The sequence below is a fragment of the Pseudaestuariivita sp. genome (assembly GCF_052825805.1).
The window spans coordinates 1-52,335 of sequence record NZ_JBRBVB010000010.1 but is presented as its reverse complement, the minus strand read 5'-3'; the positions used below and the strand labels follow the sequence as shown (position 1 = coordinate 52,335).

Genomic DNA, 52,335 nt, shown 5'->3' with positions numbered 1-52,335 from the left:
CTCGGTGGACGCCACAACCAGCTCGGCTTCGGTCTTGGAGAAAAGGCGCACCTTTTGCGCGGCCTCCTCGCCCCCGCCAAGGATCACCACCCGCCGGCCGGCCATCTGCACGAACATGGGAAAGGTCTTCACGACCGCCGCTCCCAAAGCTCGCGCGCCAATGCGTCGCCTGCTTCGGGCGTCTCCGCGGACCCCAGCGACCAGAGCGCCAGGCCCGCCGTGCCGATCACCACCGCCTCCGCAAATGCGTCCTGCCGAGCACTGCTCCAAAGGTCCGCCAAGGGCGGGTGCGGCGCGTCCGGTTCGTGCAGCTTGCGCGTCGCCTCCAGCAGGCCCGGCACGGGCGCGTCGAACACCGCGCCATCCGCCAAGCCGAAGACCTGCGCGCCCTTGCCCGGATGCCGCTCGAACTCACCGCCGCCGCCCTTGATGATCGTGATGCGCTCCCGGCCAAGCAGCGCGCCAGCCTCGGCCTGCAAATCGCGGTAAGGCGGGTGAAAGACGCCCTGCACCGCGACAGGCGCGCCAGCCGGGTTGAGCATCCGCAGCACCGTGTTGATGCACGACCTCAGGCCCAGCACGTCACGCAGCCGTAACAGCGCAAACGCCTCGGGGGCCATCACCTCGATCGGGACATAGCAGATGTTCTGCGCGCCCAGCGCGGCGCGCGCGCTGTCCGGCGTTTCGACGCTCGGGATCTCCAACCCCGGCAAGGCCGCACGTACGTCCGCCACCGATGCCTGGTGCGAATTCCAGCCGTGCAGCAGCACCTTATGTCCCGCCCCCGCCACCAGCTTGGCGGCCAGCAGAAAGAGAGGCGCGCCGCGCGACCGTCCGGCGGCATAGCTTGGCCAGTCAAGCGCGACGCCCAGATCGTCCCACCCGGCGCAAGCCCCGCGCACCGCATCGACCGCGCCGGCGATTTCGGGCGGGCTTTCGCCGCGGAACCGCATGAGCATCAAGAGGCCGCCCACCGCCTCTGGCGCCGTCTGACCGCCAAGGATCAGGGAAAACGCCTCCTGCGCCTCCTCGCGGGTGAGCGCGCGGGACCGGCCGGGTCCTCGACCCAGGATGCGCACAAAAGGTGCAAGCGCTGTGCGGGGGTCAGACATGAACCCGCCTCCTCTGGCAGCCACCAAAGAGGGTCTAAACCGCTGGAATGTCTGAGTAAATGGCGCACCGGGGAGGATTCGAACCCCCGACCCCTTGATTCGTAGTCAAGTACTCTATCCAGCTGAGCTACCGGTGCGTTGGCGTGTCGATAGACCCGAGGGCCGGGCTTTGCAAGTGGAAACGGCGAGGTTTTGTTGCGCGCCGGCGATCCGTAGGATGGGTGCTTTGCGCCGCGCCCGCAGCCCTCACGCGGCTGGCCGGCACCCATCTCAGGCGGTGCTGTCCCGTACGGCGTTGAGGATGGTGCCCTTCGGCAGGACGATCTCGAAGACGGTGCCGTCCTCGGAACTGGCGGCCAGTGAAATCGTGCCGCCGTGGCCGCGGATCAGCTCCTGCACGATGGTCAGGCCGAGGCCGGTCCCGCCCTTGCGCGCGCCGCCGGCGAACGCCTTGAAGAGGTTGTCTTGCGCCTTGGGCGGCAGGCCCGGGCCGGTGTCGCTGACGGTGATCTGCCAGGCGTCGTCGCTCTCGGAGGCCGCAATGGTGATCGTCCCGGGTTTGGTCGTTGCCATGATGACCTGCCGGGCGTTGCGCACCAAGTTCCCGAGTGCGCGGTAAAGCTGCTCTGGATCGGCGCGCACGTCGAGCCTCGGCGGCACCTCATCGACAAAGGTCAGGTCATAGTCACCGACCGCGAGCCGCTCGGACTGGAAGACGTCGTCGACGATCATGCCCAGCGGCACGATCGACAGCTTGGGCGCCGGCTCTTCGGCCCGCCCAAAGGCGAGCGTCGATTCGCAGAGCGTGACCGCGCGCCGGATCGAGTTCACCAGCTTGGGCGCCATGCGCCGGACGGTGGGGTCTTCGGATTGCTCGATCCGGTCGGTGAAAAGCTGCGCCGAGGTCAGGATGTTGCGCAGATCGTGTGAGACCTTGGCGACCGCCTCCCCCAGCTGCGCGAGCCGCTCGCGTTGGCGCAGCGAGGCCGTCAGTTGGGTTTGCATGGATTGCAGCGCCTCTTCGGCCTCGCGCAGCTCGGTCACCGAGGCGGTGGGCTGGATGATCCGGCGTGCGTCCTCTGGTGCGGCCGCATAAGATTGCATGTGATCGACCACGCCCGTGATCGGGCGCACGATCAGCACCCGCACCGCAAGAAACAGCAGCGTCGCGGTAAAGATCGAGATGATGGCCGAAAGTACGAGGATGCGCAGACCATAATCGATCATCGCCGCCCTCAGGGGCGCGCTGTCCATCGTCGCCTCGATCACCAGCCCCGCATCTTGCACTGGCGTGCCGATCACGCGGATCATCTCGCGCTCGGTGGTCACCAGCCGCATCAGCGCATCGCGGATCAGCACGTAGGCGGGCGCATCGCGCAGGTCGTAACTCGCCGCCACATCCAGCGGCAGCGGCGAGGACAGGATCAGTTGCCGCGCCGCATCGCGCCGCAGCACGATGTTGAAAACGCCCGCGTTCTGCAAAAGCTCTTCCTCGAGCTCGGTGTCGATCATCTCGGCGGCCAGCAGCGTCAGCGAGGCGATCTGAGAGCGCTCGAGCCGCGCCAGGATATAATCCTCCCGGTAGCGCGCCACCGAGGGGACAAAGATCAGCACTTCGGCCACGAAGACGAAGATCGTCGTGAGCAGCAGGAAGCGACCGGAAAGGGAATTGAACATTTTGCGCATGCGTCTGCGGGAGGTGTAGCCACCCCCCGCCCCCGGATCAAATCACGTTCCGCCTCAAGGCAGCCATTTCTGCACGAAGCGCACAAAGCCCTTGAGCCGGTCGTTCTCGAAGAGGCGTGGGGAGAAATACGCCCCCGCCGCGCGCTTGTTGATCTCGCCCACCGTCGGGTAGGGCGCGACCATGGCGGCGACCTGGCTCATCTTCATCTTGTTGGCGATCACCATCGCCCAGAGGTTGATCAGCTCGCCCGCCTGATAGCCCGCGATGGAGACACCCACCGGGCGGCCCTTGACCACCATGACCTTGATCAGGCCGGTGGTCTTGCGCTCCGCGATAGCCCGGTCGTTGTGGCTGTAGTGGAAGCGCACCACCTCGACCTTGTCGCCGTGCTCCTTCTTGGCCTGCGCTTCGGTCAGGCCGACCTGGCTCAACTCGGGGTCGGTGTAGGTTGCCCAGGGAATGTGCCGTGTCGTGGCCTTGGCCGGCAGACCCAACACCGCCGAGCGGATGATGATCCCGGCGTGATACCCCGCCACGTGCGTGAACTGCAGCCCGCCCGCGACATCGCCGATGGCGTAGACCTTGCGGTTGGTCGTCTTGAGGCTGGCGTCGACCTTGATGCCCGTGCGCGTCGTTTCGATCCCCGCCGCCTCGAGGTTCAGCTTGTCGGTGTTCGACTTGCGCCCCACGGCCATCAAAAGGTGCGAGCCTTTGAAGATGCGGCCATCCTTGGTCTCAATCTCGATAGCGCCCGCTTGGCCTCGGATTTCCTGCGCCAAAGCGTCTTCTGCGATCTCCACACCCTCGGCGCGGAGGTTCTCGAGCACGACTTCGGCCATCTCGGGGTCATCCTTACCCAGCGCCTTGGCGCCTTCGACCACCGTGACCTTGGAGCCGAGCCGCACATGCGCCTGCGCCATCTCCATTCCGATGGGCCCGCCACCGACCACCAGCAAGTGCTCCGGCTGTTCGCGCAGGTCAAAGATCGTCTCGTTGGTCTCGTAAGGCACGTTCTCGAGCCCCGGGATCTGCGGCACAAAGGGTGAGGAGCCTGTGGCAATCACGATGCGGCGGGCGGTGATGCGGGTGTCCCCGGCCTCTACCGTGTCCTTGTCGATGAAACGCCCGTACTCGCGGATCACCTCGACGCCCAAACCTTCGAACCGCTCCTGGCTGTCGACGGGTGCGATCTGGGCGATCACGTCATGCACGTGGTCCTTTGCCGCTGCATAGTCGACCTTTGGGGTCACATTGGCGATGCCGTAGTCGCTGGCGTGGGTCATGGCGTGGGCCGTCTTGCCGCTGGCGATCAGCGCCTTCGAAGGGACGCAGCCAAAGTTGAGGCAATCGCCGCCCATCTTGTGCCCTTCGAGCATGACCACCTTGGCGCCCATCTGGACCGCTCCGGCTGCGACCGAGAGCCCGGCCGAGCCGGCACCGATCACGAGAATGTCTGTCTTGACCTGTTTCATCTCTCAGAGCCCTTTCTTGCCGCGCACGGCCTTCAGAAGGATCGGCAGCGCCGCCAGCACACAGAGGCCAAGGATCGGCAGGATCACATGCGGCTCAAAGATGATGCCAAGGTTCGGCGTCTCGCCGCGCTCGAAGACCTCGCCAAGGCCCGCCCCCACGGAGGTGTAGACGACAGCCCCCGGAATGATCCCGACAAAGGTAGTGATGGCAAAGCGGCTCAGCGGCACGCCGAGGAACGACGGGATGAGGTTCGCCATAAAGAACGGCACCGCCGGCACCAGCCGCAGCAGGAAGAGCATCGACCACTGGTTCTCGTCGAGGCCGTCCTTGATCTTCTTGACCATGCCCTCGCTTGCCTCGAGCTTGGCGCCCAGCTGCTTGCCGAACCCCATACGCGCCGCCTGAAAGATCGCAATCGCGCCCAGCGTCGCCCCGATGATGTTGAAAAGCGCGCCCGGGAAGGTTGCGAAGAGAAAGCCGCCCGTCAGCGTCGCAATCGTCGCGCCGGGCAGCGACAACGCCACGATCAGCGTGTAAGCGGCGATGAACACCAGCACCGTCAGCAGGTAATTGTCGTCCCGAAACCCGATCAACGCCTCGCGGTTGTCCGCCAGCGTCTGAAAGCTGAGGTAATCGCCCAGCGTGAAGTACCCCACAACCGCCGCTGCCGCGATCGCCAGCAGCGGGAGTTTGGATTTGAGCCCGCCTTTGGGCGGTGGTGCTGTCTCTGTCATCTCGGTCATCGTGGTAGCCTTTTTTGTCTGTCCTTGGCCACATACCTGACGCAGCCGGGCAGTCCGCGATACTCCCCCTCACGCGCCGTTGATCACCGGTGACGACGGGATTGAAACAATTGGCGCCCGCTTCACGAAACCGCTCTGCTGCGATGACGGGCGCGTGAAAAGAGCGGCAAAAACTGACATCTTTCACGCCAAGCCCGTTTGACTTTGAAACATCGCCCGCGTATTCGGCGGCTCTGACATGTGACGGCTGCGCGAATCCGAGGACCGGAGGGCGCCCGACAGACGGAGAGACGCGATGAAACGCACGTTCCAACCTTCCAACCTTGTGCGCAAACGCCGCCACGGCTTCCGCGCGCGCATGGCCACCAAGGCCGGCCGCAAGATCCTGAACGCCCGCCGCGCCCGCGGCCGGAAGTCGCTCAGCGCGTAAGCCTTCCCCCTATGACCACGACACGGCCCGCCCCTCACGAGGACGCGGGCCCTTTGCCGTTGGAGGTCCTGCGCAAACGCAGCCAGTTCTTCGCCGCCGCGCGTGGCCGCAAAGCGGCCATGCCCTCGATGATCGTGCAGATGCGGCCTCGCAACGACGAAAGCCCACACATCGGCATCGGCTTCACTTGCTCCAAGAAAGTCGGCAACGCCGTCGCCCGCAATCGCGCGAAACGCCGCCTCCGCGAGGTCGCCCGCGACCTGCTGCCGCGCGACGGGCGCCCCGGCCACGACTACGTTCTGATCGGCCGGGCGGACGTAACGGGACAAATCGCGTTCGCCGACTTAAAGCAGGATTTGAAAACGGCCCTCTCCAGACTTCACCTGCAGCGCGCCTAGAACCGTCGGAGCCTCCGGCGGGGAGTGACCAGGCTTCCCGGAAACGCTCCAGTGGAGCGTTTCGCTTGGGTACAGGCGGAGCCTTTAGCCAGAAGAAGAACCAAGGTCTCCAATTGAGGCGCGGTCTCTTGCTTCTCTGGTTCAAAAATACCTAATTCCTGCCCAAACCACTCAAGACTGCCCTAACAATTTGATGACACCGCTCGCCCATATCGTCGCCCTTCCGATCCGCGCCTACCGGCTGATCGGCTCGCCCTGGGTCGGCCACGGCTGCCGGTTTCAGCCAACCTGTTCGGCCTACGCGCTCGAAGCGCTCGAGAAGCACGGGGGCGTCAAAGGCACTTGGCTCACCCTCCGGCGTATCGGGCGGTGTCATCCGTGGGGTGGGTCAGGCATCGACAACGTGCCGGACTAGTCCTGACTGTCAGTTTTCGAACGGCGCAACGCGGCGCACGCGAAAGATGCCGGCAGCGCCAGCGAGCTGCAAAAGCTCTTCCACCTCCACGTTCTGAAAGAGCGCCGTGTTGTCGAACGCCTCCGTAGGCTCGATCCGGTCGAGCGCAAAACGCTCGGGCCTGAAACTGCCCGGTGCGGCGGTGGCGGCGAAACGCTCCATCGCGTCCGCTCCGATGACATAGGCGCCGTCGAAATCGACCGAGCGCAGGTCGGCACCCGTAAAGTTCACGTCAAAGACGGCTGCGCCGCGAAACGTGCTGGCCGCAATCGCCGCATCCGTGAAATCCGTGCCGATCAGGACAGCTTCGTCAAAGTTCATCGCCAGGCCGTTGATTGCAGCAAAGCTGCCGCGCCGGATCATGGCGGCCGTGAAATCGGCGCCTGTCAGCGTCGTCACATAAAGCGGCACGTCGGGCGCAAATGGCGGGTTGATCGCGCTGCCCGGCAACGCGCCAAAGTTGGTGTCCCGCATCTGCGCGCGGCGCATCCGCGCGTTGAACATGAAGCTGCCGGCAAAGTCGCTCTCGAACACCTGCGCAAAATCCAGGGCGGCGTAGCTCAGCTCGCCACCTTGAAACGATGTCTGGTAGAGGCGCAAGCCCGGTGCGTGCGCATAGCTGAAATCAAGCCCATAGAGGTTGAACCGCTCGAACGCGCGGATACCTGCGTTGGTCATCGCCTCAAAAAGCTGCCCGCGCTCCGGGCTGGCCGGGCGGTCGTTGAGCGCCACACTGCCGGTATCGGGGAGCGGGCCATCGAAGCCGAAGGTCGCGCCGAGCCGCTCGAACGTCTCGGGCAAGTCGTCTCGTCGGCGCTCCATCGCAGCACGGATCACCCCGCTTTGGTCCTGAGGATTGAGACCCGTCTCGAGGAACCGGTAGGGCTTCGTCGCCCGCGACGCCGAGGTGATGCGCATCAAGAGGCCAAGGTCGATGTCGGCAAAAGGGTCGAGCAGCGGCAAAGCCTCTGCCGAGGCACCCGGCTGCGCGGCATTCACCCGCTCCCCCAGAAGACCTGCAAGCGCCGTAATCTCGACCGCAAGCTGCGCATTGCGCGCAGCCTCAGCGAGCTGCACACCGTAAGTCTCGAGCTGGATTTGATTGTCGATGCGCAGGTTCTGCTCCGCAAAGAGCACCGATTGTTCCTGCAGCAGCACGTTCTGCCGAAAGAGCAGCGCCGTCCCCGCAAGCGCCGCCATCGCCGCGATCAGCGCCGTCAGCGAGCCGATGATCCACCGGCGGGTCGAAATCCACGCGTAACGCGCCAGCGCCATATGCACGAGGTCGCGCGCCGCGTCGGTCGCGGCACGCGGGTTGCGGTCGATCGCCCCGCGCGTGACCCGCGACAGCGGCTCGGAAAAGAGCTCGAGCTGCGTTTCGGCGAAACCAAAAAGGCGGCGCAGAAGCGGCTTGCGAAAGATCACCAACAGAAGGCCGAACGCCCCGATGAACATCAGCACACACAGGAACGCCAGCAGCACGATGCCCGCGGTGTCTTCGATCAGGCCAAGCCCGGAGAACGCCAGCAGGAACCCCGCCGCCGTTCCAAAGACAAAGATGAGCATGCCCAGCGGAACGCCGACCCCGCGGCTGCTTGCGCGACTTTCGCTGCGCGGCGTCTCTGCCGCGCTGTCGTCCGTGGCCGGTTCGTCTACCATGCGTCAGCTCCCTAAGGACCCGCTTGCGGGGGACATGCCCGAACGATGGCAGCGGACCGCGCGTCTGGCAACAGGCCGAGAGAGCCAACAAAGACAATGCCCCGGCCATCACGCGCCCACATCGAAGTCGCACCCGGACCATCATCGTCGCGGTGAGAAAAGTCGGCGCCGATACAAAGTGCCAAGGTCGGTTCAGCATCACTGCCGGGGAGCTGCGCCGATGAGCACCGATCTGTCCAACGTCATCCGTCCCATCGCCGAGGCGCAGGGCCTGCCAAACGCGCACTACGTCGACCCGGACGTCTTTAACGAGGAAAAGAGCGCGCTTCTCTTCGGCACTTGGGCGGGCCTTGCGGTTGCAGCTGACGTGCCCGAGCCCGGCGATGCAAAGCCGATCACCTTTCTCGGCCTGCCTCTGCTGCTGCTGCGCGACAGGGACGGCATCGTCCGCGTCTTCCAGAACACCTGCCGGCACCGCGGGATGATCCTCGTCGAGGAACCGCGCAAGATCGAGGGCGCCATCCGCTGCCCTTACCACTCGTGGTGCTACTCGACGAAAGGCGACCTCGTGGCGACGCCGCACGTGGGCGGCCCCGGCATGAACACCCACGACAAGCTCGACAAGGCGACCCTCGGATTGATCGAAATCCGCAGCCACATCTGGCGCGACGTCGTCTTCGTCAACGTCTCCGGCACCGCCGCCCCGTTCGAGGAGGTGCACGCCGACCTCATTGCCCGCTGGTCCGAGTTCGGCGCCGCGCCGATGGTACACGGCGGTGCGGACAGCACGATCACGCTCGAGGTCCAGACCAACTGGAAACTCGCGGTCGAGAATTACTGCGAGAGCTACCACCTCCCGTGGGTCCATCCCGGCCTCAACAGCTACTCGCGGCTCGAGGACCACTACAACATCGAAGAACCCGGGCGCTACTCAGGCCAAGGCACGCTGGTCTACCGCCAGCTGACCGGTGCAAAGGGCGAGACCTTCCCCGACTTTCCCGCCCTTTCCGAAAAGTGGGACGAGGGCGCGGAATACATCACCGTCTACCCCAACGTGCTGCTCGGCGCCCAGCGCGACCACGCCTTTGCCATCATCCTCGACCCTCGGGACGTGGACCGCACGGTGGAGCACATCCACCTCTACTACGCCTCCGAACACACGGACGACGCCCTCCGCGCCGCGAACACCGCGCAATGGAAGACCGTGTTCGAGGAAGACATTTTTGTCGTCGAAGGCATGCAGCGCGGGCGGCATGGGCCCGGCTTCGACGGCGGGCGCTTCAGCCCGGCGATGGACGGCCCGACGCACTGCTTTCACGCTTGGGTGGCAGATCAGATGACCGCCGCACGCCAAAGGCTCGCCGCCGAATGACGCACGCATGACGGACCTCGGCGCGGCACTCCTCGCCGCCCACGCGCGCGGCGACAAACACCAGCTTGTGACGCTTTACACCGTAGCCGCCGATGCAGCTGGGGACCCGGACGCCGCCGCGTTCTTTCTCACCCACGCCTACGTCTTCGCACTCGAAACGGGCGATCCCGCCGCACCCGCGCTCCACGCCAGGCTCAAGGCGGCAGGCCGGGTTTGACACCCGTAGGATGGCGTGCTTGCACCCATCCTCGCTTGACAGCGGCCGGCACAAAGGCCACCCCCACCCCATGCTCGACGATTGCGACGACATCCATCCGCTGTTCCACGGCGCGCCCAAGACCACCGAGTTCCGCAAGCTGCGCAAGCGGCTGGTGCAGAACGTGCGCGAGGCGGTCGAGCAGTATCGGATGGTCGACCCGGACGCCCCGCGCCAGAAATGGCTGGTGTGTCTGTCGGGCGGCAAGGACAGCTACACGCTCCTCGCGATCCTCCACGAGCTGCAATGGCGCGGCCTCCTGCCCGTCGACATCCTGGCGTGCAACCTCGACCAGGGCCAGCCGGGCTTTCCCGCGACCGTGCTGCCCGCGTTTCTCGAGCGTATGGGCGTTCCGCACCGGATCGAGTACCAGGACACCTACTCCATCGTCATGGACAAGGTGCCCGAGGGCCGGACGTTCTGCGCCCTCTGCTCGCGCCTGCGCCGCGGCAACCTCTACCGGATCGCCCGCGAAGAGGGCTGCAGCGCCGTCGTGCTCGGCCACCACCGCGACGACATCCTCGAGACGTTCTTCATGAACCTCTTTCACGGCGGGCGTCTGGCCACCATGCCGCCGAAGCTGGTGAACGAGGAGAAAGACCTCTTCGTCTTCCGCCCCCTCGCCCATGTCGCCGAGACCGATTGCGAGAAATTCGCCGCCGCAATGGGCTACCCGATCATCCCGTGCGACCTCTGCGGCAGCCAGGACGGGCTGCAGCGCCAGCAGGTCAAAGCGATTCTCGACGGCTGGGAAAAGAACAGCCCCGGCCGCCGCCAGGTGATGTTCCGCGCCCTGATGAACGCGCGCCCGTCACATCTTTTGGATCCAAAGCTCTTTGATTTTTCAGGGCTTAGCCTCGAAAATCCCGACCCGCGCCGCGTTGTCGCCCAAAAATCCGAGCCAAGTTAACCGGTCGATCACGGTTTGTTCCTAGTTTGTGCCCGAATGCAGAACATTCTCTGCTGCAGAGGGTTGCTTATGATCGTTTCGCTGAAAACTCGTATTTCCCAGGGCATGGACCGTGTGCGCGCGGGGCTTGCCGGTCCGCAATTGATGGCCTTTTACCCCGCCGGCGTGCTCGCGGCATTCTGGATGGGGGGCGAGGTGGCGCTGATCGCCTTTGCCCTTGCTGGCCCCGTGGTTGTCGCGCTCGTCGATCCATGGCGCGCTCCGACTGGTGACACCGGCGGCATGCGCGACTCGATCACCGGGCTCGTGCACCGTGGGCAATTCCTCGCGGCGCTCGACATCTTCCTCAAGGGTCTGCCCGCCTCGGGGCGCAAGACGGCCTGCTTCACGCTGGAACTCGACGAGTTCGGCGCGCTTGCCGACAAACACGGGCCCGAGCTGAGCGAGGCACTGCTCTCGCGCGCGGCGCGGCGCCTTCAGGGGGTGACCCGCGACCGGGAGTTGGTCTGCCGCTCGGGCGATCACCGCTTTTCCGTGGCACTCGACCCGGTGCGCGATCTCGACCTCGAGACATGTATCCGCCTGTCGTCCCGCATGCAGTCCGCCGTGGCCGAACCCATCACGCTGAGCGGGAACACCTACTACATCAGCTGCTCGGTCGGGTTCAGCATGTCCCGTGCCAGCACCGAGCAGGACGCGAAATCGCTGCACGCCGCGTCGCTTGTCGCCCTCAGCGAGGCGCAGCGGCACGGCCCGTCGACCATTCGCGCCTATTCGGACGAAGTACAAACCGTGCACAAAGAGCGCGCCATGCTCTCCGCCGACATCGCTCAGGCGCTTGAGGCGGACCAGTTCCAGGCGTGGTTCCAGCCGCAGGTCAGCACGGAGACCGGCGAGGTCCTCGGCTTCGAGGCGCTGGCCCGCTGGCGCCATCCAAATCGCGGCATGGTGCCTCCGGGTGAGTTCCTGCCGCTGATGGAGCGCAATGGCCAGCTCGACCGCCTCGGCCAGTCGATCCTCAACCAGTCTCTCGCGGCCATCTCGGCCTGGGACCGGGCCGGGATCTTCGTCCCCCGTGTGGGCGTCAATTTTACCGCCGACGAGCTGCGCAATCCGCGCCTCGTGGACCGGATCGAATGGGCGCTCGACCGCTACGACATTGCCGCCGACCGGCTCTGCGTCGAAATCCTCGAGAACGTCGTCTCCCGCGCGCCCGATGACATCACCGCCTGCAACATCCGCCGGCTGGCACAGCTGGGATGCGCCATCGACCTCGACGATTTCGGCACAGGCAGCACGTCGATCTCCTCGCTGCGTCGCTTCCCGGTCACCCGGCTCAAGATCGACCGCTCCTTTGTCACCAACGCCGACCAGTCCGACGACCAACAACGCATGATCGCCGCGATCCTGACCATGTCCGAACGTCTGGGTCTAGAGACGCTGGCCGAAGGCATCGAGACCCCCGGCGAGCACGCCATGGTCGCACAGCTGGGCTGCAGCGCCGTGCAAGGCTTCGGCATCTCGCGCCCCATGCCGTTTGAAAAGACCATCGCCTGGCTCACCCAGCACACTGCCGAGCAGCAAAAGATCCCGACAATCGGCCGCAAAACCGGCTGAAACAAGACACCCCCGGCCCACGAACGGGCCGGGGGGCCAACATTCGGCGCGCGGCAAGTCGCGATCGCCACACCCCTTTCCGAACACCTTAGCACGCGACCGCCCGGCACACCCCGCCGGGCGCGATTCGGCTTGACCTTTGCGGGCCTCACCTGTTGAACCGGGCCAATTGGACCTCGGACGGGTGGAGCCACGCAATGGACGAACAGAACCGGAATCTCATTCTGGCCACGGCGCTCAGCTTTTTGGTGATCCTCGTGTGGTTCGTCCTGTTTCCGCCGCCCGAGCCGACCGAGCCGGTTCCGGGCGCGGACAGCGCCTCCATCGAAGAGCAACTCGCCCCGGCGGCAGCCCCCACCGTCGACGGAGAAGCCGCCACCGCCGCGCCGTCTTCCGCCTCGTCCGACGCAGTCGAGGCTCCGCGCATCGGCATCGAAACCGGCCGGCTCGACGGGTCGATCTCCCTTGCCGGCGGTCGCATCGACACCCTCCGGCTCAAGGACTACCGCGAAACCATCGACGAGGGATCGCCCACCGTGTCGCTCCTGTCGCCGGTCGGCAGCGCGAACGCCTACTACGCGCTCTACGGCTGGGCGCCGGGCGGCGGTCTCACCGCAAACGACGTGCCCGGACCGCGGTCGCTCTGGACGCAAGCCAGCGGCGAAACCCTCACGCCAGACACGCCCGTGCGGCTCACCTGGACCGGCGCCAGCGGGCTGCAGTTCACGCGCACCATCGCCGTCGACGCCGACTACATGTTTACCGTCACACAGGAGGTGACCAACCCGACCGGCACCGCCGTCTCGCTGGCGCCCTACGGCATCCTCGCCCGGCACGGCCAGCCCGCCGATCTCAAGAACTTCTTCATCCTGCACGAAGGTGCCATCCGCATGGGCGACGGAGAGCTCGCCGAGATCGACTACGGCGACATGGAGGATTACGAGCCCGACGCCCGTGGCGCGCGTTCGGAAACCATCGCTATCGAGGAAAACGGCTGGATCGGGTTTACCGACCACTACTGGATGGCCACGCTCATCCCACAGCCGGGCACGCCCTTCCGCGCCTCGGCCAAGTACATCGACACACGCAACATCTACCAGACCGAGGCCGTGCTGCCGACGCAAACGCTCGAGCCTGGCGCCACAACCGCCGTCACCACGCAGCTTTTTGCAGGGGCCAAGGAGTGGGAGTCAATCCAGGCCTACCAGGACGCTGGGGTCGAGGGCTTCGAGGACTCGATCGACTGGGGCTGGTTCTTCTTTCTGACCAAACCGATCTTCCAGGTCCTGCACTGGCTCTTCCTGCTGATCGGCAACATGGGTTGGGCGATCATCGGGCTCACCCTGCTGATCAAGGCGATCCTGTTCCCGCTGGCCTACAAATCCTACGTCTCGATGGCCAAGATGAAAGAGCTCCAGCCCGAGATGGAAAAGATCAAGGAGCGCTCGGGAGACGACCGCCAGAAGCTCCAGCAAGAGATGATGGCGCTCTACAAGAAGGAAAAGGTGAACCCCGCCGCGGGCTGTCTGCCGATCCTTCTGCAAATTCCGATCTTCTTTTCGCTCTACAAGGTGATCTTTGTCACCCTCGATTTGCGGCACGCGCCGTGGTTCGGATGGATCGAAGACCTCTCGGCGCCCGATCCCTTGTCGATCCTCAACCTGTTCGGCCTCCTGCCCTATGACACGCCGGACCCGGGCTCGCTCTTTTTCATCTTCAGCCTCGGCGTGTTGCCGATCCTGCTGGGAATCTCGATGTGGCTGCAGCAGAAACTGAACCCGGCGCCCACCGATCCGACGCAGGCGATGATCTTTGCCTGGCTGCCGTGGGTCTTCATGTTCATGCTCGGCACCTTTGCCTCGGGCCTGATCGTCTACTGGATCGCCAACAACGTGATCACGTTCGCGCAGCAGTACATGATCATGCGCAGTCAGGGTTACACGCCTGATCTCTTTGGCAATATCCGCGCCAGCTTCAAGAAAAAGCCAAAGGCGGAATGACCGGGACGGTCGACAGCATCTGGCGCTACCCGGTCAAGTCCGTGGGGCGGGAGGAAGTCACCTCCGCTGCACTGACCCCGGGCGCCTGCCTGCCGTTTGACCGCGCCTACGGGATTGCGCACGAGCAAAGCACCGTGGACGGCAGCACATGGGCGCGCTGCCAGAACTTTCTCCGCGTGGCGGGCATCCCGGCGCTTGCCGCCGTGACCTGCAAGACCGACCCGGCCAGCGGAGAGATCGCCTTTACCCATCCTCAGCTTGGCACGCTGACCACCCACCCCGGTCAGGACCCGCACGCACTTGTGGCCTGGATCAAGCCGCTTGTAGCGGAGACCCGCGCGCAGCCGACCCGCGTGATCCCGGCCAAGGCGCAAGGCTTCACCGACAGCCCAGAGCCAACCTTAACGCTCTGCAACCTCGCCTCGCACCGCGCCGTGTCGCAAAAGGCGGGGCGCGAGCTCTCGATCCACCGTTGGCGCGGCAACGTCTGGCTCGATGGCCTCGCCCCGTGGGAAGAGTTCGACTGGCTGGACCGCGACATCCAGATCGGCAGCGCCACGCTCCGCGGCATCGGGCGCACCGACCGTTGCCAGGCCACCCATGCAAACCCCGACACCGGACGGCGCGACATCGCGCTCCTCGACGTGCTCGAAACATGGGGCCACCAGGACTTCTCCCTGCGCGCGGTCGTGATCGAACCCGGCACCATCGCCCCTGGCGACAAGGTCACGCTCCTATGACGAGCTTGCCCTTCCCGCTCGCCGAGCCGCCCGATGCGGCGACCCAGGCCAAGACGCACCAGCTCTTTGCGCAAGGCGCGGACTTCCTCAAAGGCGTCGTCGCCATGTCCGGCCTGCCTCCCGCCGACCGGCTCGAAGTCTGCTTTGCCGGCCGCTCCAACGTCGGCAAATCGACGCTGATCAACGCAGTCACAGGCCGCAAAGCCCTCGCCCGTGCCTCCAACACGCCCGGCCGCACACAGGAAATCAACTTCTTCACCCTCTCGGACAGCCACTACCTCGTCGACCTGCCCGGCTACGGCTTCGCGAAGGCGCCCGTCGACGTCGTCGCCAAATGGCAGCGCCTCCTCAAATCCTACCTCCAGGGCCGGCAGACCCTCCGCCGCGCCTTCGTCCTCATCGACGCGCGTCACGGCATCAAGGCGGTGGATGAAGAGATCATGGCCCTCCTCGACAGCGCCGCCGTCCCCTTCCAGACCGTCCTGACCAAAGCCGACAAGATCAAGGACGCGGAACACGACAAGCTGCTCACCCAAGTCCGCGGCAAACTCGCCAAACACCCCGCCGCCTTCCCGGAGCTGATCCTGACGTCCAGCAACAAGGGCACCGGGATCGACACCCTGCGCGCCACCATCGCCACGCTCATCTGACGCGCCGCGGCCCGGCTTCTTCTGGCTGAAAATATCCTCCCCGAAGGGCCGGCCCGCCAAGGGCGCCTAACTTAGACGTGCTGCGCCCCGTTCACCTCGATCTCCGTGCCGGAGATGTAAGAGCTTTCGGACGAGCACATGAAAAAGATCGTCGCGGCAACCTCCTCCGGCTGGCCAATCCGGCGCATGGGCAGGGTCTCGACGATCTTGTCCGTGCCGGGCGACAGGATCGCGGTCTCCACCTCGCCCGGCGCCACCGCATTCACGCGCACGCCAAGGGGGCCGAAATCATGCGCCATCTCGCGCGTCAGCGCGGCAAGCGCAGCTTTGGAGGTGGCATAGGCCGCCCCGGCAAACGGATGCACCCGCGCCCCTGCGATGGAGGTGATGTTCACCACCGACCCGCCCGCCGCGGCCAGCTCCTCCTTGAGGCCGCGCGCCAGCACGACCGAGGCAAAAAAGTTGACGTGAAAAACGTGCCCCCAGGTCCTGAGATCCGTGTCGATGGTGTTGAGCCGTTCGCCCTCGGGACCTTTCGGCGAAATGCCGGCATTGTTCACCAGCGCATCGAGCCGCCCGTTCAACCGGCTCCTGATGTCGGCGACCTTTTCGATCGTGTCCTTTGGATCGGCGAGGTCGATCTGGACGTGGTTCTCCTCCCCTCCGCCCCAGGGGCATTCGGCGGGGAACCCGTGGCGCGAGCAGGTGATGACCCGCCAGCCTTCGGCATTGAACCGGCGCACGGTGGCGTGTCCGATCCCGCGGCTTGCGCCCGTGAGCAGCAGCGTTTTCCGGTCGTCGGCCATGGCGCGCCTCCTTGGTAGCCGAGCTCAGCCTAGTCCCGCTGCAGCGCCGCATCAATGGCCCTTGGCGCAGGACGGTGCGCGCGCTAGGACGAGGCGGCCTGGGAGAGACAAGATGAAGCCGCGCGACATGACCCGAGACTCGATTGCTACCGCCCGCACGCTGAACGAGGCCCTGCCCTTCCTCAAGCGCTACGAGGGCGCGACGGTCGTGATCAAGCTCGGCGGTCACGCGATGGGCTCGGACGAGGGCATGGCGAGTTTTGCCCGCGATGTCGTCCTGATGCGGCAGGTTGGCGTGAACCCGGTTGTGGTGCACGGCGGCGGGCCGATGATCAACGCGATGCTCGACCGGCTGGGGGTTGTCTCGGAATTTGTGAACGGCAAGCGTGTGACGGACACCGCGACGATGGAGATCGTCGAGATGGTCCTCTCGGGCTCGGTCAACAAACGTATCGTGCAGGCGATCTGCGCCGCGGGTGGCCGTGCGGTGGGTCTCAGCGGCAAGGACGCCGGCATGATCCGCTGCACCACGGCGGACCCCGCGCTTGGCCTCGTTGGCACGCCCGACCTCGTCGACCCGCAAATTCTGCGCGATCTGACCGCCGCAGGAGTGATCCCCGTCGTGGCGCCGCTTGGCTATGGCGCCGAGGGCGAGACTTTCAACATCAATGGCGACACGGCCGCCGGCGCCGTGGCGGCGGCGCTGATGGCGGACCGGCTCTTGCTTCTGACCGACGTGGCGGGCGTCAAGGACGGCAGCGGGCAGCTGGTGACCGAACTCACCGTGGACGCGGTGGCCGAATTGACGGCGGACGGCGTGATCGCGGGCGGGATGATCCCCAAGACCCAGACCGCCGTGAGCGCGATCCAGTCGGGCGTGCGGGCGGCGGTGATCCTCGACGGGCGTGCGCCCAACGCCTGCCTGCTCGAGCTCTTCACCGAGCACGGCGCGGGCTCGATCATCCGCCGGGCCTGAGCCTCGGGAGCCACGCAGACGTGATGCCCTGCCACATGGACCTCGCCGCCCCCGCGCGCCATCTTGTGTACCATGGAGTTTGAAGCGCTCATCCGCCTGCCCGTCTTTATCGGGCTCTTCGTGGTCCTTGCGGTGATCGAGGTCTACGCCCCGCGCCGCGTGCGTGTGCAGCCGCGGACAAGCCGCTGGGTCACGAACTGGGGCATGACGCTCCTCAATTTCGTGACGCTCCGCGCGCTGGCCTTTGCCCTGCCGCTGCTTGCCGTCGGCGCCGCGATGGACGCCGAGGCGCAGGGCTGGGGGCTGCTCAATGCGCTTGATTGGCCGCTGTGGCTCGAAGTCCTACTGACGATCCTGATCCTCGATTTCGCGATCTGGCTGCAGCACCTGATCACGCACAAGGTCCCGCTCCTGTGGCGGCTGCACCGGGTGCATCACGCGGATGTGGACCTCGATGTGACCACGGCGATCCGGTTCCACCCGGTGGAGATCGCGCTGTCGATGGTGCTCAAGGTCGGGCTCGTCTACCTGCTGGGACCAGCGGCGATTGCGGTGGTGCTGTTCGAGGTGCTGCTGAACGGGACGGCCATGTTCAACCACGCCAACATCCGCCTGCCTCTGTGGCTCGACGCGGTGGTGCGCCGGGTTCTGGTGACACCCGACATGCACCGCGTGCACCATTCGGTGCATCGGGCCGAGCATGACAGCAACTACGGCTTTGCGCTGTCGATCTGGGACCGCCTGTTTGGCACTTATATCGCGCAGCCGGCGGACGGACATGACGGGATGAAGACCGGGCTCGAATGGCAGGACACGCGCCCCTCCAAACTGGGATGGAGCCTGTGGCTGCCCTTCGCCAAACGATAGAGCGCGCGGCCGCGCCGCATGGGCTCATCTGGATGGGCGGGGTGCAGGAGGACGGCCAGACGCTGGTGCTGCTCGGGACGGGGCAGGGGTTCTGGCCTGTCTTCACGCGTGGCGCCGAGTATAACGATGGCATGCCCGATCCGCTCGACCGTTGGAGCACGCGCGTCCTGGGTAAGGTGGGCCAGGAGACCGGCGCGCGGGATGTCGCGTTTCCGTTTGGTGGCCCACCCTACGCGCCGTTCCTGCGGTGGGCGAGTGCGACGGGCGAGGCGTGGCAGAGCCCGGTGGGGATGCTCGTGCATGCCGAGGCCGGGCTGATGATTTCCTATCGCGGGGCGCTGGTGTTTGACGGAGCGCATACGCTGCCGGAGACGCCTGCGTCGCCATGTGAGCCCTGTGCTGCGCCCTGCGCGGATGCCTGCCCGGTCGACGCGCTGAGCGCACGCGATGGCTACGACGTGGCGGCCTGTCACGCGTTTCTCGACACGGACGCAGGGCAGGACTGCCTGAGCCGAGGCTGCAAGGCCCGCCGCGCCTGCCCGGTGAGCCAAGGCTTTGGCCGCGATCCGGCGCAATCGGCGTTTCACATGGCGGCGTTCCACCCGACATGACCCTGCGCCTCATCCTCATGCGGCACGCCAAGTCGAGCTGGGAGCATCCCGGCGAAGACTTTGACCGCCCCCTTAACCCACGCGGGCGCGCGGCGGCAGTGGCTCTGGGCGATTGGCTGCGCAGCGCGGGCCACCTGCCGGATGAAGTGCTGTGCTCGGGCGCGGCGCGCACGCGGGAGACGCTGGCGCTGCTCGGCCTCGAGACGAGCCCAAGCTTTCACGACGCACTTTACCTCGCGCCGCCGTCGATCCTGGGGCGTACACTGCGGCAGGCGCAGGGTGGGACGGTGCTGATGGTGGCGCACAATCCCGGCATTGCCGAATTTGCCGATGTTCTGGCGGAGACGCCCCCGGCGCATCCGCGGTTCTTTGACTATCCGACAGGGGCGACGCTGGTGCTCGACTTCAAGGCGCGGACCTGGGACGCGATCACGCAAGGAGGGGTGGTTGATTTCATCGTTCCGCGGGAGTTGGCGGGCTGACGTTGCCAACCTCAAACCTAATATACACCGCCTAAATCGAAGTGCCCGCCTGACAGGCACTGTCAGGCCGCGCCGCCCCCCCTGGGGCGGCGCGATTGCGCCACCCCGCGGGACGGCGCGTGCTCGTCCGTCTCGAAGACCTCAGGTTTCAAGTCACCTGACAGAGTAGACCAAACGAAAAGAGGCGCCGGATCGCTCCGACGCCTCCTCGCCTCAAGCCGGGTGCCCCCACCCAGTGCGCGGCGTATCTTGCCCGTTCAGTGACCCAAGATCTGGCTCAGGAAGAGCTTGGTCCGGTCGTTCTGCGGGTTCGTAAAGAACGGCTCGGGCTCGTTCTGCTCCACGATCTGACCCGCATCCATAAAGATCACGCGGTTCGCCACCTGACGGGCAAAGCCCATCTCGTGCGTCACGCAGAGCATCGTCATGCCCTCTTCGGCGAGCTGGATCATGGTGTCGAGCACCTCCTTGATCATCTCCGGGTCGAGCGCCGAGGTCGGCTCGTCAAAGAGCATGATCCGCGGACGCATGCAGAGCGAGCGGGCGATCGCCACACGCTGCTGCTGACCACCCGAAAGCTGGCCGGGGTACTTGTTCGCCTGATCGGGGATCTTGACCTTCTCGAGGAAGTGCATCGCCGTCTCTTCGGCTTCCTTCTTGGGTGTCTTGCGCACCCAGATCGGCGCAAGCGTGCAGTTCTCGAGGATCGTCAGATGCGGGAAGAGGTTGAAGTGCTGAAAGCACATGCCGACCTCGGAGCGGATCTTGTCGATGTTCTTGAGGTCCGACGACAGGAGCGTGCCGTCAACGGTGATCGAGCCCTTCTGGTGCTCTTCCAGCGCGTTGATGCAGCGGATCAGCGTCGACTTGCCAGAGCCCGACGGGCCACAGATCACGATCCGCTCGCCGCGGTACACCGTCAGGTCGATGTCGCGCAGCACGTGGAACGCGCCGTACCACTTGTTCATGTTCTGGATCGAGATCGCGACCTCGTCCGAGACGGCCATGGCCGCGGTGTTGACGGCCGCCAGCTCACTGGTGTCGGGAAGTTGGGTGTTGGGTTCCGTGGACATCAGATGCCCTCCTTAACGATGGTCGGTGGCGAGGCGACGCTCGAGCCACTGCGAGTATTGCGAGATGCCGTAGCAGGTGACGAAGAAGAGGAGTGAGGCAAAGCCCAAAAGCTCCCAGTAGACGCCGTTCCACTCGGTCGAGGCGAGGATCGGACCCCGGATCATGCCAAGCACGTCGAACATCGAGATCACCGACACCAGCGTCGTGTCCTTGAAAAGGCCAACGGCGATGTTAACGATCCCGGGGATCGAGATCTTGAGCGCCTGCGGCAGGATGATCAGGCGCATCGACTGCGCGTAATCGAGGCCGAGGCTGTCCGCGCCTTCGTACTGACCCTTCGGCAGGGCGGCGAGACCGCCCCGGATCACCTCGGCGATATAGGCCGAGGAGAACATTGTGATCATGATCACCACCCGCAGGAAGAGGTCCGTGGTCGTTCCCGGAGGGAAGAGGTAGGCCAGCATCACCGACGCCACGAAGAGGAGCGTGATCAGCGGCACACCCCGCACGAACTCGATGAAGACGACGCAAATCCACTTGATCAGCGGCATGTCCGACTGACGCCCCAGCGCCAGCGCAATCCCCAGCGGCACCGAAAGGGACACGCAGGTTATGCCGAGCATCATGTTCAGCATGAACCCGCCCAGGTCACGGGACGGCACCGGCGACAGCAATGCGTTCGACTGGTCTTCGGGGATGATGAACCCGCCAATCGTCCAGACCACAAAGGCAGCTACGATCCCGCCAAGGAACCCGACGGCGAAGTTGGTCTTGCCGAACCGGTCAAAGACGAAATAGGCGGCGACAAAACCGGCAGCGGCCACGATCGGGATCAGGACCGACCCGCCCCAGATCAGCCAATAGGCCACAAAGGGGAAGGCCGCGGTAAAGAACAGCAGCTTGCGCGGCAAGTCAAAGAACAGCACCGGCGCAATCGCGATCAGCATAAAGACGAACGCGAGATTGGGACGCCAGTACTGGTCGTTCGGATAGGTGAACCCGTAGATCAGCTGCGGCCAGCGCTCGGTCAGGACCGAGAAACAGCCACCCGTCGCGCCCTGCAGCACTTCGCGGCACTCGGCAAGGCTCGAGGTGTTCCAGACACCGCCAAAGAGCCATGGCAAGATCCCCGACAGGACGACGTAGATCGCGTAGAGCGCGACCACCGTCAGCAGGCCGTTGGTCCAGGTGGCAAAGAGGTTGTCCTTGATCCACTTGGTCGGCCCGACCGCGCTCGGGGGCGGCGGCGACGGCGGGATTTCTGCAGTCCGCACGAAGGCGGCGGAATGTGCGTGCATGTCGCTCATCTCAGCGCTCCTTCAGCTTGATCGAGGCGTTGTAGACGTTCATCACCGCCGAGATGACCAGCGACGCGGTCAGGTAGAACAGCATCAAGAGCAGGATGCACTCGATCGCGCGGCCGGTCTGGTTGAGCGTGATCCCCCCGAGCGTCGCGGTGATGTCGGCATAGCCGACCGCAATCGCCAGCGACGAGTTCTTGGTGATGTTGAGGTACTGCGAGATCAGCGGCGGGATGATGACCCGCAGTGCCTGCGGCAGCACGACAAGGTTCATGATGCGCCCGGGCCGCAAGCCAAGCGCGGCCGCCGCCTCGGTCTGGCCCTTGCTCACCGCCTGGATGCCGGCGCGCACGTTCTCGGCGATAAAGGCACCCGTGTAGATCGAGAGCGCGAACCAGAGCGCGATCAGCGGTCCACCGACCTTGATCCCGCCGGCAAAGTTGAAACCGCGCAGCGCGGGAATGTCGAACGTCAGACCCAGCGCGAGAAAGACGACGATGAGAGGACCGAACCAGATCGCAAGGTTGGTCAGCAGCGTCTTGGGGCGCTCGCCGGTGGCCTCCTGGATGCGCGTTGCCCGTGCGTTGACTGCTCGGGTCGCAAAGAAGGAGCCGGCGAGGATCGCGATGACCAGGAGGAGGTCGGCAAATCCGCCGAAGCCCCGCGTGAAATAGGGCTGCGGGATGTAGATACCGCGGTTGGTGAAGGCCGCAATGCCGAGGAACATCGACGCCTCGGGCTCGTCACCCCGGAAAGCCCGCGGTCCCGGCAGCACGGCAATCATGATCGTAAAGATGATGACGATCCAGATCAGCACCGGAATGTTGCGAAAGATCTCGACGTAGAACGACATCAACTTGGAGATCAGCCAGTTGTTCGACAGCCGCAGGACACCGGCGATCACACCGAACACCGTCGCCGTCAGGCAGGCGAGAAAGGCCACGAGCAGCGTGTTGAGGATGCCCACCAGCGCCGCCCTGGCGTGGGTCGACTGGCTCGAATAGTCGACAAGCGTCTGGTTGATGTCATAGCCCGCCGGGTTGCCCAGGAACTCGAACGAGATGTTGAGCCCGGCAGCGCGGAGGTTCTGAATGAGGTTGTTGCCCAGGTACCAAATCGACAGGGCCAGCACGATGGCGGCAATCGCTTGGAACGTGAGGGACCGGTAGCGGGTGTCGTTGAACAGCATCGACAGCTGGAACGACTCCCTCGGCGGGTCAGTCATCGTCGTCATGGAGGATCCCCGATTGTCAGCCCCTTGAGCGTGCGCCTTTTTCAGAGCGGGGCCGAGCGTTTTGTTGGCGCTGGATATGAAAAGGGCGTGGATTTCTCCACGCCCCCTTCAAAGTGCTTACCGGAACGGCGGCGAGTAGAGCAGGCCACCTTCGGTCCACAGGGCGTTGAGGCCACGTGCGAGACCGATCGGGGTCGATTCGCCGATGTTGGCTTCAAAGATTTCGCCGTAGTTGCCGCCGACGCCGATCGCCTTGGCCGCCCAGTCCGCCGGCAGGCCGAGCATCTCGCCCAGGTTGCCTTCGGTGCCGAGCAGACGGTTGATCTCGGGGTTGTTGGTGCCCGACATCATGTCGCCCATGTTGGCCGAGGTCACGCCGAGCTCTTCGGCGGTGATCAGCGCGTTCAGCGTCCAGCGGACGATGTCGCCCCAGTCGTTGTCGCCGTGACGTACGAGCGGGCCGAGCGGCTCTTTCGACACGATTTCCGGCAGAACAACGTGGTCGCCCGGCGCTTCGAAGGTGGCGCGCGTTGCGGCCAGACCCGAGGCGTCCGTGGTGTAGACGTCACATGCGCCAGCCAGGTACTGCTGCTGCGCTTCGGCGTTGGTTTCGATCGGAACCGGCTCGTAGCTGATGTTGTTCGAGCGGAAGAAGTCCGCCAGGTTCAGCTCGGTGGTGGTGCCGGTCTGGATGCAGACGGTCGCGCCGTCCAGCTCTTTGGCCGACGAGACGCCGAGCTCTTTGGGCACCATGAAGCCTTGGCCGTCATAGTAGTTGATGCCGGTGAATTCGAACTTCAGGTCCACGTCGCGCGAGAACGTCCAGGTCGTGTTCCGTGCGAGCATGTCGATCTCGCCCGAGGCGAGCGCGGTGAAGCGGGTCTTGCCGGTGGTCGGCACGAATTCGACGGCGTTCGGATCGTCGAGAACGGCGGCTGCAACGGCGCGGCACACGGCCACGTCAAAGCCTTTCCACTCACCGTTTGCGTCGGGCGCGGCGAAGCCGACCAGACCGGTGGTGACGCCACAGTTCAGCGTGCCGCGCGCTTTGACATCGTCAAGCGTGCCGGCAGCCGCTGCGCCAGCTGCGAGTGCCGCAACCGTTGCAATGCCGAAAAATACGGATTTTGTCATGTTGACCTCTTTGTTGTCTCCCCGAGGATTCGGACCGCCCCCGTGAGGGCGGGGACACGGAAACTCCCACTCCCGTGTGCACGGCGCCGACCATCAAGCACAGCCGGAAAGGGGTCAAGGAGAAATCCGGCGCGAAAGAAGGCTGCGCGCAGGGCGATACGTCGCAAGTGCTGCCCTTTTCGACTATGCCGGATTCGCCCACGTGCACGCCGAAAGGCACGGACAAAGCACTTTGACCGCCCGCGTGCCGGCCCGGAAACGGCTCGGGGCGGCAAAATTGCAAACGAATGCACCCATCGCGCGCTGAAATGGCAGTGATCACGGAAACTATGTCAGCGAAGTTGACCCAGTCAGCGCTACCAGCCGCACCGAGGGCGCACCGACCACTGCACCTTTTTGACCCGGCAGATTACGAATTGTGCACGCTCAGCGACAAAAAGCGCTCCGCGTGCAGGAATGCCGCTTTTTTCAGCGCCGCCTGTGATTCGGCCTCTGCGTCGGCGCCCCACAACTCTTGCTGCCAGAGCTCGTCGAGGCGGGAGATCGGCCAGGCCGCCTCCGCCGTCGTGTGCCCGCGCGCGACCGCGAGCCCCAGCACCAGAGAGCCGGAGAGCGACACCAGATCGTGCACCGCCGTCAGCTCGAAATCCGTGAACGCCGCCAGCGCACCCCGCGCCCGCGCCAGGCTCGCCTGAGGTTGCGCGACCGGCATGATCCCCGCCGTCGGGACAAGCGCAACGCCCAGCGCCTCCGCCCCCCAGGCAAGGTAGGGGTCCCACGCCTCCGCCTGCCGGCGCACCAGCCCGTCCGGCCCTTCGGCGCGGTAGCACAGCATGTCGTTCTCGGCATAATCGGCGAGCAGCGCCTCGACCTCCGCACGCTGCACCGCGACCTTGTCGAGTGCCGCATTGGCCGACCGGGTCACAGGCATCGAGATCGGGTCGATCTTGTCCTCCTGCGCGTCCCATTCGGCGGCCAGCGCCTCTGCCATGGCGCGCGTCGGCACGATCAGAGGCGCCTTGAGCGGCGTGCGCACGCCCCGCCCGTCAAGGTGCACGGTCCATCCCGCCTCGGCCTCGACCACGCGGGTTTCTGTCCAGAACCGCTTTGCCGCCCACTCGCTCATGTCCGCCTCCAGCGTTCGATCCAGCCCGGCAGGTCCGCGACCTCCGCCACGATGTCCGTCGCCGCGCTCAGCCGCGCGCGCGGATGATAGCCCCAGGCAACGCCCAGCCCCGTCACGCCAGCCGCCGCCGCCATTTCCATGTCAAAGGACGTGTCGCCGATCATCACCGTCTGCGCGGGCGTCACGCCCGTTGCGGCCATCGCGGCAAGGATCATCGACGGATGCGGCTTCGACGGATGATCGTCGGCGCATTGCAGCGTCACAAAGTGCCGGCGGATCCCGTGCCCATCCACGAGCGCGTCGAGCCCACGCAGGGACTTGCCCGTCGCCGTGCCGAGCAGCAGCGTCTCCTCACCGGCCAACGCATCGAGCACACCCCGGATCCCGGGATAAAGCGGCGAGCCGCCCCCCGCCGGCTGCGCCTGGCGCAGTCGCATATACTCGGCCTTGTAGGCATCCACCATCCGCGTGACCGTCTCCGCCGTCGCACCGACAGCGAGCCTCGAGATCGCCTGCGGTAGCGACAGCCCGACGATCCCGAGGATGTCGGCCCGCGTCGGCGGGGTCAGGTCCACGCGCGCAAACGCCGCCTCCATCGAGGCGACGATGTCCGCCTGGCTGTCGACCAGCGTGCCGTCGACGTCGAAAAGCACAAGGCTCAGCCCGCTCATCGCACGCTCTCGAACGGGTCGTCGGCGGCCAGATCCTCGGTCCAGCCGAGCGTCTCCCAGCTATAAGCCATATGCTCCGGCAGCGGCGCCGTCACGGTGAGCGGCTTGCCCGTCGAGGGATGCTCGAACGTCAGGCTCCGCGCGTGCAGGTGAAGCTTGCGGCTGATGAGCCCGCCGATCTGCGCACCCCACCCGTCGCCCAGGTTCTCCTGCGCCGAGCCGCCGTATTTGCCATCACCTGCAATCGGATGGCCCATTCCCGCCATATGCGCTCGCAGCTGGTGGGTACGTCCCGTCAGAGGCTCCATCGCGACCCAGGACGCGCGCCCCGCCACCCGGTAAAGCGTTGCGTAAAGCGTATGCGCCCGTTTGGCGCCCGGCGTGTCGTCGATCTCGCGCGGGTGCACGGGGATCATCTTTTCACCCTCACCCTTGGCGCCATGTCCGGGCGCTTTAACCAGCCCCGTCTTGATCTCCCCGAGGTAGGGCGTCGGTACGCCCGCGACCAAAGCCCAGTAGATCTTGCGCGTGTTCCGATGCCGAAAGGCTGCCGTCAGCTTGGACGCCGCCTGCCGCGTGCGCGCGAGCACCAGCACGCCCGAGGTATCCTTGTCGAGCCGGTGCACCAGCCGCGGCTTGTCCTCGTAGCCGAACTTGAGCGCCTCGCTGAGGCCATCGACATGCCGCGCCTGCCCGCTGCCGCCTTGCGTGGGCAGGCCCGAGGGCTTGTTCAGCACGATCAGATCATCATCACGGTAGAGCACGCAGGCTTCGATCATCCGCGCATCCGCGTCCGAGACCTTCGGCTTTTCCGTCGGCGGCGGCGCGGCCTTGTCCGGCACTGGCGGGATGCGCACGCTCTGCCCGGCCTCCAGCCGTGTGGCCGGTTTCACCCGCCCCCCCTCGACGCGCAGCTCACCCTTGCGGCACATCTTCTCGATCCGGCCTTGGGTCAGCTGCGGGTAGAGCCGTTTCAGCCAGCGGTCGATCCGCTGATCGGCGTCATCCGCGCCTACCTCGACGGTTTGCACCCCCGGCATCAGACGATCCCCCTCACCAGCGCGAACCCGGCAAAGCAGGCCAGGAGCGACAGGACCACCGACGCGCTGACATACCCCGCGGCAAAGGCCACCTGCCCGGCCTGCACCAGCTTGAGCGTGTCCAGCGAGAAGGCCGAGAACGTCGTGAACCCGCCCAGAAGGCCGGTCACCAGAAACGCCGCGAGACGGGGCTGCTCCGGCCCGGCGAGCACGCCCGCATAGAGCGCGCCGATCACGCACGAGCCGAGCACGTTCACGCCGAGCGTGCCGAACGGGAACGCCACGAGCTGCGTTGCGCCATACCTCAGCGCCGCGCCAAGCGCGCCGCCCAATGCCACATAGATCACCATCATGGCCTCCACCTGTGCCGCCCGCGCGCCGGTGTCAACCGCCCTGCCGCTTGGCCCTCAGCTGCGCGAAATAGTCGAGCCGTTTGCGCAGGTCCCGCTCGAACCCGCGCGCAACGGGGTCGTAGAACGCAGGCCGCTCCATCCCGTCCGGGAAGTAGTTCTGCCCCGAAAACCCGTCCTCGGCATCGTGGTCATAGGCGTATCCGGCGGCGTACCCCTGATCCTTCATCATCTGCGTGGGCGCGTTCAGGATATGCTTGGGCGGTGCGTGCGAGCCTGTCTGCTTCGCCGCCCGGCGCGCGGCCTTGTAAGCGTTGTAAGTGGCGTTGGATTTCGGCGCGAGCGCGAGGTAGACGAGCGCTTGCGCCAGCGCCAGCTCACCTTCGGGAGAGCCCAGCCGCTCGTAGGTTTGCCAGCTTTGCAGGCACACGTCCTGCGCCTGTGGGTCGGCAAGGCCGATGTCCTCCACCGCCATGCGCGTGATGCGGCGGGCGAGATAACGCGGGTCCTCGCCCCCTTCGAGCATGCGCGAAAACCAGTAGAGCGCTGCATCCGGGTCCGAGCCGCGCACCGATTTGTGCAGGGCCGAGATGAGGTTGTAATGCGCGTCGCCCGATTTGTCGTAGAGCGCTGCCCGGCGTGACAGCCGCTGCGCGAGGGCCTTTGCGTCCAGCGGAGTGTCCACGGTCCAAGCTGCCACTTGCTCGATCAAGTTGAGGAGCGCCCGGCCGTCGCCGTCTGCCATCTCCTGCATCTGCTCCCGCGCCTCACCGTTGAGCGGCAGCTTCACACCCAGCTGCGTCTCGGCGCGTTGGGTGAGGTGTTCCAGCTCGGCGAGGCTCAGCCGTTCGAGCACCAGCACCTGCGCACGCGAGAGCAGCGCGGCGTTGAGCTCGAACGACGGGTTCTCCGTCGTCGCGCCCACGAGCACGATGGTGCCGTCCTCCATATGCGGCAGGAAACTGTCCTGCTGGGCTTTGTTGAACCGGTGGATCTCGTCCACGAAAAGCAGCGTCCCGCGCCCCATGCGGCGGGTCTGGCGCGCGGTCTCGAACACTTTCTTCAGCTCAGCCACACCGGAAAAAATCGCGCTGATCTGGACAAAAGCGAGGTCCGTCTCGTCCGCGAGCAGCCGCGCGATGGTTGTCTTACCCACACCGGGTGGTCCCCAGAACACCAGCGAGGTCAGCGCGCCCGCGTCGAGCATCACGCGCAGCGGCGCGTCGGCGCCAAGCACTTGGGCTTGGCCGATCACCTCCGCAAGGCTCGCAGGGCGCAGCCGGTCCGCGAGCGGACGCGTTGTGCTGCCCGCGTTCACCGCGCCCGGAGTATCAAACAGGTCCGCCATCTGCCACTTTCTGCGCCGATTCTAGTCTTCGGTATGCGGAGCGTTGCCGCCGATTGCAACGCGCCCGGCGGAACCCGGCCCCGGCCCGGGCCGTTTTCCCATCAAAGCAAAAGGAGATCATCATGGCTGACCGACACAGGTCCCAGGACGGCACCCGCGAAACCGAAGAGTATCTCGACGACGAAGCCACCCCCAGCCAGCAAGGCCGGGCGGACGGCAACCTCGAACGCAAGGTCGGCACGCGCGACACGCTCAAGCGCGCCAAGGACGACCGCGCCGGCGCGACGCGCGTGCAAAAATCGGACGAGGCCGGCGAAGGCAATCTCGGCGGGCATCACGGCACCGGCACGGAGAAGGACTGACATGGCACGGCTCAAGAACGACACGCTCATCGTGGTGGCGGACAGCGAAAAGGCGCTGTTCCTGCGCAACCTGACCGACCACGCCGACCCGAATTTCGACGTGACGGACACGCACGCGGAAGAGAACCCTTCGGATATCGAGCAATCGGCAAACCGGCCCGGGCGCATGCCAGACACGGGCGCGGGCCAGCGTTCCGCCCTCGACGACACCGATTGGCACGAGCTGCAGAAAGAGCGCTTTGCCAAGGACCTTGCCGACCGGCTCTACAAGGATGCGCATGCGGGCGGGTTCGACCGGCTTGTTCTCGTCGCATCACCACAGGTGCTGGGCGTTCTTCGGGACGAGATGCACAAGGAGGTCGCGGACCGTGTGGTGGCCGAAGTGCCGAAGACGCTGACCAACCACCCGGTCGACGAGATCGAGGACCTGGTCAAACGTGAGCTCGACGCTGCCTGACACCCAAAAATCCAACCCCAAGAACGAAAAAGGCCCCGCGCGTCTCCGCCGGGGCCTTTTTGTAAGCGTATCGCTGTGAGCCTCAGCTCTCGGCGGCTTCTTCCTCGGCGAGGCGCGCTTTGTCGGCGGCGCCCTTGGCATCGACGTCGCGGTCGACAAATTCGATGATCGCCATCGGTGCCATGTCGCCGTAGCGGAAGCCTGCCTTCATCACGCGGATGTAGCCGCCCGGACGGTCGGCCATGCGGGGGCCGAGCACGTCAAAGAGTTTGGCCACGTGCATGTCCTGCTTGAGCTGCGCGCGGGCCTGACGGCGGGCGTGCAGATCGCCGCGCTTGGCGAGCGTGATCAGCTTTTCGACGATCGGGCGCAGTTCCTTGGCCTTGGGCAGGGTCGTCTTGATCTGTTCGTGTTCGATCAGGCTGCCGGCCATGTTGGCAAAGAGGGCCTTGCGGTGTTCGTGGGTGCGGTTGAGGCGGCGGTATCCGCGAGCGTGACGCATGTTTCTTACTCCAATTGGGTGCCCTCTACGGGCGTTTTTGCTTTGTCCGGCAGCCGATGCGTGTCAGCTGCTCTCCTTGGGGCGGGGTGCCCGGGTGCCGCGGGATGGGTGAAATCACCCATCCTACGGGGTGATGCAAAGTAGGTGGGTGGTTCTACCCATCCTGGCGTTTAGAACGAATCCTCGAATTTCTTGGCGAGGTCTTCGATGTTGTCGGGCGGCCAGTCCTCGACGTCCATGCCGAGGTGCAGACCCATGCCCGACAGCACTTCCTTGATCTCGTTCAAGGACTTGCGGCCAAAGTTCGGCGTGCGCAGCATCTCTGCTTCGGTCTTCTGGATGAGATCGCCGATGTAGACGATGTTGTCGTTCTTGAGGCAGTTGGCCGACCGCACGCTGAGCTCCAGTTCGTCCACCTTCTTGAGCAGAAGCGGGTTGAACTCGAGGCCGTCGTCTTCCTGCGCGGCTTGCGCCGATTCCGGCTCGTCGAAGTTGACGAAGATCGACAGCTGGTCCTGCAGGATCCGCGCGGCGTAGGCCACGGCGTCATCCGGCGTGATCGAGCCGTCGGTCTCGATCTTCATCGTGAGCTTGTCATAGTCGAGCACCTGCCCCTCGCGGGTGGGTTGCACGTCGTAGCTGACTTTCTTGACAGGCGAGTAGATCGCGTCGATCGGGATCAAGCCGATGGGCGCGTCTTCGGGCTTGTTCTTGTCGGCAGCGACGTAGCCTTTGCCGATGTTGACCGTGAGCTCCATGTAGACATCCGCGCCCTCGTCGAGGTGGCAGATCACGTGCTCGCGGTTCAGAACGTCGATGCCCGCGCTGTCGGAGATGTCGCCGGCGGTGACGACACCCGGACCCTTGGCCTGAATCGACAGGCGCTTGGGCCCTTCGACTTCCATGCGCAGGGCGACGCCCTTGAGGTTGAGGATGATGTCGGTGACATCTTCGCGCACGCCCGAAACGGACGAAAACTCGTGCAGGACGTTGTCGATCTGCACCGAGGTGATGGCTGCGCCTTGCAGCGAGGACAGCAGAACGCGGCGCAGCGCGTTGCCGAGCGTCAGGCCAAAGCCGCGCTCGAGCGGTTCGGCCACGACGGTGGCCTGCCGCATCGGATCGTTGCCCGGCTTAACTTCCAACTGCGTTGGTTTGATAAGCTCGGCCCAGTTTTTATGGATCATCTAAAACCCTCCATGCCTGCAAAGTGCCCGGATCCTTGGCGCTTCGCTCCCGAGGTTGATCTGCTATAAGGCGCCCCGCAAAAGGAGCGCCCGGAACGCTTAGACGCGGCGGCGCTTTGGCGGGCGGCAGCCGTTGTGCGCGATCGGCGTCACGTCACGGATGGACGTGATGTTGAAGCCGACGGCGGCCAGCGCGCGCAGCGCCGATTCGCGGCCGGAGCCGGGGCCCTGCACTTCGACTTCGAGCGTCTTCACGCCGTGTTCCTGCGCCTTCTTGCCGGCGTCTTCGGCGGCCATTTGCGCGGCGTAGGGCGTCGACTTGCGCGAGCCCTTGAAGCCCATCGTGCCGGCGGACGACCACGAGATCGCGTTGCCTTGCACGTCGGAGATGAGAATTTTGGTGTTGTTGAAAGAGGAGTTCACATGCGCAACGCCAGCGGCGATGTTCTTGGAAACCTTCTTCTTCGTACGGCGGGTGTCACGAGCCATCTCAGCGCCCCCTTATTTCTTTTTGCCAGCGATGGGTTTCGCCGGGCCTTTGCGGGTGCGCGCGTTGGTGTGCGTGCGTTGGCCGCGGACCGGCAGGTTGCGGCGGTGGCGCAGGCCACGGTAGCAGCCAAGGTCCATCAGGCGCTTGATGTTCATCTGCACTTCGCGGCGCAGGTCACCTTCGACGGTGTAGTTCGCGTCGATGTGCTCACGCAGCTGCAGCACTTCGCTGTCGCTGAGCTCGTTCACGCGGCGGGTCGGCTCGATGCCGACGGCCTCGCAGATGGCTTTTGCGGAAGTGTGGCCGATGCCTGTCACGTATGTCAGCGCGATCGGGACGCGCTTGCCGGTGGGGATGTTGACCCCGGAAATACGAGCCAATTTCGTAGTCCTTATGATGCGAGCCCGTCATTCCAGGCCCTTTTTTCACAACCAAAGCCCGAGGCGTTTCAGCGCTTCGGGCTTCACGATCTTGAGGTGGTCTGAGATGCGCATCGCGATCGCCCATCTCGTCCTGCGCCCGTCGGGGAGTGGCGATTCCCCTCGGAGATACGGGCAGGTAAGGGTTGCGCGGAGTGCCGTCAACCCTGAAAGCCTATCGAACGGCAAAGCCCGCGCCGAGGGATCGGGCGCGGGCTTGCAACGTGCCTAAACGTTGGAGGTCCGGGCGGCTGCCTGGACGTTTGGGCAAAGGGGTCAGTGCCGGGCGAACCAGCTGTCCACCTCTTGCTCGGCCTCTTCTTTGGCCTTGCCGTATCTTTCCTGCACGAGGCCGACCAGCTTGGTGCGGTCGCCTTCTGCCTGATCGAGATCGTCATCGGTGAGCTTGCCCCACTGGGCCTGTGCGTCACCTTTGAGTTGCTTCCATTGGCCTTGGATTTGGTCCCAATTCATAGCTTGGCTCCTTTCCAGTTTGTTCAATCAACAAACGCAGAGCCAAGCGGGCCGTTCCCAGGTCTCCGGGTATTTTGCACAAGTGCCGGCGTCAGGCGGGCAGCGCGCCCGCGATGCGGTCTTTGACCTCGTCGATGGTCCCGAGGCCGTCGACCGATTTGAGATCGCCCTTGGCGTAGTAATAGCCGATCAGGGGCGAGGTCTTTTTGTAATACTCCATCAGCCGCGTCTTCATGCTTTCCGCGTTGTCGTCGGCACGGACGGGTTTGCCGGCGGCCGCCGCCTCGAGACCGCGGTTGACCACGCGCTCGACAAGCACATCGTCGTTGACGCGCATCTCGACCACTGCGTCGAGCTTTTGGCCGACCTCTTCGAGCAGCGCCGCGAGGGCGTCCGCCTGCGGCAGCGTCCGCGGGAAGCCGTCAAAGATGAAGCCGCCGCCAGCATCGCCTTGCAGCTTTTCGCGGATCAGACCGATGACGATCTCGTCGGTGACAAGCTCTCCTGCATCCATGATCGCGGCGACGCGCTTGCCCATTTCGGTGCCGGAGGTGCGCGCCTCGCGGAGCATGTCGCCGGTCGAAAGCTGGATCATGCCGCGTTCGTCGACGAGGATTTGCGCTTGCGTACCTTTCCCGGCGCCGGGAGGACCCAGCAGAATGATGTTCATGGATGTGTCCCCCCCGTGAGGTCTTTGTTGGCGACGCCCGCTTACCGACGTGTCGGCGCGCGCTTGCCCTTTTTGCGTGCTCCGCCGCGTCCGCGCAACTGCGACTTTTGAATGAGCCCTTCGTATTGGTGCGCGAGGAGGTGCGATTGGACCTGCTGGATCGTGTCCATCGCCACCGACACCACGATCAGCACCGATGTGCCGCCAAAGTAGAAGGGAATCGCCAGTTGACCGCGCAGGATCTCGGGCAAGAGACAAACCGCCGCCAGATACCCCGAGCCGAGCACGAGGATGCGGTTGACCACGTATTCGAGGTACTGCGCCGTCTTCTCGCCGGGGCGGATGCCGGGCACAAAGCCGTTCTGGTTCTTGAGGTTCTCGGCCACGTCATCGACCTTGAACGACACGTTGAACGTGTAGAAGTATGCGAAGAAGATGATCATCGCCGCGAAGAAGAGCAGGTAGAGCGGCTGGCCGGGGCCGAAATAGGCGAGGATCGTCGACATGATCGGCCCGGTCTGCTGGCCAGAGAAGGTCGAGATCGTCACGGGCAACAGCAGCAGCGACGAGGCAAAGATCGCGGGGATCACGCCCGACGGGTTGACCTTGACCGGCAGGTGCGACTGCTGCGCCTCGGTCATCTTCATCCCCACCTGGCGGCGCGGATACTGGATCGTGATCTTGCGCAAGGAGCGCTCCATGAACACGACGAACATGATCACCGCGATGACCATCACGATCACACCGACGATGACCGCCGGGCTCAGCGCGCCCGACCGGCCGCTGGCAAAGAATTGCGCGAGCGCAGAGGGGATCTCGGCGATGATGCCGACATAGATGATGAGCGAGATACCGTTGCCGACCCCGCGGGCGGTGATCTGCTCACCGAGCCACATCAGGAACATGGTGCCGCCCACCAGCGTGATCACGCAGGACGCGCGGAAGAACCAGCCAGGATCGGTCACAAGGTTGCCCGCCTCGAGGCTCACAGCCAGGCCGTATGCTTGGAAAATCGCAAGGATCACAGTGCCGTAGCGCGTGTACTGGTTGATCTTCTTGCGGCCCTGCTCGCCCTCTTTCTTGAGCTGCTCGAGCTTGGGAACCATCGAGGTCAGGAGCTGCACGATGATCGAGGCCGAGATGTAGGGCATGATCCCCAGAGCAAAGATGCCCATCCGCCCCAGCGCGCCGCCGGTGAACATCGTCAGGATGCCGCCGATGCCCTGGCTTGCCTGCTCCATGAACTCGCGCAGCGCGCCGCCGTCGATGCCAGGCACAGGGATGAATGTCCCGAGCCGGTAGACGATCAAAAGTCCAAGGGTAAAGAGGATGCGGTTGCGAAGGTCCGTGGCCTTGCCGAACGCCGACCAGGACGTGTTGGCGGCCATCTGCTCTGCTGCGGATACCATGCGGGTCTCTCTGTCAGGCAAACGCCGCCGTCACCGTGTGAAACGGCGCGGCGGCGTGTGTTTCAACAAACGTCTGAGACATGTAAGCGGAGCGCTGCCCGGTCACAAGTCACAAGGTGCTGGTGGTCGCTCACGCGACGGTCAGGCTGCCGCCGGCTTTCTCGACCGCATCGACGGCCGATTTCGACGCGCCGGTCACGGTGATCGTTGCCTTGGCGGTGATCTCGCCCTTGGCCAGCACGCGGATGCCGTCGAGTTTGCGGCGCACCAGACCAGACTCGATCAGCGTGTCCTCAGTGATGTTCGCGGCATCAAGCTTGCCCGCGTCGATGAACTTCTGGATCAGGCCCAGGTTCGTGACGGCGTATTCCTTGCGGTTCGGCTTGTTGAAGCCGCGCTTGGGAAGGCGTTGGTAGAGCGGCATCTGGCCGCCCTCGTAGCCGTTGATCGCCACGCCCGAGCGCGACTTCTGGCCCTTGATCCCGCGGCCTGCGGTCTTGCCCATGCCGGAGCCGGGACCACGGCCGACGCGTTTCTTGCGTTTCGTGGCGCCTGGGTTGTCGGCGATTTCATTGAGTTTCATCGTGCTTCTCCTCTGGCCGGAACACCTCCCCGGTGAAGCTGGTGGGAGGGACACGGCGTGCAAATTGTGAGCGCGCCCAAGAGCGCGCCAGCGGCGTATAGCGCCCGCCCTATTTTCGCGCAAGAGGCAAAGAAAAACGCCGCTTTCCCCCATTTGGGGTATGGCAAACCTCCATTTCCCGGGTACCTCAAACGTGTCACACGCGTGGCACTATTTTATTGAGGACATTTTGATGACGTTCGCCACGGGTTTTCCGGCGGACTGGGCCTATGCTGCCGGAATTTTGGCGGCGCTCATAGGTCTGGCCGCGTATGTTCCTTACTTTCGCGACACGCTTTTTGGATCGACACGGCCGCACCGCGCGACCTGGCTGATCTGGGCGCTGCTTTCGTCGATCTCCACCGCATCGCAAGCCTATGAAGGCGCCACGCATTCGCTTTGGTTCTCCATGGGGCAGAGCGGCGCGACGATCGTGGTGTTCCTGATGTCGATCCGGGGCGGCATGGGCAGCTATCTGGGGCGCTCGGACGCGCCGACGCTTGTGGCGGCCGCGCTCGGGATCGTGCTTTGGGTCACCACCGACAGCGCCGTTTACGCGCTTGCCATCGCCATCGCGGTTAGCGCGCTTGGAGGCGTTGCTACGGCGGTCAAAGCCTACCGCGCGCCGGAGACGGAAACGCTCAGTTGCTGGGTGCTGAACTTTGTCGCGGCGACGCTGGCGGTGCTCGTGGTGGGACAGCCGGATCCGGTGCTGCTCGCCTACCCGGTCTACCTCTTTGCGCTTTACGCCTGCATCATCCTGGCGATCACCGCCGGGCGGATGCGGCAGCGTGCGCAGGCGCCTATGCCGGGACGGTCGTTGCAGCAGTGAGACAGCGCGCGCCTTGTCCCGCGCGCGCGATGGATTTTTAGGGTGCGATGGCGTTATAGTTCCGGCGCGTGGGGGCGCGGAGACTTGTAGGCCAGATGATGACCACCCTTCTCAACGCGCTCGCCAAGCAGGTCGGGCACAGCTATCCCCTGAAATCCGGGTGCGGCACGCTCGCCAACACCTCCCTCATGCGCGCGCTCGACCGCCGGCACGGGCAGGACGACTGGGCGCGCGTCGTGGGCGGTCCGGCACTTGTGCCGTCCGGCGACTATGTCGCGCGTGCGATGAAATACGTGGGCGATCTCGACCCCAAGGTGTCCTGGGTGGTCGACCGCGTCCTGCGCCCGGGCGACCTGGCGATCGACATCGGCGCGAACCTCGGCCTTGTCACCCTGCGCATGTCCGAGCGGGTGGGCGCATCGGGCTCGGTACACGCGTTTGAGCCGCAAGCGCGGCTGCGCAGCTATGTCTCGCGCAGCCTCGTGGAGACGCACCGCGCGAACGTCACTCTGCATGGCATGGCTTTGGGTCCAGAGCCCGGCAAGCTGTTGCTGACCGTGCCGGACGACAATGCCGGCGCCGCGAGCCTTTTGCCGGGTGACGGCGCGTCCGAAGAGGTGCCTGTGGAAACGCTCGACCGGATGTCCACGACCTTTGGCCCACGCTCTGCCGCGATGATGAAGATCGACGTGGAAGGCTTCGAGACCGAAGTGCTCAAGGGCGGCACGCGCTATCTATCAGAACGCGCCCCGCATGTGCTGCTGCTCGAAGAGCACCGACCGACGGCACCAGCCCTGCCCGAGAGCCTGCAGCTGCTGATCGACCGCGGATTTACGCTTTACGGCTTGCCGAAACGCCTGATGCGGGTCGCGCTTGAGCCGCTGGCCCGGCAAGCAGAGAACACACCGCACGACTACGTCGCGCTGTCCGCGCGCTGCCCGGCCGAGATCAAGGCGCGCCTCGGCGCCGCGTGATCAGCGGTTGTTGAGGTACTCCGTCCAGCACGGGCACGGCCCTTGCGACCAGACGGTTTTCAATTGAGCGAAAATGCGGGTGACGAGCGGCATGGGAGACCTCGGTGTTTGGCGTTCAGGCTTGCAGCGCTACGCCCCATGCCGGCGCGCGACCACCCGTCAATCTTGCATGTCCGCTGCGCGCTGAACGCATAGCCGAGACGAGGGAGGCCAGCCGTCGGGCGTGATGCGCGCGTGAGGCCAAAAGGCCTCCGAAGACGACACGCCGAAAGACTTGCCAGATCGCCGAAATTGCGGCGATTGCCACGCGTGGGCGGGTCTGCTCGACCCGCCCTGCTGGCAACCTTTAGGCTGCGGCGCGGTTGACCTCTCCGGCGGCGATCTCCGTCATGCGGCGGTCGCCGTCGTAGGTGTCATCGAGGCACTTCTGCAATGTGTGCGCGTCCTCGTCGAGGCCCAGCCGCTTGGCGAAGGCTACGACACAACCCCAGCCTGCGATGCCGTAGTGGACCATGCGCTGGTACTGGGTGATGATCATGGCGTCGCGGGCGTCTCTGTCGCCAAAGTCTTCGTCGATGGCGTGCGCCTTGGCCTCTTTGACCAGCCCTTCCATGCCTTTGCAGAACTCGTCACTCGGCTCCTCGCCATGGGCTTTCACGATGGCTGCGGCAGCCTCCATCCCGTCTTTGATGCCTTCGGCACCTGCGGTCAGCGCTCCTTTGAGCGTCTCGTTGGTTGCTGCATCGGCAAGTTGCACGGTCATCTTGTGGCTCTGGTTGCAAGCCGAGTAGAGGTCCTTGACCTGGTCGATGTAGACGTCTTTGAGCGTGTTCATTGGCATGTCATGTCTCCTTTTCGAAGTTCACTTAACCAATCGTCGAGGCGGGCCTCGGGTTCCGAGTGTGCCCGCCGCGAAACGCAAAACGCCCCGCAGCGAGGCGGGGCGCTTGAGGAGAGGTGGGCGGTGCCCACCCTACAGGTTTCGCGTGGGTCAGCCGCGCTCTTCGACGATCTCGACGAGGTGCGGGATCTTGGCGACCATGCCGCGGACCGAGGGCGTGTCCTCGAGCTCGCGCGTCTTGTGCATCTTGTTCAGGCCCAGGCCGATCAGCGTCTGGCGCTGGATGGCGGGGCGGCGGATCGGCGAGCCGATCTGTTTCACAACGATGGTTTTTGCCATGTCTCTCAGGCCTCCTCAGTCGCGGCCGCAGGGGCTTCGTCCCGCTTGGGCAGGATGTCAGCGACCTTCTTGCCACGGCGCTGCGCGACGGAGCGGGGCGATTGCTCCTTCCCGAGCGCGTCGATGGTGGCGCGGATCATGTTGTAGGGGTTCTGCGAGCCGATGGATTTCGCCACGACGTCCTGGACACCCAGCATCTCGAAGACGGCCCGCATCGGACCACCTGCAATGATCCCGGTCCCGGTCGGCGCGGTGCGCATGATGACCTTGCCGGCGCCGTGACGGCCTTCGATGTCGTGGTGCAGCGTGCGGCCCTCCTTGAGGGGCACGCGGACCATCTTGCGCTTGGCTTGCTCGGTTGCCTTGCGGATCGCCTCGGGCACTTCCTTGGCTTTCCCTTTGCCAAAGCCGACGCGGCCTTTCTGGTCACCGACCACCACGAGGGCAGCAAAACCGAAGCGTTTACCGCCCTTGACGGTTTTCGACACGCGGTTGATGGCGACCAGACGGTCGGCGAATTCGGGGGCTTCGTCGCGGTCGCGGCGGTTGCCCCGGCGGTTTTCTCTTTCGGCCATGTGGCCTCCTTGTCATCTACCGCATGTGCGGTGGTTGTTCGATGCGCGTCGACACACATATCGCGGCATCATCGAGGCGTTCCCGCCTGCAGATGTAGGGTGGGCAATCTGCCCACCTTACGGGTCTTAGATTTTCAGACCGCCTTCACGCGCGGCGTCGGCCAGAGCCTTCACCTTGCCATGAAAGAGGAAGCCGCCACGGTCGAAGTACGCTTCTTCGACACCGGCTTTCTTGGCGCGTTCGGCAATCGCCGCGCCGACCTTGGCGGCCGCCTCGACGTTGTTCTTGCCGACGATGCCGAGGTCCTTTTCGAGCGACGAGGCCGAGGCCAGGGTGACCCCGTTCACGTCGTCGATCAGCTGGACGCTGATGTTCTTGCTGGAGCGGTGCACGCTGAGGCGCATCTTGCCCGCGTTCACCTTGCGAAGCTTGTTCCGGACGCGCAGGCGGCGCTTGAGAAACAGCTGTCGTTTCGTGTTTGCCATACCCTTGGTCCTTACTTCTTCTTGCCTTCTTTCTGGAAGATATACTCGCCTTTGTAGCGGATACCTTTGCCCTTGTAGGGCTCCGGGCGGCGCCAGTCGCGAATGTTCGCGGCAACCTGCCCGACCAGTTGAGCGTCGTGGCCCTCGACCGTGATCTCGGTCGGTTTCGGCACGGTCACCGTCACCTCGGAGGGCACTTCGAAGTTCACGTCGTGGCTGAGGCCGAGGTTCAGCTTGAGGGTGTTCCCCTGCAGCTGAGCGCGGTAACCGACGCCGTGGATTTCCAGCTCTTTCTTGAACGTGTTCGACACGCCATGGACCATGTTCGCCACCATCGTGCGGGACATGCCCCACTGCTGGCGCGCGCGCTTGGATTTGCCACGCGGGTCCACCGTCACGACGTCGCCGTCGATGGTGATCGTCACGTCGTCCGATGCGGTAAAGCTCTGGGTGCCCTTGGGACCCTTCACCTCGATGGTCTGGCCCGACAGGGACGCAGACACACCCGAGGGCAGCTCAACCGGCTTTTTGCCAATACGAGACATGCGCCCCTCCTTAGAACACGGTGCAAAGCACTTCGCCGCCGACATTGGCTGCGCGCGCGTTTGCATCCGACATCACGCCCTTGGGCGTGGACACGATCGAGACACCCAGGCCCTGGCGGACCGAGGGGATGTCGCTGACACCCATGTACACGCGGCGGCCGGGGGTCGAGACCCGCTTGAGCTCGCGGATGACTGGCTGGCCATCGAAGTACTTGAGGCTGATTTCCAGCGTCGGATGGCCTTTGGCATCCGTGCCGCTTTCGTAGCCGCGGATGTAGCCCTCGTCTGCCAGCACATCGAGCACCCAGCCGCGCAGCTTGGAGGCCGGGGTCGAGACCACCGACTTGCCGCGGAGCTGGCTGTTGCGGATGCGGGTCAGCATATCACCGATAGGATCGTTCATATCTCAGACCTCCCCTTACCAGCTCGACTTGACCATGCCCGGCAGCTGACCGTTCGAGGCCAGGTCGCGCAGGGCAATACGGCTGATTTTCAGCTTGCGGTAGTACGCGTGGGGACGACCGGTCAGCTGGCAGCGGTTGTGCAGGCGCGTGGGCGAGGAGTTGCGCGGCAGCTTCGCCAGCTTGAGGCGGGCTTTGAAGCGCTCTTCCATCGGTTTCGACTCGTCGTTCGCGATCTCTTTGAGCTCGGCGCGCTTGGCTGCGTAGCGGTCCACGAGCTTTTGACGCTTCTTCTCGCGTTCGATCATTGCTTTTTTGGCCATGTGATCTCTCCTGGCTCAGCTCGTAAAGGGCATGTTGAAGTGCTTGAGAAGCGATTTCGCTTCGGCATCGGTGTCCGCCGTGGTCGTCATGACGATGTCGAGACCCCAGGTCTCGTCCACCTTGTCAAAGTCGATCTCGGGGAACACGATGTGCTCCTTCATGCCCATGGCAAAGTTGCCGCGTCCGTCGAACGACGGCTTCACACCGCGGAAGTCGCGGATGCGCGGCATTGCGATGGTGATCAGGCGATCGAGGAAATCGTACATCCGGTCGCCCCGCAGGGTGACCTTGGCACCGAGCGGCATGCCTTCGCGAACGCGGAAGCCCGCGATCGAGTTCTTGGCAATGGTCGTCATCGCTTTTTGCCCGGCGATGGCCGTGAGATCCTCGACAGCCGATTTGGCTTTCTTGGAGTCCTTCACGGCCTCTGCCCCGCAGCCGATGTTGAGGACGATCTTGTCCAGGCGCGGGATTTGCATGTCGTTCTTGTAGCCGAACTCTTCTTTGAGGGCGGCACGGATGCTGTCTTTGTACTGGGCCTTGAGGCGGGGGGTGTAAGAGCTGGTGTCGAGCATCAGATCACGTCTCCCGTTGTCTTGGCGAAGCGGACCTTCTTGCCGTCTTCCATGCGGAAGCCGACGCGAGACGCTTTGCCGTTGGCATCGACGAACGCCAGGTTCGACAGCTGGATCGGCAGCGCCTTGGGCGTGCGGCCACCTTGGGTCGTTTGGGTCTGGCGCTGGTGGCGGATGGCGATGTTGATGCCATCGACGACGGCTTTGCCGGCCTTGGGGTCGACGGAACTGATGGTCCCGGTCTTGCCTTTGTCCTTGCCCGCCAGCACGACGACCTTGTCACCTGTTTTCAGCTTGGCAGCCATCAGAGCACCTCCGGCGCGAGCGAGATGATTTTCATGAAGCTCTTGCCACGCAGCTCGCGCACCACCGGCCCGAAGATACGCGTGCCAACCGGCTCGTTCGCGTTGTTCAGGATGACCGCGGCGTTGCGGTCAAAGCGGATTGCGGTGCCGTCTTCGCGGCGAACTTCCTTGGCGGTGCGCACGACGACGGCCTTGCGGACGTCGCCCTTTTTCACGCGGCCGCGCGGGATGGCTTCCTTGACCGAGACGACGATGATGTCGCCCACGGACGCGTACTTACGCTTGGAACCACCCAGGACCTTGATGCACTGAACTTTCCGGGCACCGGAATTGTCAGCAACATCCAGATTGGTCTGCATCTGGATCATTTGGTTTCTCCCGACCTTTGGGACCGCTTTGCAGTCATGGGCCCCAGGGTTTCGCTAAAAGCGCGAAAGGCGCGGAAGGCTTACGCCTCCAGCACCTCCCAACGTTTGGTTTTGGACCGCGGTGCGCATTCGATGATGCGGACCGTTTGCCCGACTTCGCATTTGTTCTGCTCGTCGTGGGCGCGGTACTTCTTCGACTTCCGGATCGTCTTTTTGAGAACCGGATGCGTGAAACGGCGCTCGACCGAGACCGTGACGGTCTGCTCGTTCGCGTTCGATGTGACGGTGCCTTGCAGGATACGTTTGGGCATCTATAAGGCCTCCGCTGCCGCGGACGCGGCCTTTTCGTTCAGAATCGTTTTCACCCGGGCCACATCACGGCGCACCTGACGGATGCGCGCGGGATTTTCGAGGCTGCCGGTGGCGGCCTGGAAGCGCAGGTTGAAGGCTTCTTTCTTGAGGTTCACCAGCTCTTCACGGAGCTGATCGGGAGACTTGTCCCGCAGTTCAGTGGCGTTCATCGCCTGATCCTTTTCAACATCACCAGCCGGCCCCCGAAGGGTCACCGCAAGCTCTGGTGGAGTGGAGTGTGCGCGGCTGATACTTGCCCTGCCCTGCCCGCGCAACCCCCTATTTTCCGCAGTGCCGAGAGGTGTTTCGCGCGGCCTGCCACATCCTTGCCGCAGTGCATCGACATAAGGTGCACAAGGTAGCCGGAGACACCAGATGGATGGGATCACCACGGTATATATGGTGCTGGGGGCGCAGGGCGTGACGCTTGGCCTGGGGTTGGCGCTGCACCGGGCGCGCCGTGCGCGGCGGGTGTTTCGCCGGCATGTGACGGAGCACGACCGGGCCCTGGCACGCAGCCTTGCCAAAGCGGTCAAGGTCAACGCCTACGGCGCAGTCACCAGCGACCGGCGGGACGCGGTGCTGGAAGAATTCTGCACCTCCGTCGGGTTCGACCACACCCGGCTCACGCCCCGCGCCATGCACCGGATCGTGGCGGACGTGCTCTCCAAACGCGCGGAGGCCGATGCCACGGACGGGTTCGACCCGAAAGCCTACCCAGCCGACGCCGCCGCGTTCGAGCATTGGGTGGCGCGCAGCCTGACCCTCTATGGATGGCAGGCCCGCGCCTCAGGCGAGACCGGCGATCAGGGCATCGACGTCGTGGCCCGGCAGGGCGGGCGCAGCCTCGGCGTGCAGTGCAAGCTCTACTCCGGCAGCGTCGGCAACAGCGCCGTGCAGGAAGCCTATGCCGGCGCCGAGTTCCACGGCCTCGACCGTGCGGCGGTCCTCAGCACCGGCCGCTTTACCCGCAGCGCCAAGGCCCTCGCCGAGGCCACGAACGTGCTCCTGCTCACACCGCGCGACATCCCGGATCTGCACCTGCGCGCCTTTGCGTGAATCAGGCTCGCCGGACGGGTCAAAACCGGCTACACCCCGCGCATGCCTAAGACCCGCACGCTCTTTGCCACGCCCCTCTACCACGCGCCGCTCTCCGAGCACGCGCCCGCCATCGACGCACGCGAGATGGAGATGTCCTGCCTCGCGATTGCCGAGGACGACGAGGCCGGGCAAGACTGGTGCGAGGCCAACGCCTTCCCCGGCTACACGTCTTATGCGTCTTTGACCGACCTGCCGTGGCGCTTCCCGATCTTTGCCGATCTGGTGAAGGTTCTGGACGCCCACGTCGCCGCCTTTTCCAAGGAGCTGCACTTCGACCTCGGCGAGCGGGCGCTCAAGCTCGAGGACCTCTGGATCAACATCCTGCCCGAGGGCGGTATCCACACCGCGCACATCCACCCGCATTCGGTGATTTCCGGCACAACCTACGTGGCGCTTCCCGAGGGCACGTCGTCGATCAAGTTCGAGGATCCGCGCCTTGCCATGATGATGGCCGCCCCGCCCCGCCTCGCGGACGCGCCAGAGGCGCTGAAACCCTTTGTCTATGTCGCGCCGAACGTCGGGGACGTGCTCCTCTGGGAAAGCTGGCTCCGCCACGAGGTCCCGATGAACATGGCCGAAGACGATCGCATCTCGGTGAGCTTCAACTACGCCTGGGGGTAAGACCCGCCCGCGATCTTGTGTTTTCATTGCCTTGGGTCCGAAGGTCGTACATCATCTGACATATCTTAATGAGGGAATTTGATGATGGTGTGCAAAGATTTGGTGCGGGCAACCGCATTGTGCGCTGCCGCGCTGGCGGGCGGTGCAGCGGCAGAGACCGCATCCGTGAGCGATGAGGTCATCGCCGCGCAGCGTGCCGCGCTTGCGGCCGAGACGTCGGGCAAAGGCTACGGTCCGCAGTCGCCGCGCGATCTCGACACACTTGAGGGGGAGAACCCGATCCGGTTTGGCCGCGCGCCCGCCTATACCGAGATGAATCTCTGCAACATCCACTTCCACGAAGGGGCGGAGCATCGCGGCGGCCAGTTCACCCGGTACGCCGGCAATGGCGACGGAACCGGCTACGGGTCGGGCTACCTCTACACGGGCGACTTGACCGAAGCCGAGCTTGCGCCGCTCGACGTCAAGGTCGGCGCGTCCGAGCATGGAGACCTTGTTCCGGGTGACACGATCGAAGTGCATTACGTCCACTCCACCGCGCAGATCACGCCGGGGCCGACGCTGGGCGCCTGCCTCAACGACGCGATCAACAACCCGCAGCTGCGGGTCGAGACACAGGTCTATGTTCTGGTGAACGACGCCGCGGCAGGCGACTTCATGGCGCTGACCGAGGTGGCGATGGTGGACGGGCTGCACCAGGCGACGGGCCTGCCGAACGACACCGGTCGCCCGATCGTCTACCCGGGCTCCACCACCGGCCCGGGGTACAACGAAAAGGGCTCGCCGTTTCAGGTGACCTGGTCCGTGCGTCCCCGCGTGAAGAAGGTGAACATCGCAACCGTCGGAACATGGCTCGGCAACAACGTCTTTGATGAGGATCACGCGCATGGCGTGCGCAACCTCGTGACCAACCCGGACCTGATCTCCGACATTAACTGATGCGGTGGCTGCAGGCGTAGGGTGGGCATCTGCCCACCTTACCTGTCACCGTCCGGCCTCATCACTTAACGGTGCGTGGCCGGGTAAACGTCATCTTTTGATGCGCCAGCTTCTCCGGGTCGCCCGTCCAAGCGTAGCACAAAAGCGACGGTGTATTCTGCGCCGTCGTGATCCGGTGCACCCGACCCGGCGGGTTGTAGATGAGCGAACCGGGCGCATAGACGCCCTGATCGTTCTCCGACACCGCGCCGCTCAGGCAGATGTAGCTCTCGGAAATGCCGTCATGCGCATGCGCGGGGTAGACGCAACCCGGCGCAAAGAGCACGAGGCCGAGGATCACCTGATCGGTCAGAACCGGCCCGTTCGGCCCGGCAAGCTCTGCATAGGCGTATTTCTGGCTAAGCCCGCGCGGCACCTTTTCGTAGCCGTATTCCCAGACCAGCTGTTCGGCGACCGCCTCCAGCGCGCGGATGAAATGCGCGTGCTGCGTTTCCTTGCCGAGGTCAAAGGCCCGGCGCAGATGGCGCACGGCCGGTTTCAGGACCGGCTCGGCGCGGTGCACGACCGCCTTGCTCGTCATCACCTTGCGGATGCGCTCGCGCACCTGACGCTGATGACCGCGGATCGCCGTACTGCCCCCCGCCGGCAGATGCCGGTAGAGCTCGTAAAAGTCGCTCAGCAGGTAATGCCAGTCCGGCGCCTCAGGCAGCGTCAGCGGCGTAAATTCAGCCTGCGGGGTGGGGTAAAGAACCGTGCTCATACCGCGCCGTCTACGCGTCTGCGGCGCACAGTCAAAACGTAAATCGTGCAAATCCGCCCGACGTTGCACCAAAGCGGCGCCGATCGGAAAACTCGTTCATTTTCCAAGCAAAAAGCCCCGCCGCGAGGTGCGGAGGGGCTTTCCTTGATTGGCTGGTGCGCATTTTGCGCCGCCCGCTTACCAGTCCTCGCGGACCACCACGCGGGTTTTGACCGGCAGTTTCATGGCGGCGAGGCGCAGGGCCTCGCGGGCGATGTCGTCGTTCACGCCGTCGATCTCGAACATCACGCGGCCCGGCTTGACCTTGCAGGCCCAGTAATCGACCGAGCCCTTACCTTTACCCATCCGGACTTCGACCGGCTTGGAGGTCACGGGCGTGTCGGGGAAGATGCGGATCCACACCTTGCCCTGCCGTTTCATGTGACGCGTCATCGCACGGCGCGCGGCCTCGATCTGGCGGGCGGTCACGCGCTCGGGCGTGGTTGCCTTGAGACCGTAGGTGCCAAAGGAGACGTCGGAGCCGCCCTTGGCCTCACCGTGGATGCGGCCCTTGTGCATCTTGCGGAATTTTGTGCGTTTTGGCTGAAGCATTGCTTACGTCCTCACCCTTAATTCCGGCGACCGCCGCCGGCGCCGCGCGGTGCGGGGCCGTCTTGCAGCTCCTGCGCCTTGCGATCCCGTGCGGACGGATCATGTTCCATGATCTCGCCTTTGAAGATCCAGACCTTGATGCCGATGATGCCGTAGGCGGTGGTCGCCTCGACGTTGGCATAGTCGATGTCGGCACGCAGCGTGTGCAGGGGCACACGGCCCTCGCGGTACCACTCGGTCCGGGCGATCTCGGCACCGCCAAGGCGGCCCGCGACGTTGACCCGGATGCCCAGGGCGCCCATGCGCATGGCGTTCTGCACGGCACGTTTCATCGCACGGCGGAAGGACACACGACGCTCGAGCTGCTGCGCGATGCTCTCACCCACAAGCTGGGCGTCGAGCTCGGGCTTGCGCACCTCGACGATGTTGAGGTGCAGCTCGCTGTCGGTCATGTTGGCGACCTTTTTGCGCAGCGTCTCGATATCCGCACCTTTCTTGCCGATGATCACACCCGGACGCGCCGTGTGGATCGTCACGCGGCACTTCTTGTGCGGACGCTCGATGATGACGCGGGCCACGCCGGCCTGCTTGCACTCTTCGTGGATGAAGTCGCGGATCTTGATGTCTTCGAGCAGAAGATCACCGTAATCCTTGGTGTCGGCGTACCAGCGGCTGTCCCAGGTGCGGTTGACCTGGACGCGCATGCCAATCGGATTGGTTTTGTTACCCATCAGGCTTGCTCCTCAATCTGGCGGACCTTGATGGTCAGTTCCGAGAACGGCTTGTTGATGCGGCCAAACCGGCCACGCGCCCGCGGACGGCCACGCTTCATCACCAGATTCTTGCCGACATACGCCTCGGCCACGATCAGCTCGTCTACGTCCAGGTTGTGGTTGTTTTCCGCGTTCGCAATCGCCGACTGGAGGCACTTGCGCACGTCGTCCGAGATGCGTTTTTGCGAGAAGGTGAGGTCCTGCAGGGCCTTTTCCACCTTCTTGCCGCGGATCAGCTGGGCCACGAGGTTGAGTTTCTGCGGGCTGGTGCGCAGCATCCGCAGCTTCGCCATGGCTTCGTTGTCAGCCACGCGGCGGGGGTTCTTTTCCTTGCCCATGACTTACTTCCGTTTCGCTTTTTTGTCCGCCGCGTGGCCGTAGTAGGTCCGCGTGGGGGAGTATTCGCCAAACTTCTGGCCGATCATGTCCTCGGTCACGTTGACCGGGACGTGCTTTTGTCCGTTGTACACACCGAAGGTGAGGCCAACGAACTGCGGCAGGATGGTGGAGCGACGCGACCAGATCTTGATCACTTCGTTCCGCCCCGAGTCGCGCGCCGCTTCGGCTTTTTTCAGCACGTAAGCGTCGACGAAGGGGCCTTTCCAAACAGAGCGAGACATATGTTAGCGCCCCTTTCTCTTGGCGTGCCGCGAGCGGATGATGAGCTTTTGGCTGGCCTTGTTCTTGTTCCGGGTGCGTTTGCCCTTGGTGTCGACACCCCATGGCGTGACCGGCGTACGGCCGCCCGAGGTGCGGCCTTCACCACCGCCGTGCGGGTGATCGACCGGGTTCATCACGACACCGCGGACGCTCGGACGCTTGCCCTTGTGGCGCATCCGGCCCGCTTTCCCGAAGTTCTGGTTCGAGTTATCGGGGTTCGAGACCGCGCCGACCGTCGCCAGGCACTCCTGGCGCACCATGCGCAATTCGCCCGAGCTGAGTCGGATCTGCGCGTAGCCGCCGTCACGACCGACGAACTGGGCGTAGGTGCCTGCCGCGCGTGCGATCTGGCCGCCCTTGCCGGGTTTCAGCTCGATGTTGTGCACGATCGTGCCGATCGGCATGCCGCTGAAGGGCATGGTATTGCCCGGCTTGATGTCCGCTTTCTGGCTCGAGACGACCTTGTCGCCGACCGCCAGACGCTGCGGTGCCAGGATGTAGGACTGCTCGCCATCGTTGTACTGGATGAGCGCGATGAAGGCAGTCCGGTTCGGGTCGTACTCGATCCGAACGACGACGCCGTCGATGTCTTTCTTGGTCCGTTTGAAATCAACGATCCGGTAGAGGCGTTTTGCCCCGCCACCACGACGCCGCGATGTAATCCGCCCGGTGTTGTTCCGGCCGCCCGATTTCGTCAAACCCTCGGTGAGGGCCTTGACGGGGCGTCCTTTGTACAGCTCCGAACGGTCGATCAGCACCAGCCCGCGCTGGCCCGGCGTCGTCGGCTTGAACGACTTGAGTGCCATGCTTTCTGTCTTCCGTTTAGCAAACGCCCCGGACGTGATCCGGGGCTATGTAAGGTGGGCTGTTGCCCGCCGATGGTATAGCGCCCCGAAGGTCGCCGGTGTTATGTGAGTTGCCCCACACGCACGAGGCCCCGAACGAATCCAAGGCATCGCTGTGAGAGGTCGTGTAGTGGGGCATCACCCAAGGGTCAACCGTTCATCCTGGGTAACCCCGATTGAGGACGACGCCTACTCTACGGCTTCAAATGCCCATCCGAGGTCTGCACTTCCTTCGGCCGTCAATTCCACCGCAATTGCACCGGTCTCCACGTTGATCCGCACGTCGCTGGAAAAGCCCAGATCGCCCCCTGAGTGGCCAAGGATCGCGCCATCGATGTCGATCCCCAAACCGTAGCTATCTTCGTTGGCATCTTCCGTCAGCGTGGCAAGAGCATCGGAGGAAAGCAGCGTCTGATCCACGAATAGCGCGGTATAGAACGCCACCACGTCGCGGGCCGAAGCCAGCACGCCGCCATCGCCCATGCCAGGCGCCGTGAAATAATCTGTGATATGCGTGCCGCTTTCGTGACCCTTTGGAAAGCCATCGGGAAGGGGGCGGCCGCCGAATACAACCGCGTCGCGCATGCCGGCGGGCGCAAAGACTTCCGCCTCGATGATGTCGCGATAGGTTTGGCCTGCCGCGCTTTCGAGGATCAGGCCGAGCAGCACGTAATTGGTGTTCGAATAGTTAAAACGCAGCCCCGGTTGGAACAGCAGCCCCTCGTTGCGCAGGACATCCAACGCCAATAGGGCGGAAACCTGATCTGGCCTGCGCAGGCTTTGCTCGACAAACCACGCGTCATAGTAATCCGGCAAGCCACTGGTCATGTTCAGAAGGTGTCGGAGCGTGATGCCCTCGACGTCCGGCAACAGCTCAAGCACCCTGTCCGGCAGGGTATCGACAATTGGTGTCTCGAGACCGAGCAGCCCGCGGTCGACATAGCGCAGCACTGCCACAGCCGTCATCGTCTTGCCAACCGACGCGATGGCAAACGGCGTGCTGTCCAGCGTGGCCTCGCTTTCTGTCCAGACCTCCGATGCGCCGTCCTCGAACAGAAGACGGATAGACTGTGGCGCGTCGGCCTGAACACTCTGGCCGACGGTCAAGAATGCAAACACCAAGGTCCAGCGCATATCCAATCCCTCGCAAAAAAGCCCCACCAACCGGCGGGGCTTTTCGTGAAACTGCGTAGGGTGGGCAGGTGCCCACCCTACCTCAAAGACCAAGCGTCAGAGGCCGGTCGAGACGTCGATCGTGTTGCCTTCTTCGAGCGTCACGTAGGCTTTCTTGACGTCCGCGCGTTTGCCGAGTTGGCCGCGGAAGCGCTTGACTTTGCCTTTGGTGATCGTCGTGTTGACCGCCTTCACCTTCACACCAAAGAGCGTTTCCACGGCCTCCTTGATCTGCGGCTTGTTCGCGGCCATCGCCACCTCGAAGACCACCGCGCCGTTCTCGGACGCCATCGTGGTTTTCTCGGTGATGATCGGCTTGCGGATCACGTCGTAATGTTCTGCCTTGGCGCTCATTTCAGGCGAGCCTCCAGTGCTTCGACACCCGCCTTGGTCAGGACCAGGGTATCACGTTTCAGGATGTCATAGACGTTGGCGCCCATCGACGGCAGGATGTCGAGCCCTGCGATGTTCGAGGCCGCCTTGGCAAAGTCCGCGTTGACCTCCGCCCCGTCGATCACAAGCGCGCGCTTCCAGCCGAGCTCCTTGACCTGCTTGGCCAGGGCGCCGGTCTTGCCTGCCGTCGCCGCGTCCTCGATGATGACCAGCTCGCCGGCTTTCATCTTGGCGCTGAGCGCGTGGCAGAGGCCGAGCTTGCGGACCTTCTTCGGAAGGTCGTGCGCGTGGCTGCGCGGGGTCGGGCCCTTATAGATACCACCCTTGCGGAAGATCGGCGCGTTGCGGTCACCGTGGCGTGCGCCGCCGGTGCCCTTTTGGCGGTAGATCTTCTTGGTCGAGTAGCTCGTTTCCGAGCGCGTCTTGACCTTGTGGGTGCCCTGCTGCGCTTTGTTGCGCTGCCAGCGGACCACACGTTGCAGGATGTCGCCGCGCGGCTCGAGGCCAAAGAGCGCCTCGTCCAGATCGACGGACCCGGCGCTGCCGCCGTCCAGTTTGATGACGTCGTGTTTCATTATGCGTCACCTTCCTTGTTTTCGTCCTGATCGGCTTCGATCGAGGCTTCGGCTTCTTTCAGCGCGGCTTCTTCGGCTGCTGCTGCTTCGGCGGCGGCGGCCTCTTCGGCGGCTTTGGCTTCGGCTTCGGCGGCGGCTGCAGCTTCCTCGGCGAGGCGCTGCGCTTCCTTCTTGGAAGACATCAGGGCCGCCGGCAGGATCACGTTCTCGGGCGTCGGCTTCTTGACCGCGTCCTTGATCGTCACCCAGCCACCTTTCGAGCCTGGCACCGCGCCTTTGATCATGATCAGGCCGCGGTCGCTGTCGGTCTTGACGACCTGCAGGTTCTGCGTCGTCACGCGGGCGGCGCCCATGTGGCCGGCCATCTTCTTCCCTTTGAAGACCTTGCCGGGGTCCTGACACTGACCGGTCGAACCGTGCGAGCGGTGGCTGATCGAGACACCGTGCGAGGCGCGCAGACCGCCAAAGTTGTGGCGTTTCATCGCGCCGGCAAAGCCCTTACCGATCGAGGTGCCGGTGACGTCCACGAACTGACCTTCAAAGTAGTGGTCGGCGATGATCTCCTCGCCCACTTCGATCAGGTTCTCGGGGGCCACGCGGAACTCGACCATCTTGCGTTTCGGCTCGACCTTGGCGGCGGCAAAGTGGCCGCGCATCGCCTGGCTCGTGCGTTTGGCCTTGGCCGTGCCGGCACCGAGCTGAACAGCCGTGTAGCCGTGGGCATCCGACGTACGCTGCGCCACCACCTCGAGCTTGTCGAGCTGCAGCACGGTCACGGGGACCTGTTTGCCGTCTTCCATGAAGAGCCGGGTCATGCCGACCTTCTTTGCAATCACTCCAGAGCGCATCTGATCTGCCCTCCTTAGACCTTGATCTCGACATCCACGCCGGCGGCGAGGTCGAGCTTCATCAGGGCGTCCACGGTTTGCGGGGTCGGGTCGACGATGTCGAGCATGCGCTTGTGCGTGCGCATCTCCCACTGGTCACGAGACTTCTTGTTGACGTGCGGGCCGCGCAGAACGGTGAACTTTTCGATCTTGTTCGGCAGCGGGATGGGCCCGCGGACGTCGGCACCGGTGCGCTTGGCGGTGTTCACGATTTCCTGCGTGCTGGCGTCCAGCACGCGGTAGTCGAACGCCTTGAGCCGGATGCGGATGGTCTGGCTTTGCATTGTTCTTCAGCCTTCGATTAGGCGTGTGAGCGGAGAGGAGGAGGCAGGACCACCCGGCCCCCTCATCGCGCCGTCTTTGGTTTTGGGATGGGTGAGATCACCCATCCTACGTTTGTGTTGCGCGGTAGGATGGGTGCTTGCACCCATCCCCGGCTGAGCATTTACTCGATTATCCTCGACGCACCTTGTTTGGCGCGTCTCGGGATCACCGATTACTCGATGATCTTCGACACACCTTGTTTGGCGCGTCTCGGGATCACCGATTACTCGATGATCTTCGACACGACACCCGAACCGACGGTCCGGCCACCTTCGCGGATGGCGAAGCGCAGCGACTCTTCCATCGCGATCGGCGCGATCAGCTCGACCGCGAACTTCAGGTTGTCGCCCGGCATCACCATCTCCGTGCCCTCGGGCAGCTGAACCGTGCCCGTCACGTCCGTCGTGCGGAAGTAGAACTGCGGGCGGTAGTTCGCGAAGAACGGCGTGTGGCGGCCACCTTCGTCCTTGGTCAGGATGTAGGCCTCGGCCTCGAACTTCGTGTGCGGCGTCACCGAGCCGGGCTTGCAGAGCACCTGGCCCCGCTCGACACCTTCACGGTCGATGCCGCGCAGCAGCGCGCCGATGTTGTCGCCCGCCTCGCCGCGATCCAGCAGCTTGCGGAACATCTCAACACCCGTGCAGGTGGTTTTCTTCGTGTCGCG

At 64.5% G+C, this 52,335-nt stretch carries 69 protein-coding genes and 1 tRNA gene (1 of these 70 only partly in view); 21 read left to right on the top strand and 49 right to left on the bottom strand.

Annotated elements, in window-relative coordinates; genetic code table 11:
- The 6 genes from ACU0B3_RS11830 to ACU0B3_RS11805 form a co-directional block, all read right to left on the bottom strand.
- On the bottom strand, positions 1-132 hold the beginning of the coding sequence (locus ACU0B3_RS11830; RefSeq protein WP_446261059.1) for an NAD(P)-dependent oxidoreductase. It extends 786 nt beyond the left edge of the window; the window shows 132 of its 918 coding nt (coding positions 1-132); it begins with the start codon at positions 130-132; its stop codon lies off the left edge, out of view.
- The gene (locus ACU0B3_RS11825) at positions 129-1,112 is read right to left on the bottom strand and encodes a glycosyl transferase family protein (RefSeq protein WP_446261058.1); all 984 of its coding nucleotides are present in this window, start codon (positions 1,110-1,112) and stop codon (positions 129-131) included. The genes ACU0B3_RS11830 and ACU0B3_RS11825 overlap by 4 nt, the downstream gene beginning before the upstream one ends.
- A gap of 60 nt (positions 1,113-1,172) precedes the next feature.
- A tRNA-Arg gene (locus ACU0B3_RS11820) sits at positions 1,173-1,249 on the bottom strand.
- A gap of 133 nt (positions 1,250-1,382) precedes the next feature.
- Positions 1,383-2,789, bottom strand: coding sequence for a sensor histidine kinase (locus tag ACU0B3_RS11815; RefSeq protein WP_446261057.1), 1,407 nt, complete (start codon positions 2,787-2,789; stop codon positions 1,383-1,385).
- A 63-nt stretch (positions 2,790-2,852) separates the two neighbouring features.
- Positions 2,853-4,271: a dihydrolipoyl dehydrogenase family protein gene (locus tag ACU0B3_RS11810; RefSeq protein ID WP_446261056.1), complete on the bottom strand. Its 1,419-nt coding sequence runs from the start codon at positions 4,269-4,271 to the stop codon at positions 2,853-2,855.
- A gap of 3 nt (positions 4,272-4,274) precedes the next feature.
- A complete protein-coding gene (locus ACU0B3_RS11805) occupies positions 4,275-5,015 on the bottom strand; it encodes a TVP38/TMEM64 family protein (RefSeq protein WP_446261055.1) in 741 nt (246 codons plus the stop codon).
- Positions 5,016-5,310: 295 nt separating this feature from the next.
- On the opposite strand from ACU0B3_RS11805, the gene rpmH reads away from it, so the two are divergent.
- From rpmH to yidD, 3 genes are all read left to right on the top strand, one after another.
- On the top strand, positions 5,311-5,445 hold the full coding sequence (gene rpmH / locus ACU0B3_RS11800; protein WP_012177012.1) for a 50S ribosomal protein L34: 135 nt from the start codon (positions 5,311-5,313) through the stop codon (positions 5,443-5,445).
- 59 nt (positions 5,446-5,504) lie between these two features.
- The gene (gene rnpA / locus ACU0B3_RS11795; RefSeq protein ID WP_446261054.1) at positions 5,505-5,843 is read left to right on the top strand and encodes a ribonuclease P protein component; all 339 of its coding nucleotides are present in this window, start codon (positions 5,505-5,507) and stop codon (positions 5,841-5,843) included.
- 193 nt (positions 5,844-6,036) lie between these two features.
- Positions 6,037-6,258 (top strand): membrane protein insertion efficiency factor YidD, encoded by a 222-nt coding sequence (gene yidD, locus ACU0B3_RS11790; RefSeq protein ID WP_446261053.1) that lies wholly within the window; start codon positions 6,037-6,039, stop codon positions 6,256-6,258.
- 9 nt (positions 6,259-6,267) lie between these two features.
- Here the strand turns inward: yidD and ACU0B3_RS11785 are convergent, their stop codons facing one another.
- Positions 6,268-7,956 (bottom strand): pentapeptide repeat-containing protein, encoded by a 1,689-nt coding sequence (locus ACU0B3_RS11785; RefSeq protein ID WP_446261052.1) that lies wholly within the window; start codon positions 7,954-7,956, stop codon positions 6,268-6,270.
- A 220-nt stretch (positions 7,957-8,176) separates the two neighbouring features.
- Between ACU0B3_RS11785 and ACU0B3_RS11780 the strand changes: the two genes are divergently transcribed.
- From ACU0B3_RS11780 to yihA, 7 genes are all read left to right on the top strand, one after another.
- Positions 8,177-9,328: an aromatic ring-hydroxylating oxygenase subunit alpha gene (locus tag ACU0B3_RS11780; RefSeq protein ID WP_446261051.1), complete on the top strand. Its 1,152-nt coding sequence runs from the start codon at positions 8,177-8,179 to the stop codon at positions 9,326-9,328.
- Between the two features lie 7 nt (positions 9,329-9,335).
- The gene (locus ACU0B3_RS11775) at positions 9,336-9,545 is read left to right on the top strand and encodes a hypothetical protein (protein WP_446261050.1); all 210 of its coding nucleotides are present in this window, start codon (positions 9,336-9,338) and stop codon (positions 9,543-9,545) included.
- Positions 9,546-9,615: 70 nt separating this feature from the next.
- Positions 9,616-10,494 (top strand): tRNA 2-thiocytidine(32) synthetase TtcA, encoded by an 879-nt coding sequence (gene ttcA, locus ACU0B3_RS11770; protein ID WP_446261049.1) that lies wholly within the window; start codon positions 9,616-9,618, stop codon positions 10,492-10,494.
- Between the two features lie 105 nt (positions 10,495-10,599).
- Positions 10,600-12,111 (top strand): putative bifunctional diguanylate cyclase/phosphodiesterase, encoded by a 1,512-nt coding sequence (locus tag ACU0B3_RS11765; protein ID WP_446261048.1) that lies wholly within the window; start codon positions 10,600-10,602, stop codon positions 12,109-12,111.
- 197 nt (positions 12,112-12,308) lie between these two features.
- Entirely contained in the window at positions 12,309-14,111 is a 1,803-nt protein-coding gene (gene yidC, locus ACU0B3_RS11760) for a membrane protein insertase YidC (protein ID WP_446261454.1), read from the top strand.
- Complete coding sequence (locus ACU0B3_RS11755; RefSeq protein WP_446261047.1) at positions 14,108-14,851, top strand: MOSC domain-containing protein; 744 nt, start codon at positions 14,108-14,110, stop codon at positions 14,849-14,851. The genes yidC and ACU0B3_RS11755 overlap by 4 nt, the downstream gene beginning before the upstream one ends.
- Positions 14,848-15,501 carry a ribosome biogenesis GTP-binding protein YihA/YsxC gene (gene yihA / locus ACU0B3_RS11750; protein ID WP_446261046.1) on the top strand — a complete coding sequence of 218 codons (654 nt, stop codon included), beginning with the start codon at positions 14,848-14,850 and terminating at the stop codon, positions 15,499-15,501. The genes ACU0B3_RS11755 and yihA overlap by 4 nt, the downstream gene beginning before the upstream one ends.
- Before the next feature lie 71 nt (positions 15,502-15,572).
- Here the strand turns inward: yihA and ACU0B3_RS11745 are convergent, their stop codons facing one another.
- Positions 15,573-16,307: an SDR family NAD(P)-dependent oxidoreductase gene (locus ACU0B3_RS11745; RefSeq protein WP_446261045.1), complete on the bottom strand. Its 735-nt coding sequence runs from the start codon at positions 16,305-16,307 to the stop codon at positions 15,573-15,575.
- A gap of 112 nt (positions 16,308-16,419) precedes the next feature.
- On the opposite strand from ACU0B3_RS11745, the gene argB reads away from it, so the two are divergent.
- From argB to ACU0B3_RS11725, 4 genes are all read left to right on the top strand, one after another.
- On the top strand, positions 16,420-17,283 hold the full coding sequence (gene argB / locus ACU0B3_RS11740; protein ID WP_446261044.1) for an acetylglutamate kinase: 864 nt from the start codon (positions 16,420-16,422) through the stop codon (positions 17,281-17,283).
- Between the two features lie 72 nt (positions 17,284-17,355).
- A complete protein-coding gene (locus ACU0B3_RS11735; protein WP_446261043.1) occupies positions 17,356-18,150 on the top strand; it encodes a sterol desaturase family protein in 795 nt (264 codons plus the stop codon).
- A complete protein-coding gene (locus ACU0B3_RS11730) occupies positions 18,117-18,761 on the top strand; it encodes a ferredoxin (RefSeq protein ID WP_446261042.1) in 645 nt (214 codons plus the stop codon). The genes ACU0B3_RS11735 and ACU0B3_RS11730 overlap by 34 nt, the downstream gene beginning before the upstream one ends.
- Complete coding sequence (locus tag ACU0B3_RS11725) at positions 18,758-19,243, top strand: SixA phosphatase family protein (RefSeq protein ID WP_446261041.1); 486 nt, start codon at positions 18,758-18,760, stop codon at positions 19,241-19,243. The genes ACU0B3_RS11730 and ACU0B3_RS11725 overlap by 4 nt, the downstream gene beginning before the upstream one ends.
- Before the next feature lie 257 nt (positions 19,244-19,500).
- Here the strand turns inward: ACU0B3_RS11725 and ACU0B3_RS11720 are convergent, their stop codons facing one another.
- The 9 genes from ACU0B3_RS11720 to ACU0B3_RS11680 form a co-directional block, all read right to left on the bottom strand.
- On the bottom strand, positions 19,501-20,250 hold the full coding sequence (locus ACU0B3_RS11720) for an amino acid ABC transporter ATP-binding protein (RefSeq protein ID WP_446261453.1): 750 nt from the start codon (positions 20,248-20,250) through the stop codon (positions 19,501-19,503).
- A 78-nt stretch (positions 20,251-20,328) separates the two neighbouring features.
- Entirely contained in the window at positions 20,329-21,624 is a 1,296-nt protein-coding gene (locus ACU0B3_RS11715) for an amino acid ABC transporter permease (protein ID WP_446261040.1), read from the bottom strand.
- Position 21,625: 1 nt separating this feature from the next.
- Positions 21,626-22,852, bottom strand: coding sequence for an amino acid ABC transporter permease (locus tag ACU0B3_RS11710; protein WP_446261039.1), 1,227 nt, complete (start codon positions 22,850-22,852; stop codon positions 21,626-21,628).
- 117 nt (positions 22,853-22,969) lie between these two features.
- Positions 22,970-23,986, bottom strand: coding sequence for an amino acid ABC transporter substrate-binding protein (locus ACU0B3_RS11705; RefSeq protein ID WP_446261038.1), 1,017 nt, complete (start codon positions 23,984-23,986; stop codon positions 22,970-22,972).
- Between the two features lie 409 nt (positions 23,987-24,395).
- On the bottom strand, positions 24,396-25,112 hold the full coding sequence (locus ACU0B3_RS11700; RefSeq protein ID WP_446261037.1) for an ATP12 family chaperone protein: 717 nt from the start codon (positions 25,110-25,112) through the stop codon (positions 24,396-24,398).
- Positions 25,109-25,783 carry an HAD-IA family hydrolase gene (locus ACU0B3_RS11695; RefSeq protein WP_446261036.1) on the bottom strand — a complete coding sequence of 225 codons (675 nt, stop codon included), beginning with the start codon at positions 25,781-25,783 and terminating at the stop codon, positions 25,109-25,111. The genes ACU0B3_RS11700 and ACU0B3_RS11695 overlap by 4 nt, the downstream gene beginning before the upstream one ends.
- Positions 25,780-26,823 carry an RluA family pseudouridine synthase gene (locus ACU0B3_RS11690; RefSeq protein WP_446261035.1) on the bottom strand — a complete coding sequence of 348 codons (1,044 nt, stop codon included), beginning with the start codon at positions 26,821-26,823 and terminating at the stop codon, positions 25,780-25,782. Before ACU0B3_RS11690 ends, ACU0B3_RS11695 begins: the two co-directional genes overlap by 4 nt.
- Positions 26,823-27,176 (bottom strand): fluoride efflux transporter FluC, encoded by a 354-nt coding sequence (locus ACU0B3_RS11685; protein WP_446261034.1) that lies wholly within the window; start codon positions 27,174-27,176, stop codon positions 26,823-26,825. Before ACU0B3_RS11685 ends, ACU0B3_RS11690 begins: the two co-directional genes overlap by 1 nt.
- A gap of 31 nt (positions 27,177-27,207) precedes the next feature.
- The gene (locus ACU0B3_RS11680; protein ID WP_446261033.1) at positions 27,208-28,521 is read right to left on the bottom strand and encodes a replication-associated recombination protein A; all 1,314 of its coding nucleotides are present in this window, start codon (positions 28,519-28,521) and stop codon (positions 27,208-27,210) included.
- A gap of 122 nt (positions 28,522-28,643) precedes the next feature.
- Here ACU0B3_RS11680 and ACU0B3_RS11675 point away from each other — a divergent pair, with 122 nt between their 5' ends.
- Positions 28,644-28,883, top strand: a complete 240-nt coding sequence (locus ACU0B3_RS11675) for a hypothetical protein (protein WP_446261032.1) — start codon at positions 28,644-28,646, stop codon at positions 28,881-28,883.
- 1 nt (position 28,884) lies between these two features.
- Positions 28,885-29,340, top strand: a complete 456-nt coding sequence (locus tag ACU0B3_RS11670; protein WP_446261031.1) for a host attachment family protein — start codon at positions 28,885-28,887, stop codon at positions 29,338-29,340.
- Positions 29,341-29,422: 82 nt separating this feature from the next.
- Here the strand turns inward: ACU0B3_RS11670 and rplQ are convergent, their stop codons facing one another.
- The 8 genes from rplQ to rplO all read right to left on the bottom strand — a co-directional run bounded on the left by rplQ (position 29,423) and on the right by rplO (position 35,074).
- Positions 29,423-29,842, bottom strand: a complete 420-nt coding sequence (gene rplQ / locus ACU0B3_RS11665; RefSeq protein WP_446261030.1) for a 50S ribosomal protein L17 — start codon at positions 29,840-29,842, stop codon at positions 29,423-29,425.
- 170 nt (positions 29,843-30,012) lie between these two features.
- Entirely contained in the window at positions 30,013-31,029 is a 1,017-nt protein-coding gene (locus ACU0B3_RS11660; RefSeq protein ID WP_446261029.1) for a DNA-directed RNA polymerase subunit alpha, read from the bottom strand.
- A gap of 99 nt (positions 31,030-31,128) precedes the next feature.
- Positions 31,129-31,518, bottom strand: coding sequence for a 30S ribosomal protein S11 (gene rpsK, locus ACU0B3_RS11655; protein WP_446261028.1), 390 nt, complete (start codon positions 31,516-31,518; stop codon positions 31,129-31,131).
- 12 nt (positions 31,519-31,530) lie between these two features.
- Positions 31,531-31,899 (bottom strand): 30S ribosomal protein S13, encoded by a 369-nt coding sequence (gene rpsM, locus ACU0B3_RS11650; protein ID WP_446261027.1) that lies wholly within the window; start codon positions 31,897-31,899, stop codon positions 31,531-31,533.
- Positions 31,900-32,214: 315 nt separating this feature from the next.
- Positions 32,215-32,412 carry a CsbD family protein gene (locus tag ACU0B3_RS11645; protein ID WP_446261026.1) on the bottom strand — a complete coding sequence of 66 codons (198 nt, stop codon included), beginning with the start codon at positions 32,410-32,412 and terminating at the stop codon, positions 32,215-32,217.
- Positions 32,413-32,503: 91 nt separating this feature from the next.
- Positions 32,504-33,082 (bottom strand): adenylate kinase, encoded by a 579-nt coding sequence (locus ACU0B3_RS11640; protein ID WP_446261025.1) that lies wholly within the window; start codon positions 33,080-33,082, stop codon positions 32,504-32,506.
- 41 nt (positions 33,083-33,123) lie between these two features.
- Positions 33,124-34,491, bottom strand: a complete 1,368-nt coding sequence (gene secY, locus ACU0B3_RS11635) for a preprotein translocase subunit SecY (RefSeq protein WP_446261024.1) — start codon at positions 34,489-34,491, stop codon at positions 33,124-33,126.
- 130 nt (positions 34,492-34,621) lie between these two features.
- Entirely contained in the window at positions 34,622-35,074 is a 453-nt protein-coding gene (gene rplO, locus ACU0B3_RS11630) for a 50S ribosomal protein L15 (RefSeq protein WP_446261023.1), read from the bottom strand.
- Between the two features lie 232 nt (positions 35,075-35,306).
- On the opposite strand from rplO, the gene ACU0B3_RS11625 reads away from it, so the two are divergent.
- Together ACU0B3_RS11625 and ACU0B3_RS11620 are read left to right on the top strand one after the other, a co-directional pair.
- The gene (locus tag ACU0B3_RS11625; protein WP_446261022.1) at positions 35,307-35,945 is read left to right on the top strand and encodes a hypothetical protein; all 639 of its coding nucleotides are present in this window, start codon (positions 35,307-35,309) and stop codon (positions 35,943-35,945) included.
- Between the two features lie 98 nt (positions 35,946-36,043).
- Complete coding sequence (locus ACU0B3_RS11620; protein ID WP_446261021.1) at positions 36,044-36,919, top strand: FkbM family methyltransferase; 876 nt, start codon at positions 36,044-36,046, stop codon at positions 36,917-36,919.
- Positions 36,920-37,265: 346 nt separating this feature from the next.
- Here the strand turns inward: ACU0B3_RS11620 and ACU0B3_RS11615 are convergent, their stop codons facing one another.
- The 12 genes from ACU0B3_RS11615 to rpmC form a co-directional block, all read right to left on the bottom strand.
- Positions 37,266-37,760 carry a ferritin-like domain-containing protein gene (locus ACU0B3_RS11615; protein ID WP_446261020.1) on the bottom strand — a complete coding sequence of 165 codons (495 nt, stop codon included), beginning with the start codon at positions 37,758-37,760 and terminating at the stop codon, positions 37,266-37,268.
- A 150-nt stretch (positions 37,761-37,910) separates the two neighbouring features.
- Positions 37,911-38,099 carry a 50S ribosomal protein L30 gene (gene rpmD / locus ACU0B3_RS11610; protein WP_446261019.1) on the bottom strand — a complete coding sequence of 63 codons (189 nt, stop codon included), beginning with the start codon at positions 38,097-38,099 and terminating at the stop codon, positions 37,911-37,913.
- A gap of 5 nt (positions 38,100-38,104) precedes the next feature.
- Positions 38,105-38,674, bottom strand: coding sequence for a 30S ribosomal protein S5 (gene rpsE, locus ACU0B3_RS11605; RefSeq protein ID WP_446261018.1), 570 nt, complete (start codon positions 38,672-38,674; stop codon positions 38,105-38,107).
- Positions 38,675-38,800: 126 nt separating this feature from the next.
- Positions 38,801-39,160: a 50S ribosomal protein L18 gene (rplR, locus tag ACU0B3_RS11600; RefSeq protein WP_446261017.1), complete on the bottom strand. Its 360-nt coding sequence runs from the start codon at positions 39,158-39,160 to the stop codon at positions 38,801-38,803.
- 11 nt (positions 39,161-39,171) lie between these two features.
- A complete protein-coding gene (gene rplF, locus ACU0B3_RS11595; RefSeq protein WP_446261016.1) occupies positions 39,172-39,705 on the bottom strand; it encodes a 50S ribosomal protein L6 in 534 nt (177 codons plus the stop codon).
- A 10-nt stretch (positions 39,706-39,715) separates the two neighbouring features.
- Positions 39,716-40,108, bottom strand: a complete 393-nt coding sequence (rpsH, locus tag ACU0B3_RS11590; RefSeq protein WP_446261015.1) for a 30S ribosomal protein S8 — start codon at positions 40,106-40,108, stop codon at positions 39,716-39,718.
- Positions 40,109-40,123: 15 nt separating this feature from the next.
- A complete protein-coding gene (gene rpsN / locus ACU0B3_RS11585) occupies positions 40,124-40,429 on the bottom strand; it encodes a 30S ribosomal protein S14 (RefSeq protein ID WP_446261014.1) in 306 nt (101 codons plus the stop codon).
- Positions 40,430-40,444: 15 nt separating this feature from the next.
- Entirely contained in the window at positions 40,445-41,005 is a 561-nt protein-coding gene (rplE, locus tag ACU0B3_RS11580) for a 50S ribosomal protein L5 (RefSeq protein WP_446261013.1), read from the bottom strand.
- Entirely contained in the window at positions 41,005-41,310 is a 306-nt protein-coding gene (gene rplX / locus ACU0B3_RS11575) for a 50S ribosomal protein L24 (RefSeq protein ID WP_446261012.1), read from the bottom strand. The genes rplE and rplX overlap by 1 nt, the downstream gene beginning before the upstream one ends.
- A complete protein-coding gene (rplN, locus tag ACU0B3_RS11570; protein ID WP_446261011.1) occupies positions 41,310-41,678 on the bottom strand; it encodes a 50S ribosomal protein L14 in 369 nt (122 codons plus the stop codon). The genes rplX and rplN overlap by 1 nt, the downstream gene beginning before the upstream one ends.
- An 80-nt stretch (positions 41,679-41,758) precedes the next feature.
- Positions 41,759-41,989: a 30S ribosomal protein S17 gene (gene rpsQ / locus ACU0B3_RS11565; RefSeq protein ID WP_446261010.1), complete on the bottom strand. Its 231-nt coding sequence runs from the start codon at positions 41,987-41,989 to the stop codon at positions 41,759-41,761.
- The gene (rpmC, locus tag ACU0B3_RS11560; RefSeq protein ID WP_446261009.1) at positions 41,990-42,199 is read right to left on the bottom strand and encodes a 50S ribosomal protein L29; all 210 of its coding nucleotides are present in this window, start codon (positions 42,197-42,199) and stop codon (positions 41,990-41,992) included.
- A gap of 205 nt (positions 42,200-42,404) precedes the next feature.
- Between rpmC and ACU0B3_RS11555 the strand changes: the two genes are divergently transcribed.
- From ACU0B3_RS11555 to ACU0B3_RS11545, 3 genes are all read left to right on the top strand, one after another.
- Positions 42,405-43,088, top strand: a complete 684-nt coding sequence (locus ACU0B3_RS11555) for a restriction endonuclease (protein ID WP_446261008.1) — start codon at positions 42,405-42,407, stop codon at positions 43,086-43,088.
- A 42-nt stretch (positions 43,089-43,130) separates the two neighbouring features.
- A complete protein-coding gene (locus tag ACU0B3_RS11550; RefSeq protein WP_446261007.1) occupies positions 43,131-43,751 on the top strand; it encodes a 2OG-Fe(II) oxygenase family protein in 621 nt (206 codons plus the stop codon).
- Between the two features lie 165 nt (positions 43,752-43,916).
- Positions 43,917-44,690 carry a delta-class carbonic anhydrase gene (locus ACU0B3_RS11545; RefSeq protein WP_446261006.1) on the top strand — a complete coding sequence of 258 codons (774 nt, stop codon included), beginning with the start codon at positions 43,917-43,919 and terminating at the stop codon, positions 44,688-44,690.
- A gap of 61 nt (positions 44,691-44,751) precedes the next feature.
- On the opposite strand, the gene ACU0B3_RS11540 is transcribed toward ACU0B3_RS11545, so the two are convergent.
- The 12 genes from ACU0B3_RS11540 to ACU0B3_RS11485 form a co-directional block, all read right to left on the bottom strand.
- Positions 44,752-45,450, bottom strand: a complete 699-nt coding sequence (locus ACU0B3_RS11540) for a dimethylsulfonioproprionate lyase family protein (protein ID WP_446261005.1) — start codon at positions 45,448-45,450, stop codon at positions 44,752-44,754.
- Between the two features lie 177 nt (positions 45,451-45,627).
- The gene (rplP, locus tag ACU0B3_RS11535) at positions 45,628-46,041 is read right to left on the bottom strand and encodes a 50S ribosomal protein L16 (RefSeq protein WP_446261004.1); all 414 of its coding nucleotides are present in this window, start codon (positions 46,039-46,041) and stop codon (positions 45,628-45,630) included.
- Between the two features lie 17 nt (positions 46,042-46,058).
- A complete protein-coding gene (gene rpsC, locus ACU0B3_RS11530) occupies positions 46,059-46,772 on the bottom strand; it encodes a 30S ribosomal protein S3 (RefSeq protein ID WP_050532319.1) in 714 nt (237 codons plus the stop codon).
- A complete protein-coding gene (gene rplV / locus ACU0B3_RS11525; protein WP_446261003.1) occupies positions 46,772-47,152 on the bottom strand; it encodes a 50S ribosomal protein L22 in 381 nt (126 codons plus the stop codon). The genes rpsC and rplV overlap by 1 nt, the downstream gene beginning before the upstream one ends.
- A gap of 3 nt (positions 47,153-47,155) precedes the next feature.
- Entirely contained in the window at positions 47,156-47,434 is a 279-nt protein-coding gene (gene rpsS / locus ACU0B3_RS11520) for a 30S ribosomal protein S19 (RefSeq protein WP_188475774.1), read from the bottom strand.
- A 3-nt stretch (positions 47,435-47,437) separates the two neighbouring features.
- Positions 47,438-48,280 (bottom strand): 50S ribosomal protein L2, encoded by an 843-nt coding sequence (gene rplB / locus ACU0B3_RS11515; protein WP_446261002.1) that lies wholly within the window; start codon positions 48,278-48,280, stop codon positions 47,438-47,440.
- A gap of 228 nt (positions 48,281-48,508) precedes the next feature.
- Entirely contained in the window at positions 48,509-49,453 is a 945-nt protein-coding gene (locus tag ACU0B3_RS11510; protein ID WP_446261001.1) for a serine hydrolase, read from the bottom strand.
- Between the two features lie 96 nt (positions 49,454-49,549).
- Entirely contained in the window at positions 49,550-49,846 is a 297-nt protein-coding gene (locus ACU0B3_RS11505) for a 50S ribosomal protein L23 (RefSeq protein ID WP_050532315.1), read from the bottom strand.
- Entirely contained in the window at positions 49,843-50,460 is a 618-nt protein-coding gene (gene rplD, locus ACU0B3_RS11500) for a 50S ribosomal protein L4 (RefSeq protein WP_446261000.1), read from the bottom strand. The genes ACU0B3_RS11505 and rplD overlap by 4 nt, the downstream gene beginning before the upstream one ends.
- Positions 50,460-51,308, bottom strand: coding sequence for a 50S ribosomal protein L3 (gene rplC, locus ACU0B3_RS11495; protein ID WP_446260999.1), 849 nt, complete (start codon positions 51,306-51,308; stop codon positions 50,460-50,462). The genes rplD and rplC overlap by 1 nt, the downstream gene beginning before the upstream one ends.
- A 14-nt stretch (positions 51,309-51,322) precedes the next feature.
- Positions 51,323-51,631: a 30S ribosomal protein S10 gene (gene rpsJ / locus ACU0B3_RS11490; RefSeq protein ID WP_446260998.1), complete on the bottom strand. Its 309-nt coding sequence runs from the start codon at positions 51,629-51,631 to the stop codon at positions 51,323-51,325.
- A gap of 263 nt (positions 51,632-51,894) precedes the next feature.
- The coding region (locus tag ACU0B3_RS11485; RefSeq protein WP_446260997.1) for an EF-Tu C-terminal domain-related protein at positions 51,895-52,335 on the bottom strand (441 nt) is incomplete at its 5' end.

Excerpts from the sequence above, each read along its gene's own strand:
- ACU0B3_RS11765 (WP_446261048.1), top strand. The coding sequence starts at position 10,600 with ATGGACCGTGTGCGCGCGGGGCTTGCCGGTCCGCAATTGATGGCCTTT.
- ACU0B3_RS11670 (WP_446261031.1), top strand. The coding sequence starts at position 28,885 with ATGGCACGGCTCAAGAACGACACGCTCATCGTGGTGGCGGACAGCGAA.
- rpsE (WP_446261018.1), bottom strand. The coding sequence starts at position 38,674 with ATGGCCGAAAGAGAAAACCGCCGGGGCAACCGCCGCGACCGCGACGAA.
- ACU0B3_RS11620 (WP_446261021.1), top strand. The coding sequence starts at position 36,044 with ATGACCACCCTTCTCAACGCGCTCGCCAAGCAGGTCGGGCACAGCTAT.
- ACU0B3_RS11825 (WP_446261058.1), bottom strand. The coding sequence starts at position 1,112 with ATGTCTGACCCCCGCACAGCGCTTGCACCTTTTGTGCGCATCCTGGGT.
- ACU0B3_RS11645 (WP_446261026.1), bottom strand. The coding sequence starts at position 32,412 with ATGAATTGGGACCAAATCCAAGGCCAATGGAAGCAACTCAAAGGTGAC.
- ACU0B3_RS11540 (WP_446261005.1), bottom strand. The coding sequence starts at position 45,450 with ATGAGCACGGTTCTTTACCCCACCCCGCAGGCTGAATTTACGCCGCTG.
- rplD (WP_446261000.1), bottom strand. The coding sequence starts at position 50,460 with ATGAAACACGACGTCATCAAACTGGACGGCGGCAGCGCCGGGTCCGTC.
- ACU0B3_RS11810 (WP_446261056.1), bottom strand. The coding sequence starts at position 4,271 with ATGAAACAGGTCAAGACAGACATTCTCGTGATCGGTGCCGGCTCGGCC.
- ACU0B3_RS11755 (WP_446261047.1), top strand. The coding sequence starts at position 14,108 with ATGACCGGGACGGTCGACAGCATCTGGCGCTACCCGGTCAAGTCCGTG.
- rpsQ (WP_446261010.1), bottom strand. The coding sequence starts at position 41,989 with ATGCCCAAACGTATCCTGCAAGGCACCGTCACATCGAACGCGAACGAG.
- ACU0B3_RS11685 (WP_446261034.1), bottom strand. The coding sequence starts at position 27,176 with ATGATGGTGATCTATGTGGCATTGGGCGGCGCGCTTGGCGCGGCGCTG.
- ACU0B3_RS11815 (WP_446261057.1), bottom strand. The coding sequence starts at position 2,789 with ATGTTCAATTCCCTTTCCGGTCGCTTCCTGCTGCTCACGACGATCTTC.
- rpmC (WP_446261009.1), bottom strand. The coding sequence starts at position 42,199 with ATGAACGCCACTGAACTGCGGGACAAGTCTCCCGATCAGCTCCGTGAA.
- rpmH (WP_012177012.1), top strand. The coding sequence starts at position 5,311 with ATGAAACGCACGTTCCAACCTTCCAACCTTGTGCGCAAACGCCGCCAC.
- ACU0B3_RS11675 (WP_446261032.1), top strand. The coding sequence starts at position 28,644 with ATGGCTGACCGACACAGGTCCCAGGACGGCACCCGCGAAACCGAAGAG.
- ACU0B3_RS11780 (WP_446261051.1), top strand. The coding sequence starts at position 8,177 with ATGAGCACCGATCTGTCCAACGTCATCCGTCCCATCGCCGAGGCGCAG.
- rplX (WP_446261012.1), bottom strand. The coding sequence starts at position 41,310 with ATGGCTGCCAAGCTGAAAACAGGTGACAAGGTCGTCGTGCTGGCGGGC.
- rplB (WP_446261002.1), bottom strand. The coding sequence starts at position 48,280 with ATGGCACTCAAGTCGTTCAAGCCGACGACGCCGGGCCAGCGCGGGCTG.
- ACU0B3_RS11725 (WP_446261041.1), top strand. The coding sequence starts at position 18,758 with ATGACCCTGCGCCTCATCCTCATGCGGCACGCCAAGTCGAGCTGGGAG.
- rpsJ (WP_446260998.1), bottom strand. The coding sequence starts at position 51,631 with ATGCAAAGCCAGACCATCCGCATCCGGCTCAAGGCGTTCGACTACCGC.
- ACU0B3_RS11805 (WP_446261055.1), bottom strand. The coding sequence starts at position 5,015 with ATGACCGAGATGACAGAGACAGCACCACCGCCCAAAGGCGGGCTCAAA.
- rplP (WP_446261004.1), bottom strand. The coding sequence starts at position 46,041 with ATGCTTCAGCCAAAACGCACAAAATTCCGCAAGATGCACAAGGGCCGC.
- ACU0B3_RS11745 (WP_446261045.1), bottom strand. The coding sequence starts at position 16,307 with ATGGCCGACGACCGGAAAACGCTGCTGCTCACGGGCGCAAGCCGCGGG.
- rplO (WP_446261023.1), bottom strand. The coding sequence starts at position 35,074 with ATGAAACTCAATGAAATCGCCGACAACCCAGGCGCCACGAAACGCAAG.
- ACU0B3_RS11615 (WP_446261020.1), bottom strand. The coding sequence starts at position 37,760 with ATGCCAATGAACACGCTCAAAGACGTCTACATCGACCAGGTCAAGGAC.
- rplV (WP_446261003.1), bottom strand. The coding sequence starts at position 47,152 with ATGGGCAAGGAAAAGAACCCCCGCCGCGTGGCTGACAACGAAGCCATG.
- rplC (WP_446260999.1), bottom strand. The coding sequence starts at position 51,308 with ATGCGCTCTGGAGTGATTGCAAAGAAGGTCGGCATGACCCGGCTCTTC.
- ACU0B3_RS11690 (WP_446261035.1), bottom strand. The coding sequence starts at position 26,823 with ATGCCGGGGGTGCAAACCGTCGAGGTAGGCGCGGATGACGCCGATCAG.
- argB (WP_446261044.1), top strand. The coding sequence starts at position 16,420 with ATGAAGCCGCGCGACATGACCCGAGACTCGATTGCTACCGCCCGCACG.
- ttcA (WP_446261049.1), top strand. The coding sequence starts at position 9,616 with ATGCTCGACGATTGCGACGACATCCATCCGCTGTTCCACGGCGCGCCC.
- ACU0B3_RS11705 (WP_446261038.1), bottom strand. The coding sequence starts at position 23,986 with ATGACAAAATCCGTATTTTTCGGCATTGCAACGGTTGCGGCACTCGCA.
- ACU0B3_RS11695 (WP_446261036.1), bottom strand. The coding sequence starts at position 25,783 with ATGAGCGGGCTGAGCCTTGTGCTTTTCGACGTCGACGGCACGCTGGTC.
- ACU0B3_RS11550 (WP_446261007.1), top strand. The coding sequence starts at position 43,131 with ATGCCTAAGACCCGCACGCTCTTTGCCACGCCCCTCTACCACGCGCCG.
- ACU0B3_RS11700 (WP_446261037.1), bottom strand. The coding sequence starts at position 25,112 with ATGAGCGAGTGGGCGGCAAAGCGGTTCTGGACAGAAACCCGCGTGGTC.
- ACU0B3_RS11715 (WP_446261040.1), bottom strand. The coding sequence starts at position 21,624 with ATGAGCGACATGCACGCACATTCCGCCGCCTTCGTGCGGACTGCAGAA.
- ACU0B3_RS11640 (WP_446261025.1), bottom strand. The coding sequence starts at position 33,082 with ATGAACATCATTCTGCTGGGTCCTCCCGGCGCCGGGAAAGGTACGCAA.
- ACU0B3_RS11660 (WP_446261029.1), bottom strand. The coding sequence starts at position 31,029 with ATGATCCATAAAAACTGGGCCGAGCTTATCAAACCAACGCAGTTGGAA.
- rpsN (WP_446261014.1), bottom strand. The coding sequence starts at position 40,429 with ATGGCCAAAAAAGCAATGATCGAACGCGAGAAGAAGCGTCAAAAGCTC.
- ACU0B3_RS11505 (WP_050532315.1), bottom strand. The coding sequence starts at position 49,846 with ATGAGCGCCAAGGCAGAACATTACGACGTGATCCGCAAGCCGATCATC.
- yidD (WP_446261053.1), top strand. The coding sequence starts at position 6,037 with ATGACACCGCTCGCCCATATCGTCGCCCTTCCGATCCGCGCCTACCGG.
- ACU0B3_RS11720 (WP_446261453.1), bottom strand. The coding sequence starts at position 20,250 with ATGGCCGTCTCGGACGAGGTCGCGATCTCGATCCAGAACATGAACAAG.
- ACU0B3_RS11510 (WP_446261001.1), bottom strand. The coding sequence starts at position 49,453 with ATGCGCTGGACCTTGGTGTTTGCATTCTTGACCGTCGGCCAGAGTGTT.
- rplQ (WP_446261030.1), bottom strand. The coding sequence starts at position 29,842 with ATGCGTCACGCTCGCGGATACCGCCGCCTCAACCGCACCCACGAACAC.
- yidC (WP_446261454.1), top strand. The coding sequence starts at position 12,309 with ATGGACGAACAGAACCGGAATCTCATTCTGGCCACGGCGCTCAGCTTT.
- rpmD (WP_446261019.1), bottom strand. The coding sequence starts at position 38,099 with ATGGCAAAAACCATCGTTGTGAAACAGATCGGCTCGCCGATCCGCCGC.
- rplR (WP_446261017.1), bottom strand. The coding sequence starts at position 39,160 with ATGGCAAACACGAAACGACAGCTGTTTCTCAAGCGCCGCCTGCGCGTC.
- rplF (WP_446261016.1), bottom strand. The coding sequence starts at position 39,705 with ATGTCTCGTATTGGCAAAAAGCCGGTTGAGCTGCCCTCGGGTGTGTCT.
- ACU0B3_RS11730 (WP_446261042.1), top strand. The coding sequence starts at position 18,117 with ATGGAGCCTGTGGCTGCCCTTCGCCAAACGATAGAGCGCGCGGCCGCG.
- secY (WP_446261024.1), bottom strand. The coding sequence starts at position 34,491 with ATGGTATCCGCAGCAGAGCAGATGGCCGCCAACACGTCCTGGTCGGCG.
- rpsH (WP_446261015.1), bottom strand. The coding sequence starts at position 40,108 with ATGAACGATCCTATCGGTGATATGCTGACCCGCATCCGCAACAGCCAG.
- ACU0B3_RS11735 (WP_446261043.1), top strand. The coding sequence starts at position 17,356 with ATGGAGTTTGAAGCGCTCATCCGCCTGCCCGTCTTTATCGGGCTCTTC.
- ACU0B3_RS11680 (WP_446261033.1), bottom strand. The coding sequence starts at position 28,521 with ATGGCGGACCTGTTTGATACTCCGGGCGCGGTGAACGCGGGCAGCACA.
- ACU0B3_RS11555 (WP_446261008.1), top strand. The coding sequence starts at position 42,405 with ATGGATGGGATCACCACGGTATATATGGTGCTGGGGGCGCAGGGCGTG.
- ACU0B3_RS11775 (WP_446261050.1), top strand. The coding sequence starts at position 9,336 with ATGACGGACCTCGGCGCGGCACTCCTCGCCGCCCACGCGCGCGGCGAC.
- rplN (WP_446261011.1), bottom strand. The coding sequence starts at position 41,678 with ATGATCCAGATGCAGACCAATCTGGATGTTGCTGACAATTCCGGTGCC.
- rplE (WP_446261013.1), bottom strand. The coding sequence starts at position 41,005 with ATGCTCGACACCAGCTCTTACACCCCCCGCCTCAAGGCCCAGTACAAA.
- ACU0B3_RS11785 (WP_446261052.1), bottom strand. The coding sequence starts at position 7,956 with ATGGTAGACGAACCGGCCACGGACGACAGCGCGGCAGAGACGCCGCGC.
- ACU0B3_RS11710 (WP_446261039.1), bottom strand. The coding sequence starts at position 22,852 with ATGACGACGATGACTGACCCGCCGAGGGAGTCGTTCCAGCTGTCGATG.
- rpsK (WP_446261028.1), bottom strand. The coding sequence starts at position 31,518 with ATGGCTCGTGACACCCGCCGTACGAAGAAGAAGGTTTCCAAGAACATC.
- rpsC (WP_050532319.1), bottom strand. The coding sequence starts at position 46,772 with ATGGGTAACAAAACCAATCCGATTGGCATGCGCGTCCAGGTCAACCGC.
- ACU0B3_RS11625 (WP_446261022.1), top strand. The coding sequence starts at position 35,307 with ATGACGTTCGCCACGGGTTTTCCGGCGGACTGGGCCTATGCTGCCGGA.
- yihA (WP_446261046.1), top strand. The coding sequence starts at position 14,848 with ATGACGAGCTTGCCCTTCCCGCTCGCCGAGCCGCCCGATGCGGCGACC.
- rpsS (WP_188475774.1), bottom strand. The coding sequence starts at position 47,434 with ATGTCTCGCTCTGTTTGGAAAGGCCCCTTCGTCGACGCTTACGTGCTG.